Origin of the sequence: Staphylococcus muscae, assembly GCF_003019275.1 — a bacterium.
GTDB classification, from domain to species: Bacteria; Bacillota; Bacilli; order Staphylococcales; family Staphylococcaceae; genus Staphylococcus; species Staphylococcus muscae.
Genome location: NZ_CP027848.1, coordinates 1730144 through 1787814, shown reverse-complemented (window position 1 = coordinate 1787814; position 57671 = coordinate 1730144). Strand labels below are relative to the sequence as shown.

The window sequence follows — 57671 nt, the reverse complement described above, 5'->3', positions numbered from 1 at the left end:
CCCCAACTCCATACTCATCACTTGATCCATCGGGTTATCTCTCGATGATAGAAAAATAATCGGAACATTGGATTGATGTCTAATTTGTCTCGTCCAATAAAAACCATCATATTTCGGCAATGTCACATCCATAATGACAATTTGTGGTGTGACATCTATGAATGTTTGTAAAATACTGCTAAAATCCGTCACCGCAACTACTTCAAAATCCCATTGGACAAGTGCTTCAGTAATCTGCTGGCACAGTGTTTGGTCATCTTCAACTAATAGAATCTTCATCAGATTCCCTCCTAAATATGTCTATCACATACATTTAATATAGCGTGTTTATCTCCAAATGTCTTACAAAATCATGCAGCATACCAAAATAAATAGACACCCATTCGCAAGACATATCGCATGTCCGTACGAACAGGTGTTACCAATTAATTCATATCATAAGGATTTAAGTTAAGTTCCGTATGCGGTGTGCTATCTTCAGAAATATCACGTTGCGTTTGTTTTGTATGTCGACTTAAAAAGTTCAATATACGTCGAATATTTTCCTTAGATTCCGGTTTCTCCAAGTGGAACTGATATTGGTGTTTCAAGTGATGTGATCCATCATAAAAGTGTGTATCAACAGGGACATTGTATGCGTGCAACGCCTTCACAAACGTATCATTTTGCGTCGTAAATGGATCAGCATCCCCCACAGAGAGATAAGTAGCAGGGTATGCATTTGTTACTTGTTCTGCTGTTGACATCTCTGTAATTTTTTTGAATTGATGTTCCCAGTCTTTGACTCCCGTATAACTACGCATAAACAAATCAATTCTCGGAAACTCTGTTTCACGTACGGTTTCCATATCATAAAAGCCACCTAAAAAAATAGCACCTTTAATTTGCTGTGGAGTCAATTGTTGTGGGAAGTCCATTTGATTTCTTAATTCCGCATTTGTTTGAATCGCTGCAAACTGACTGTTAATCTGTGCACCAGCCGAATCCCCGCCAATAATCACTTGATTCATATCAACAGGCAAGTTACGCTCATTTGCCTTAATGAACTCAACAGCATGACGCATCTGGATTAATGGCGTCGGATATTGGTACTCAGGCGCTAATGCATAATTTACATTCACCACCACATACCCTCTCTCTACAATATGAGAAAGTAGCGCATTCTTGTATTGCTTATCACCTGCGATAAAGCCACCACCATGTGCCCAAAAAATAACAGGCAACTTATCATTTGCATTCACACGGTTCGGCATTAAGATATCTAATTGACTATTCGGCAACCCTGACATATACGTAATATCTGTATATGTCGCAACATTTTTATTTTGTACAGCTGCTTTATGCTTCGTTTGTTGCCCTTTTTGATGAATAAAAAAATAGCCGGCAACGAGACCGGCTATGACGAGCAAAATGATTGAAGACACGATAAACCATCTCTTTTTTTGGTATGTCATAACGATCTTTCCTTTCACGGAAATTGTAACATACCTCAATCATTAAGCAATAAATTTCTTATCTTGAGATTTTCTATAAATATATTTCACGATTACACCTGCAACAATGATTAAACCAATCGCTCCCATCACTGGGTATACGTATTCGATTAATACTTCAAAACCTGCAAAGCTTAATCCATATGCAAGTGGAACGATAATAGAAATCATAACGTAATATTTTTTTGAATATGGTGTTGTAAATCGTGCAGCAAATGAATATGACAATCCTAAAATCGTATTGTACATAACGGCTAACATAACGATAGAAAGAATAAATGTAAGAATCGGTGAAATATTATTTGCTAAAACAAGTGTTGGGATGGCTGAGCCTTCAATGCTTGGATATTCAGATTGTAATGCAAAATTAATCAATCCTAATAACACAAGGTAAACAATACCACCCATGAGTCCACCCATGCCTGATACCATACGTTTTGATGCGTCACCACCGATAGCAACGAGTGTACTAAATCCAACGGCAAATGCTAAACCACCATAGTTGAATCCTTTCCAAATTCCCATCAATAAACTTGGTTCTTCTACGACACCATTGATTTGTGAGAACGAGATAGAACCTTTAAATAGATATGTAGCTGCGATAATGACAACAAGTACAATAAGTACTGGTGTTACAAGACCAAGTGCACCTACAATTTTGTTAAAGTCCATCAACAATGTGAGATACACAAGTACACACATAATCAGTGCACCTAACCATACTGGAATGTTAAAACTTTCTTGGAATGTTGAACCCGCACCTGCAATCATCGTAATTGTGACAGCGAATAATGATAAAATCAGTACGTAGTCAATAATCAGTCCAAATTTCTTACCAAATAAATATTCAAGTGTTGTTTCGTGGTTGTCTGCATCGAACGCTGTACCGATTTTGGCAACTTGGCGTCCAATAAATGTTAGTATAATCCCTGAAATAATCACGCCGATATATGAGTAAATACCGTATTTACTAAAGAATTGTAGTACTTCTTGTCCTGTTGAGAAACCTGCACCTACCACAACTCCGACGTAAGCAAAAGCAATTTTGATTGCTTCTCTATATTTTTGCATCTGTTTTGACCTCCTCGATTTGCAAAACACGTTAAACATTAAACCATAATATACGATTTATTTCAAATTTATCTCATGACACAAAAACTCTAAAACCCTTGATATCAAAGGGATTAGCATATAATTAAATGAATTTTAAGCGCTTTATTCATACATCAAATCGTATATAAATACAAATAATTACGATAATATCGCATAAAAATACATCATTTCATCAAAACAATTATACCATAGATAATTTTCAATCATTTTTGATGTAATTTTTATTAATATATTATTTGTATACTATACCCTTATTCATTTTTCTTAATCACTTTATCGATTTTTATCATTAACAAAAATTACTAATAGCAAACGAGACAATAAAATCCTTTTCTCTATAAAAATATTTGAAATGCATGGTTACTTCAGACACCTACTGCCATTCTACAACATAAAAGAAGGAGCTGATCGCTATGCCTCAGCCCCTATCAAGTGTATTCAAGTTTTATTCTATTATTTGTTGCTTACTTTCATTCGCTGCATTCGTCAAAGTTACTGCAATCACAATTCCAATGACAATCAATGCAATAGCAAACAAGTAGGCTGCGTGTAGTCCAGCAGTCATCGCTTGGTCTTGTACAGCTTGAGTCACTTCCGTATGTTTACTCATTTCATTGTTTTGAACACCTGTCAAAATACCGACAAATACAGAAATACCGGCAGAACCTGCGAGTGGCTGTAACACATTAAAAATTGCTGTTCCATGTGGGTATTTTTCAGTTGGCAATGCGTTCAATCCATTTGTACTTGATGGCATCATAATCGCCGCCACTGCCACCATGAGTAACATATAAGCTACGATAAATTGCCACACTGGCACACCTGGATGAATTGTTGTGTAAAAGATCATAACGACTAATAAAGTTACAAGACCTGGTATGATCATTTTACGTGGTCCAACACTATCAAATATTCTTCCCATTACTGGCGATAAAAGCCCGTTTAACAATGCACCCGGCAATAGAATTAAACCTGCTAATTTAGCCGAAAAGCCCATTGGCCCCTGTAAATACATTGGCATCACAATTTCAGATGCAAATAAACTCATGACAACGATGACAAAAATCAGCATCCCACGACGATAATTACGTACTTGTAAAACGCGAAAATCTAAAATAGGTGTCGTAAGTTTTAACTGACGGCGAATAAATGCAATGGCAGAGATCAGTCCGATGATGAATGGGACAAGAATTTGTGCTGATAAAATATCTGCGTCACTCGCCATCGATATACTATAAATGATACCCGTAATTCCTACCGTAGAAAGGACGACGGATAAGATATCGATCTTAGGACGTGTTACTTCTCCAACATTTTCAAGGTAACGCCACCCAAAGATAAATGCAAAAACCATAAACGGAATCACACTAAAGAATAGCCAACGCCATCCTAAGTAGTCCACAATCACACCAGATAATGTTGGACCGATTGCAGGAGCAAACATAATGATTAAGCCAAAGAAGCCCATCACACGCCCTCGAACAGAGACATCAAACATCATCAACATTGTATTCATAATCAACGGCATAATAAGACCTGTTCCTATTGCTTGTATCATACGACCAGTTAACAACATTGGGAAGTTCACCGCCATACCCGCAATGAATGACCCTGCTATAAAAACGACAATAATGAATAAAAATAAACGTCTTGTCGTAAACCATTGAATAATTAATGCTGATAATGGTGACACAATAGCAATAACCATCATAAACCCGCTTGCCATCCATTGAACTGTCGCTCTTGATATATTGAATTGTTCCATTAACTCTTTTAAAGCAATATTGAGTAATGTTTCATTTAAAATCATAAAGAAGGCACCAATTAAAAAGACTGCCATAATTACTTTTGTATGTTTCTGTTCAGCCATGTTTATATTCTCCTTAAAATTAAAGTAACTTTGCCATTATACATAGACGTGAGTTAAAAGAAAAGTTACATGCTTAAACTATAAACAATATGACTCCGACAAAAAAACGAGCCTATTTATCACGTATGATTGTATACGTAATAAATAACGCTCGTTCTTAAAACATTTTATGTGATTTAACTTTAATTGGCATCTTTATGCTCTGTAATCTGATTGAAATCTACAACAACTTGATCCATTCGTTTCGCCGTTTCTTTTAGTACGTTACGTGCAACTTTGTTGTTCGGATCTAACTTCAAGATTTGTTTTGCTGTATTAAATGCTTGTTTATCAGAAATAACCGGCTCTGGAATTGCATGTAGTAACAACATCTGTAAGAGACTTTTGACTTCTTGGCCGCCAGTAAGTTCAATTGATGCGTCTGCATGATAATAGGCTGCATCCAATGCACCTGGTACATCACTGAGTGGATAAACAAGTAGTAAGAAAGCCAAATCATGAATCTCAGATGTTTCATTCTCTTTGATCATATCGAGTAAACACGTGTAATACATCACGCTTTCTTGCTCGTGTGCGCTTGAGATGAATGCTTCTTCAAAAGCAAGAAAATCCGTCGCAGCCATTAAATGTTTCACTGATTCAAATTCACCGTTTAACACATGGTTTTTAATTAAATCTTTCATGGCGCTCCTCCCAAACTTTATCCTGTCATTTTTTAATATGTCTAGTGTATCACAAAATTGACTTTCACACTGCAATTTTTATTATAGCATGATGTATCTTCTTTCTAAAGTGCACGTGTACGGTACATAAGAAAAAGGAAGTACGGTGCACCAATAATTGCGACAACAACACCTGCTGGCACCCCTGTGGGTTGAAGGACAACCTTACCAATCGTATCTGATACAATTAACAAAAGAGCCCCTATCACTAAGGCAATCGGCAAGAAATATTGATGTCGCGGTCCAACAATTGATTTGGCAATGTGTGGCCCCATCAGACCTATAAAGCCTATTGCACCTGCAACTGATACCGCTGCTGATGATAACATCACGGCAATACATACAAGGATAAATCTTGTTTTATTCAATGATACGCCCAAACTGATTGCCGTATGTTCATTTGTATGTAAGATGTTGAGTGTTTCTGATTTGAAAAATAAATATGGGACAAGCAATAATAGCCATGGAAGAAAGACCCATACAAATGGCCAACTATCTCCCCAAATATTTCCTGCCAACCATGTCGCTATAAATTCTGATTGATCTCGATCAAATGTTGACATAATCGTCAGTGCACCACCAGATAGTGCTGTTGAAATCCCTACACCCACTAAGACCATACTTGCGGGAGATAATCCTTTCTCACCACTATAACTAAATGCGAAAATAAAAAAGGCTGTTAACAAACCACCTATCATGCTGACAAACGGCAATATGTAAACAAAATCATCTGCATTAATTTGTCCAACCGCAATAAACAGCGCAATGGCAAATCCACTGCCAGCATTAATACCTAAAATACCAGGTTCTGCCAATGGGTTCTTAGTGACACTTTGTAACACCGCACCACTCATACTTAATGCCAAACCTGCAAGTAATGTAATAAAAATACGTGGCAAGCGAAAATCAATCAAAATAAGCTGATCTGCATACGTTCCATTACCAAGCAATGTTTGAACAACTTGAGAGAAGGACATCGCATATTCACCCGTCGTCATACTCCAGATGATAGCAGCTACTAACAATACAATGGCAACCAAGAACGTTAGACGCTGTTGTAACTTAAGCTTCGGATGCATCATATCGTACGCCCTCCTTTACGAATGAGATATAGAAAATATGGCACACCAATAAATGAAATAATGGCGCTCATCGGTGCTTCACCGAGCATACGTGCAATCACATCCGCAGCTAGAACAAGGGTACCACCTAAGATCGCTGACATCGGTAATACTTTGACATAATCCGTCCCAACTAGAAAGCGAACGATGTGCGGAACGATAAGTCCGACAAAGGCTATTTGACCGACCATCGCCACAGAAATCCCTGCAAGTAACATGGTCAATAACAAGCTCACAAGACGGATGGATTTGACATTCTGACCTAAGCCTGACGCAAGTGCATCTCCCAAGCTCAATATCGTTAATTGTCTGCTCATGAGAACGAGCAAAATAATGGCACAAAAGATGATAGGGGCACTGATCGAAACTTGCTGCCAGTTTGTCCCTGAAACGCCACCTGCACTCCAAAAATTAATTGATTGGTTGAGACGAAATATTAAAGCAATACCTTGACTCAGTGCAGTAAGTAATGCACTGACAGCCGCTCCTGCAAGAATTAGGCGCATTGGATGAAAACCGTCACGTCGAGATGAACCAATCATAAGAACAGTCATTCCACCAAAAACTGCTCCGATAAATCCTGCAAAAATTAAAATAAGAAAAGGAACACCTGGATAAAATGCAAAAGTTATTGCTAAAGCAAAAGCCGCTCCTGCATTTAAACCGATTAAACTTGGGTCCGCTAAACCATTTTTAGTGACACCTTGAATGACTGCACCTGCTGTTGCTAGAGCGATACCAACTAGTACTGCACCGATATTTCGCGGAATACGAATTTCTGCAATCACGTTGTGTATTTGGTTTGTAGCATCATAATGTAGAATTGCTTCTATAATTGTCGCAATGTGTACACGTGACTCTCCAAGAATGACGGAAAGTACAAATAGTACACATAGCACGATGATAGCAACAAGTAGTTGTATCGAAAAATTGAGATGGCTAATTTGTTTTCTTCTCATAGTGATTTCCTCTATGTGCCTTTATAATTTATCATAATGCTTACATAATAAGTTATACGTCACTAACATCGGTTTACCCGTTCTAGGATCCGTACTTAATTCCGCATCAATATTGAAAACTTCTTCTAATATTTCATTGCTCAATACATCTTGAGTTTCACCTTGTTTAATGATATTACCTTGTTTCATAGTAATTAAATGATCGGAAAAACGAATTGCTTGGTTAATATCATGTAATACCATAATAATAGTTGTCCCATGCTCGGCATTTAACTCTTGAACAAGTTCTAAAATTTCCAATTGATGTGAAATATCAAGATAAGTCGTCGGTTCATCTAAAAAGATAATATCTGTTTTTTGTGCCAAAGCCATCGCAATCCATACACGCTGTCTTTGACCACCACTGAGATCATTCACTGCACGATGTTTAAAGTCAATTGTTCCTGTTACACGCATTGCCCAATCAATTTCTTCTTTATCTTGTTCGCTCAATCTACCAAACCCTTTTTGATGTGGAAAACGCCCGTACGATACCAATTCACCAGCTGTTAACCCATCTGCAACATCTGGAGATTGTGGTAATATCGCAATCTTTTTGGCAACTTCTTTCGTCGGTTGCATTTGAATATTCTTACCATCAAGCAAAATTTCACCGTTCTTCGTTTGCAGTAATCGTGATAATGCTTTTAGCAAAGTTGATTTACCGCAGCCGTTAGGACCAATAATTGATGTTATCTTACCATCAGGAATCATAACATCTAAATTATTAACAATGACACGGTCTCCATAACCAATAGTAACTTCCTTCCCTGTCAATCTACTCATTCTTCTCCCTCTTTCTTTCTATCTATCATACATCTCTATATCGTCGTTTTTGTTCTTATTGAGAATCATTATCATACTTGCGTATTATACCATTTTTTTATTCTTTTGCCTAACTGTATCTCATCTTGAAAGTTGGTATAAATAAAAGAGATGCATGTTCATACACACATCTCTTCATTATTTTTGTAAGCTCTAATCTTCTACCCAAAAACCATTTCCATAGACATCACGCACATCATGAACAACAACGAAAGCATCTTCATCAATTTTTCGAATCAACCGCTTCGTACGAGATAACTGTGTTTTACTAATGACCGCATACAGTACGTCTGTATCTCTTTTTGAGAAATAGCCACGACCATTAAGAATTGTAATCCCACGCCCAATATCTTCATCAATCATTTTCGCAATGCGATCTGGTGATTTGGAAATAATCGTCACTGCCTTCTTAGGGTTCAACCCTTCAATTACGAAATCCATGACTTTCGTACCAATATATAAGCTAATGACCGTAACAAGTGCTCGGTCTAATGGAATAACTGATAGTGAAATCAGAACAACAATGAGATCGAAGAATAACAGTGCATATGGCGTACTAACGTCTAAATATTTGTTCGCAATACGCGCCAAGATTGTTGTTCCTGCTGTTGTACCACCTGCCAATACGATGACGCCAATTCCAAGTCCGACAGACAATCCACCGAACACCGCGTTAATCATGATATTGTCTGTATGCACTTGCCACGTTTCAGTTAAACTTAAAAATACCGAAATTAGCACTGTTGCGACAATTGTTAAGTACATACTGCGCTTACTCAAAAACTTGTACCCGACGACGATGAGCACGGCGTTGACTACAAAGTTCGTTACGGCAGGTGATATGTGAAATGCATAGTAGAAAATAATCGCCAGACCGGTTACGCCACCTTCACCGAGATCACCTGCAATGATAAAAGCATTGACACCCAATGCAAATATAAAAGAGCCCACTAGGACTAATATTAAATCTCTAACTGTTCGTTTCACCCAATCACACCCTTTTCCTTATATAACGCTGTCACATGTCATATTATCACAATATTGACACAAAACGAAATGCTATTAGATTACTTTTCAATTAAGTTATAAAAGAAGTGTTTAATTTTCTGATTTTTTAGTTTACTTATCATTCATTGTTATGTATAATTAGAATTACCTTATTGGTTGTTTTATACAACAAATAGGATATCTCCTTTGTGTTGTTTATAGTGAGAATAGTTTTGCTCATAGGTAGGTATTGGCTCGAGTACCTACCTTTTTATATGCATTGGAATGAAAAACACGCATGTAGTGATATCATCACTGAACATGCGTGTTTTTCTGTATATTGATTACCATGCAAATAGTCCAACAAATCCTGCTGTTAATAACGATACTAAAATCCCTGCCAACAACATCATAGGTACATATTTAGATACAAAGTCTGACGTTGACTCTTTCACAATTCCTTTTAATGTTCCGATAATCATTCCAATTGTTGAGAAGTTTGCAAATGAGATTAAGAAAGTCGAAATAATCGCACGTCTATGTGGATCATAGTCATTCACTTCTCCCGCAATCTCACCCATTACAACAAATTCGTTTGTCACAATTTTTTTAGCCATTTGCTGTGCAACCAACCATGCTTCATCAAACGGTAAGCCTAAAAGCAATGCAAATGGATACATAAAGACACCTAAAATTTGGTCGAGTCCAAAGCTACCTTTGATGTGCATAAGTGATGCGAAACCACCTGTAATCAGGTGAATCAAGCGATCTGCTAGTTCAGCAAGTGCAACGAAACTGATTACGAACGCAATAATGATTAAGACCAGTTTCCCCGCATTTAATACAGAATCTCCTAAAAATGAGAAGAATGGTTGACGTGCTTCATTTGAACGCAAGTCATAGACAACATCTTCTTCTGGATCTAGCTTAATCGGATTTAAGATAGATGAAACAATCATTGCATTAACAATATTTAACGGAATCGCTGTTAGTACAAGTTCTCCAGGAATCATTGTTACATATGCACCTACAATGGCACCTGATACAGAACTCATTGACATCATCGCAATAGTTAAGACACGTGCATCATTCATACGTTTCAATTGTTCACTTGAAACCGCAAGTGCTTCCGTATTCCCTAAAAACATCATTTCAATACCGAAGAACGACTCAAACTTCGGTTGGCGTGTGATTTTAGCAAGCACCCAACCAATACCACGAATAATCCATGGCAAAATACCTAAATACATTAAAATATCAAACAATGGAACGACTAATAAAATTGGCATAAGTGCTGCAACAGCCATATCCATTTGTTCAGTCTCCGTAAAACTATTAAATGCAAAACCAATTCCTGAAAAAGCTGCATCTATTAACCATGATATCGCAGCTGCCCCTTTTTCAACGACAAATGTCCCCGCTGGAAAATAAACGAAAAACCAAGCTAAAATTAAGTTTAATACGATTAAAACACCGATAGAACCCCACTGGATGTTTTTACGGTCACGCGAGAAGATAACAGCAACGCCTAAAAACACAAGTAAGCCTATGATATTAATTAATAAGAACATAAACCGATACCTCTTACCCTTCTTTGAATTTATATCAAAGCAATTATACCATGCAGTATAAATTGTGAAAATACAATTTGTAAACGCTACAATTATTTAATAGTTATATTAAAAAACTAACTATCTTTTTACCTTGAAAATTTTCATTTCTGCATCATTGAATGGAAATAAACCACTGAAATCCACCTATAAAGCTCGGAATAATCATGATTCTCTTTATTTTTGAAAAATCAATGATTTTGCTCTCACTTTTCAATAATTTTACATATTTACATGCAAATACTTATTGCATCAAACTTAAAATAGACGTATTCTATAATTGAAAATGATTATCATCATATGTAAAAAGTAGGTGATCGTATGATTCATGTAGCCAACGCTGAAATCGGCACACAATATCGTATAAAATCTTTAAACATGAATAATGCGCAATTAAAACATCGATTGCGTGCACTCGGTTGTATCGAAGGAAGTAAAGTCTCCATACATCAAAAAGGACTTTTCAAAGGGCCTTGTACATTGAATATTAATGGCCAACAAATTTGCGTCCGCAATTGTGACGCTTGTAACATTCGATTGGAGCATCATTATGAGTAGCACATATTGTATTCTCGGTAACCCAAATGTCGGTAAAACTTCACTCTTCAACGCACTGACAGGTTCATATGAATATGTCGGGAACTGGAGTGGTGTTACCGTAGAAAAAAAACTTGGAAAACTAAAAGAACAGGCAGGTCATTTAGTTGACTTACCCGGCATTTATGATCTTGTTCCTATTTCAAGAGATGAAACGGTTGTTACAACGTATTTACTCAATGAACAATTTGACGGCATGGTCAATATTATTGATGCTGCACAAATTGAACGTAACTTCAACTTAACGATTCAACTGATGGAATTCGGAGCCCCCCTACTCATCGGCTTAAACATGGTCGATGTTGCGAGCAAACGTGGTATTCGAATTGATCATCAAAAGTTAATGACTCAACTGCGAACACCGATTATCCCGGTGATTGCACGCACTGGAAAAGGGAGCAGTGATGTTCTCAAAGCACTCAGTGATCACCACGTATCAACACGACGCCCTCTAGTCATTGATTATGGTGAAGAGATTGAAAACGTTATTCATGCACTTGTTGTCAATCTTCCTGAGACGCTCACACTTGCGAATAAACATTATCGTTTTTTAGCAATTCAATATTTGCTCGGGAATCCAGCTGTCAAAACTTATCTTGGTCTAGAACTATGTAAAAAACTCGATGCAATAATTGCTGATACAACATCACTTTCAGAAGCAGACATCGTAAAACAAATACAAACATGTCGACAAGATTATATTCAGCGCGTGCTCTCAGATGTCGTTTCATATCCTGATGCACGCAAACATCATGTTACAGAGCGTGTCGATGCATTACTGACACATAAAATACTCGGGATTCCAATCTTTTTAGGCATTATGTGGCTGATTTTCCAGACAACTTTCACATGGGTTGGGACACCACTGTCCGATCGACTGGATGAATTCTTTGGCGGACCTCTCACAGACTTTGCCAAACAAACAATGACAAATATCGGTATTTATCCTGCATTGCAAGATATGGTAACAGATGGCATTATTGCTGGTGTCGGTGGTGTCCTTGTTTTCGTTCCACAAATTTTAGTCTTATTCTTCTTTATTTCTCTATTAGAAGATTCCGGCTATATGGCTCGAATTGCTGTGATTATGGATCGCATTATGGAAGGATTTGGTCTTAACGGAAAATCTTTCATTCCAATGATTATCGGTTTTGGCTGTAACGTACCTGGTATTATGGCAGCACGCAGTATCGAAGAAGAGAAAGAACGCTTAACTACAATCTTGATTGCACCATTTATGTCATGTTCCGCACGACTACCTGTGTATGCTTTATTTGTAGGGATTTTCTTTGCACAACATCAAGCACTCGTTGTGTTAAGCTTGTATGTACTCGGGATTGTTGTAGCATTAATTGTCAGCTGGATTTTATCGAAGACAGTACTAAAAAAAGACACATCTATTTTCGTCGTAGAGCTCCCACCATACCGTTTGCCATCACTTAAAACGTTATGGCGTAGTACTTGGGAAAAGGGAAAAGGTTTCGTGAAAAAAGCAGGAACATTCATATTTGCTGGTTCTGTTATTATCTGGTTACTCAATTATGCAGGGCCAAACGGTATTGATGTACCAATTGAAGAAAGCTTTTTACACATGATTGGTGCTGCAATTGCGCCGATTCTTATCCCACTTGGCTTTAGTTCATGGCAAGCAGCCGCAACGCTCATACCAGGTTTCTTAGCTAAAGAAGTCATCGTCAGCGCAATGGCTATTATTTATGCTGTAAACGATGATGCACTTGTGTCAATGGTATCAACTCATTTCACAGCATTATCTGCCTATTCATTTATGGTATTTATATTGCTTTACGTTCCATGCTTAGCAACAGTTGCTGCGATTCGTAAAGAAACGACTTCATGGAAATGGACACTTTTTGCAGGAACATATCCATTCGTCATTGCGTATGTCATTTCAATGGCAATTTATCAAATTGGCTCGCTTTTCATATAAGGAGGTATCATGTAATGACACTTTTGATTAACTTAATACTTCTAGCACTTATCGTTGGCTATTCCATCTTTGTACTCGTTCGTTATTTCAAACGTTCAAAACAGGGAAAATGTAGCGCATGTGAAAGCAATCAACAATGTCCAACAGAGAGCCTTCCAAAACACCTGCAATAACTATGAACCCCCTCGTGCAATCTCGCATAAGGGGGTTTTACTATTTATTGATTTTGTTGTGTTAAACTTTGTGTTTCTACAAACTGCTGATATTTTTCATGTGTTTTCATCAATGTTTCATGACGACCCACACCTGTGACACGTCCTTGATCTAAGAAAATAATTTGTTCTGCTTTTTTAATGGTAGATAGACGATGCGCAATCACAATCGTCGTTCGATTCATCATGAGTGTTTCCAAAGCTTCTTGAATTTTACGTTCACTCTCACTGTCAAGGTTTGCAGTTGCTTCATCCAACAGCAATATGTCTGGATTTTTCACAAAACTACGTGCAATATCTATTCGCTGCCTTTGTCCACCCGACAACTTCAAACCACGTTCGCCAACTAACGTATCATACCCTTGATCAAACGCCATAATAAAGTCATGGCAATGCGCTAAACGTGCATAATGCATAAGTTCTTCATCTGAGACTTCACAATCAATACCATATAATATATTGTCTCGAATCGATCCATTCATCATTGCATTACTTTGCATGACATAGCCTATTTTACGACGCCAATCAGTTAATGAGAGATTGTAAATAGATGTGCCACCATATGTAATGTCTCCATGTGAAACATCATACATTCTTTCAATCAGACTAAATATCGTGCTTTTTCCTGAACCAGATGGCCCAACAAACGCTGTCACTGCACCAGGTTTAATACGCAAAGATACGTCTTGTAGTACAGGTTGCGCATCATAACCAAAGTCAACACGATCAAACACTAAGTCACCTGTAACAATACTATTGTTCACATCAGGTACTGTAATTCGTTCCAAAGGTTCATGCAGTATTTCGTCAATGCGGCTGCTTGCCCCTACTGCCTTTTTATAATCTGTAATCAATGTCGATAAATTAATCAATGGCATAGATAAATTCAAAACGTAAAAGATCATTGCAACAAGTGTACCAGCAGAAATAGCGCCAGACGCAATTCGCAAACCACCAAAACCTAAAATAATACCAATCGTTGCGAGCATAATAATTCCCGATATCGGTTGAATCACCGCAGCAATTTTTGCTTGTTTTAAACCGAGACGATAAATCTCTGATAAGTTTTCATGTGCTTTTTCTAACTCTAACTTTTCAGTATTAGACACCTTTACTAAGCGCATCTCAGTCAATACACGTCCAAGCAAACCACTGAATTCAGCAATTTCACTTTGCGTATTTTTTGATATTTTTTGCATGATTCTCCCAAGTGGTATCATCACAATGACAAATAATGGAATTGTAATAAAGGTCATTAATGTCATTTGCCAATCGAGAATGAATAACATAACAAATGAACCTATTAAAGTAATAACAGATGGGAGCAGATTAGGGAGTTTTTGTGAGATGAAGTCGTTGATAACTTTCGTATCATCTGTTAATCGACTCATCAACTGGCCACTCTCATTTTGATCAAAAAAAGGCATTTTCAAGTGGATAATGTGTTGCCATAAAACCGAGCGAATGGCATAGATCATCTTCTCTCCAATTTTATTGAGTAAATAATATCCAATTCCACTTAAAAGAGCATTTAATAAAAAGACCACAATCAATGCCCCTATAAACCACGGATTAATGGATGACAGTGTAAACTTATCAACCATTTGTCCTGTGAATAAAGGAACAAGGAGACCACTTAAACTTCCTAATGAAGAAATCACCACTGCTGTTATAATCAATCCAACAGGCCATGTGATTTTTTTCAATAAATACACTAATGGATTATTTGATTTCATATTTTTATACCTCGTTACATCATAATTTCTCCCAAGACACCTCGCACTCTCACGTCAGTGTGAAGGTTGTCTGACCGCTTCATTTTCATTTCATAACGCTCATACTTCTATCATCATTACATCTTTTATTAAAATAATCTAAGTTCAAAATAAAAGTACAATACAATTACTAACATAATTATGCTAATATAAATATGTTATTTTTGCATTTTCAACGCACTAAAAGGGAGTTTCATATGAAAAAGATATTATACACGATTATCGTTGTATTCTTCGCTACAATTAGTATAACACCTTTTGCGAAGGCAAACACATTGACACCTGTCGAGATTGCACAACAAGCTGGTTATTCTGTGGATGGCCGATTTCAACCTGTGGGATATGTTGGTATCAGTCATACTGGACAGGTACTCTATGACTATGAAGGACAACAACAATGGGATCCAGCATCCATGACGAAGTTGATGACGATGTATCTAACATTAAAAGCAATCGATGAGGGTAAATTTAAATTAACAGATACTGTTAAGATTACAGACGACCACTATCGAATGTCTACATTGCCAGAATTAAGCAATACAAAACTTTATCCTGGCGAAACGTATACAGTGGCAGAACTTTTACAAATTACTGTATCCGCTTCAAGCAATGCATCTTCACTCATTTTAGCTAACTTAGTGTCTGATAACACTTCTGATTTTGTTGATTTAATGAACCATACAGCTAAAGATTTTGGTATGAATGATACACATTATGTCAATCCAACAGGTGCTGAAAACAGACTGCTACAAGATTATGCACCCGAACGTTATCGTTCTAAGTCGGCAACAGTCAGTTCCCCTCACGACTATGCTATTTTGGCTCAACGTGCTGTGAATGATACACCAAAAATTTTAACATTCACGAAACAAGTAGCACCAACACAACACGGTGTAACGTATTACACTTTCAACAATCTTTTAGAAGGTGCGGATATGAGTGTGCCAGGAACAGATGGTTTAAAAACGGGGTCAAGTGATGTGGCAGATTATAACAGTACTGTAACAACGAAGCGCGATCAATTTAGAATTCACAGTGTCATTATGGGCGTCGGTGATTACTATCGAATTGGCGGAGAAGAACAACGTGACATGATCAATGCCAGCATGATTAACTATTTATTTAATCAATATGAATATCGTCAAATACTCACAAAAGGCGAACATGAGATCAACGGAACAAAATACTACGTGACTAAAGACCTTTACGACGTAGTTCCTAAAAATATGAACACCGATTACAAATTCGTTGTAAAAGACGGCAAAGTCCATATTGATTATGATCGAACATTCATTACTTCATCTTACAGTCCACCAACTGTCAAAGTAGAACGCCCTTTGATTCATACTTCTAAGTCCATCGCAGAATCAAGTTGGTCTGCACATCCTGTCTTAACTCTGTTCGGTCTTTTCTTTTTAGTTCTATTGCTAAGCATTCCAATTTACTACGTACTGCTTCGTTTTCGTAAGTAGAAAAAGAACGTTCTTATCGATGATTCGACAAGAACGTTCTTTTTATTTGGCATCTTTACCGTACAACTCTCGTTTAATTTGCGTAGTAGAAATACCTTCTGTTCGTTTTAAATAAATCACTTCACATTTGTCTTTTAAGAAGTCAAATTCACCTTCCCAATCATGCCCCATTACAAATGTATCGATTTCATACTTTTCTACGTCTTTGACCTTCTGTTCCCAATCATTTTCAGGGATAACTAGATCAACATAACGGATAGATTCTAACATCATCTTGCGTTGCTCATAATCATAATAAGACTTTTTACTTTTAATTCGATTAAATTCATCACTAGACAGCGCTACAATTAAATAGTCCCCTAATTCGCGTGCACGACGTAATAATTCAATGTGTCCATAGTGCAATAAATCGTATGTTCCATATGTAATAACACGTTTCATTTCAGCGCCTCCTTCTATCTATTCGTCTCTCTTATCGATAAAAATTATAGCACACCACTTTTCACTGCTCAAACTTCACCCTTATGCTTGAATCACGTCATCCACATAAGTCATCAATTTTTCTAAGCTTTCTTTTGTATTAAATATATGCCAATCTTCAAACAATGGTTTCAGATTTTCTTCTCTAATACGTTGATATAATTCCGCTTCATGATAGACTTTGTATCGCTCTGGAATATCATAGTAATAACGATTAAGTCCCCTCACCTGTTCATATGCCATTTCATCATAGACATAGAAAATAGCAGGTTTTCCAAATAAACTTGCTTCAATAGCAAGTGAACTATAATCCGTAATCACTATATCTGCAATCATTAACAACTCACGTGTACTTAACGTTATCGCTTGTTCAGTCTGTGGCGATTCAACAGCTGGATGGTATTGACTTAGTAGTGTATAATTCGGCAATGCTTTGTTGAAAGCTTTTTGATCAATGACACGATTCAGTTGACCTTCTTCACGATATGTCGGTAAATATACTGCTACTTTCCCTTGAATTTCTAATTTCTTTTTGAGTTGGTGTTGTTCTTCAAGAATATCAACATCTAAATAATTCGTTAATCTTGGAATACCATAGTTGAGAAATTGATGATTCTCTGCACCGAAAGATTGTTTAAAACATACTGTCATTTGAGGACATCCGACTATATACTTATCGGTCGCATCATAAACAGCTTGGTGTTGTGCCACTTCTCTTTTGTTGTCTCTATTCACTGCATGATCTTCTAACCCAAACTTTTTCAATGCACCAGCAGCATGCCAAGTTTGTATAACTGTCTGCTTTGATTGCTTTTTAAGCGCTCCGAACAGATGATAGTATGTATCGATAAAAATAACCTTTGCCGAACGCAGTGATCGAATTTGTTGATAAAGATTGCGACGATTAATGGATGCAATTTGAACATTTTGAAGATGTGTCAATGCTTCAAAGTGAGACGCTTTCGTAAATACGGTCACTCGATATCCCTTTTTGCTCAGTTTTTCAATAACTGGTAACAAATCCTCTTTGAATGTCATCATTACGACGACATGGTTGTCTTGTACACGTTGTCTACTACACAAGCATTGAATCACATTTACTAATATTAAATATAATTTTTTTATTATTATCTGACTCATATATGTCACTCCATTAGATTATCCGTCTTATAAGTAAATCGCCTTCAATACACTATTGTACTGAAGGCGTCTTTATCATGTTACATAAAATCAGCAAAGTGATCTCTATAACGTATATGCAACATTGACCCAAGTATAAAGAAAAGCAATATAACACATACATTATACAGTGCCAGTTCCCAGTGCGTTATAAAGTACCATTCTTTAAAAAGTATTGCTGCACGATAACTCTCTGCAATAAAATAAATTGGATTTAACATCATCAATTTTTCAGGAATTGATCCCGGCTGTGGCACCCATAAAATAGGTGATGCATAAAAAAGTATTCTAAAAATTGCTTGCATCGCCATTTGCGTATCACGAACAAGTACAGCTAATGTCGATGTCAATAATGTAATAGACATTGTAAACATAAATGCAAATGGAATATAAATTAACAATTGAATAATATAAATAGATGGCATGATACCAAATATAGCACACAAAATAATAATAGAAACCACTAATGCTAAATGCCCATATAACTTACTTGTAAGGATATAAGTCGGTATTATCGACAATGGAAAGTTCATCTTAGCTACTTGATTATATTTCATTGTAATAGACTTCGTTCCTTCTAACGCTCCTTGGTTAATAAAGAACCACATACTAATGCCGACAAGTAACCAATAAATAAATGGAATCTCATCAATAGGTTGATTACTTCGGATACCAAAACCGAAAACAAACCAGTATACTAAAATTTGAATAACTGGGTTGATCATTTCCCATGCTAATCCCAGATAGTTACTATCATTCGTAATTTTTAACTGAAATTGAGCTAACCTTTGAATTAAATAGAAACTTTTTAAATGTTCTTTTAACACTACTAGTACAGAATTCATTATTTACCACGCTTTCGTTTCCTACGCACGATATTGCAGATGTCTTACATTGTTTGAACAACTGTACAAACATCGCATCGTCATGTATTCTTTATATTGAAAAAAACATTTCTTATGTAAAAAATTGGTGCAATAAGTTATCACAAACTGAAATGAAATTTTACCTTTATAAACTTTTGATTACTTAAATACAGTATTACTATATAGGATAAGCCATATTTTCTAAAAATAAAGTGTCTGACTTACTCACAAATTGAATATCCACTTAGTAATATATTATAATCTATATACATAACGATGTGAAAGTAAAACCACGAATTTTTATATAAATTTTAAAGTAAGGACTGTAAAACATGAATCCAACCGTTAAAATTGATCACGTTACAAAAGAATACCGCATCTATCGCAACAACAAAGAACGTATCAAAGATGCTTTATTACCTAAAAATAAAAATAAAACATTTTACGCACTAAATGATATTACATTCAATGCGTATGCGGGTGATGTTATCGGACTTGTTGGGATTAATGGTTCTGGAAAATCCACGCTTAGCAATATTATTGGTGGATCACTTTCAGCAACTAAAGGGAATATCACACGCAATGGTGAAGTGAACGTCATTGCGATTAATGCTGGTCTCAATGGCAACTTAACTGGAATGGAAAATATTGAATTCAAAATGTTGTGTATGGGATTTAATAAAAAACAAATTAAAGAACTCACACCTAAAATTGTTGAATTTAGTGAACTTGGTGAATTTATTTATCAACCTGTTAAAAAGTATTCAAGTGGAATGCGCGCTAAACTTGGGTTCTCTATTAGTGTGACTGTTGACCCTGAAATTCTCGTTATTGACGAAGCTTTGTCAGTCGGTGACCAAACATTCACTCAAAAAAGCTTGAATAAAATATATGAATTTAAAGAAGCTGAAAAAACTATTTTCTTCGTTAGTCACAATCTTAGTCAAGTGCGAGATTTTTGTAATAAAATTGCATGGATTGAAGCTGGTCGCCTTAAAGCAGTAGGAACAGTAGATGAAGTACTACCGCAATATGAGACATTTCTCAAAGACTTCAAAAAGAAATCTGCACAGGAACAAAAAGCATTTAGACAACAACTTGATGAAAATCGCTTTATCATTAAATAATATTCAACGCTGTGATAATCATTGTCGTTATCACAGCGTTTTTCTGATTATTGATATAAATATGCTTACTTCTTCATTTTTTGCTTTAAAACTGCCCAAACAAACTTAGGAATTCTGTGAGAACGCTTGATTCGTTTCACATCTTTTAAAATGCGATAAAGCCATTCTAAGTTGAGTTTACGCCATATACGTGGTGCACGTTTCACTGTACCACTGAAAACATCAATCGATCCACCTACCCCCATCATTAACGTATGTTCAAAATGATTGCGATGCTGTTGAATCCATTGTTCTTGTTTCGGGTAACCCATCCCTACAAAAATAAAGTCGGGCTGAAATGCACGTATTTCATCTACTACGGCAGTATCATCTAAAGATGCAAATCCATGATGGCCCTTTACTTCACTTTTAGGATATTTATTTTGAATATTTTGCACTGCTCTCTTTACCACTTCATCTGTCGCACCCAGCAAGAACACACGCAATCCTTCCTGTTGCGCAATTTCCAAGCACCTTTCCATCACTTCTATACCAGGTACACGTTCTGGCAAAGGTGTGCCTAATAATTTGGCTGCTTTTACAACACCTGTCCCATCAGGAATGATGTAATCGGCGTTACAAATCAAGCTGTTGTATGACGGTGTTTCAGCTGCATAGTGTACAATTTCAGGATTAGCTGTCACAATAAATAAATTATGCGTTGTTCGTGTGCGACTGTATGTTAAGATGACTTGTTTCATGTCTGACATTGTCACAGGATCAAACGGAACTCCTAAAATATTCACTTGTGCCCCCGGCTTATAAGGTTGATATGTAGATGTTGGTTGCTTAGTTGAAGGTGTTGACATATTCATCAACAGCCCTCCTCTCTCTTATTTTCTTTCATATTAACTTCACTTTACCATCTAATGATAGAAAATTCACCTTCACACTGATTAAATAAGAAAGTAAGGTCTTTCTATGCTATACTTTTACATAATTTATACAACAAAGCATTCATACCATGACTCAAGCTTACTGACAACAGCCTAGCATAAACATTAAATATTTTTCTCAATATAAGTCCTAAGTCGGTACCAAAGTAACTTGCTTAGCGATATACTTTATGTAATGAATCAATTATTTAGAAAGGAATACGACATATGAGTGAACAGACATGGCTCATTTCACCTATCCCTATATCGAGCATACTACTCTGGATGATTACTGGTATCTATTTGGTAAGTTATTATTATCGTAGACATCCTATCCTGTCCATGCTTAGCATCGCACTCAATTACATTCCTGTACTCACACACGAATTCGGTCACGTATTCTTTAATCGTTTGAGTGGTGGTCGTGTTGTAGACTTCGTCGTTGTGATGACACGAAAAGAACGTCAACAAACGGGACAACAAGGCTATGCAATTACTCAGAGTGAACACCGTCTCGGTCAAATATTCACAACCATTGGCGGCTATATTATGCCACCGTTGATGCTCAGCATTGGCCTGATCATGCAAAGTAAAGGACAAGGTGTTATTTTTATTTTATTGTATGTTGGTATCTTTCTATATTTTACTTTTATCACATCGAGAAAAATGGCACCGATGATTATCATTGCACTGTTATGTCTAATCATATATTTAGGCTTGCAGTCCGAAAATCTACATAACTATTCCGTAATTTATTTCTTTGTTTACCATTGGTTACTCGGTACTTTACTCGGAGAAGTCATACAGTCAACCATTACAATCGCACAACTGACATTTACACGTCCACAACCCAACTGGGATGGAACGGCATTGCGAAATATAACACATGTCCCGACTATCGTCTTTTCGATGCTTTGGATTATTTTAAACAGTGCGACGCTCTATTTTTTGTTTGATCAACTCTTTTCGAGGCCATATACATTTTCATTAATTTCACTCATAAGCTGAACATAAAAATGCGTACATAAGACATTGAGCAATACTCAGTGTCTTATGTACGCATTTTATATTATGCTCTTTCTCCAAAGATTACCATTGCATTGGAATAGCTCAAAATAACTGCTTCTTCATTCGTTTGCATTTCTAACAATTGATTTGTCTCATCTTTGCACTTGATTGTCACAGTATCCCCGATAGACATCCCTTTACTTGATAAATAGACAAGTAAGTCTGTCTTATCTCGTACACGTCGAATAACTACAGTATCTCCTTCATCATATTCTAATAATGATGTACGGTAATACTCTTCAAATGAATCATCTCTAGGGATAACACCGCCATGTGGACATGTTTCTGGATAGTTTAATAACGCATCTAATCGATCAACAAATAATGGAGACACACGGTGTTCTAAGACTTCTGCTTCTGCATGTACTTCTTCCCATGTATACCCTAACACTTCTATTAAAAATAATTCGATCAAACGATGACGCTTAATGACATCTAATGTAAAACGCAGACCAAGCGGCGATAACTTCACACCTTTATACGGTATGATTTCAACATATCCCCCTTTTTCCAATCGTCCTAGCATCTCACTCACTGATGGAGGTTTAATGTTCAAAAACTGTGAAAGTGTTTTGTTTGATACGTATGTTTTCACACCATCATGAGCCAATATTGCTTTGAGATAGTCTTCCTTTTCTTCCGATAACATACCTTCACCTCTTGTATATATTATCTATATTGTATCATGAAATAGATTGACATTAGAAATCTTCAGTATATAATATTAATTAGTTAGGTAAACCTAAAGTTTTATTAAGAAGGTGGAAAAATGCTTTCGATAAATGGATTAGACTTGTATTTAGGTCGTAAACATATCTTGAAAAATATTACATTACAACTCCCGCTTCGTGGAGAATTGATAGGCATCATGGGACCGAATGGTAGCGGAAAGTCATCGCTTATCAAATCTATCATTGGGGAGCTTCCAGCCGACGGTACAATCACACTTAATCAACAACCGATTAAACAGTGTTTAACAGATATCACTTATATTCCACAAAAGTCTCAACTTGATTTGGAATTCCCTATTAATGTAGAAGATTTGGTGTTATCAGGCTGTTATCATGATGCTGGCTGGTTTAAACGAATACCTAAAGAGATGAAACAACGACGAGATACCCTTCTACATGAACTCTCTCTCTATGAATTGCGAAAGCGTCCACTCAACGCTTTAAGTGGTGGACAGTTACAGCGGGTATTTATTGCACGTGCACTCATGTCTGAGAGTCAAATATATCTTTTAGACGAACCTTTTGTTGGCATTGATTTTAAAAGTGAAGCGATTATTTTAGAAAAATTAGAAACACTAAAAGCACAGGGAAAGCTGATTCTCATTGTTCATCATGATTTAGCGACAGCGATGCAATACTTTGATCGCATTTTACTATTAAATCAATCTGTACAATTTTTCGGTAAAAGTACAGAAGCTTTGAAACCTGAGCATATCGAATCTGTATTTTTAAACCAACAACCGCTGATAGACTCAGATAAACGCACACAACATAGAAAGGAGTCCACACATCATGTCGTTCGTCCAACATCTCTTTGAGTATCAGTTTTTATCACGTGCCATGTTGACCGCTATACTCGTCGGCATCGTATGTGGTGTAGTCGGTTGCATCATCATCCTTCGTGGTTTATCCCTCATGGGTGATGCGATGAGTCATGCCGTGTTGCCAGGTGTTGCATTGTCTTTTCTATTCAATATTCCAATGTTCTTCGGAGCACTTATCACTGGAATGTTGAGCAGTGTTTTAATTGGTTATATCTCTGATCGTTCTAAAACAAAAAAAGATGCTGCCATCGGAATTACTTTCACAGCATTTTTAGCATCAGGGATTATTCTGATCAGCGTCATCCATAGCGCAACAGATCTGTATCATATTTTATTTGGTAACATTTTAGCGATTACACAATCGGCATTCTACACAACTTTATTTGTCAGCATCATTGTAGTTTCACTGATTGTTATCCTGTATCGACCATTGAAAGTTTCAACCCTCGACCCTGTTTTTAGTCGTATGAGTGGGTTGAATACAACAATGCTTCACTACTTCGTGATGCTGCTATTGGCACTTGTGATTGTAGCAAGCGTACAAACAGTCGGTGTGATTCTCGTCGTTGCATTACTTGTCACACCTGCATCAACCGCTTATCTCATCACAAATAAGCTTTCAACAATGATGATGACGTCTTGTTTATTCAGTGTCATCAGTGCCACAGTTGGTATTTACTTAAGCTTCATATTCAACTTACCAAGTGGTGCTGTTATTGTACTAATCGCAACATTGCTATATGTAGCCACATTCATCATAGCAAAATTCATTCAATCTAATCACAAAGGAGCGTATCAAACAACATGATTAAACGAATACTTACACTATGCATTATCGCACTTGTATTAACTGCATGTAGCTTTAACAACCAATCATCTCATGATAAAGTGAAGGTGGTCGCAACAAATTCTATTCTAGCTGATATGGTTAAAAATGTAGCGGGAGACAAAGCGGAAGTCCACAGCATTGTCCCAATCGGTCAAGACCCACATGAATATGAAGTAAAACCGAAAGATATTCAAGCTCTAACAGATGCTGATGTTGTCGTGTACAACGGTTTTAATTTAGAAAGTGGAAACGGCTGGTTTGAAAAAGCGTTAAAACAAGCTGACAAATCACTTGATGATCAATCTGTCGTCCGCGCTTCTAAATCAGTCAAACCTATCTATTTGAAGCAAGGTAACAAATCAGAAGATATGATTGACCCACACGCTTGGCTCAGCATTAAAAACGGCGTTCAATACGCTAAAAACATTCAACAAGCACTTATCAAAGCAGATGATAAACATAAGGATCACTATATGAAACATGGTGATGCCTACATTAAGAAATTAGAAGCGCTTAGTGACAAGAGTCAAGACAAATTCAATGATATTCCTAAAGAGCAACGTGCAATGATTACGAGTGAAGGTGCGTTCAAATACTTCGCACAACAATATGACATTACGCCTGGTTACATTTGGGAAATTAACACGGAGAGTCAAGGAACGCCTCAACAAATGAAACAAGCAATTGATTTTGTGAAACAACACCACATCAAAAATTTACTTCTTGAAACAAGTGTCAGCGATAAGAGTATGAAGAGTCTCGGAGAAGAAACAAATGCCAAAATCTTTGGTACTGTTTATACTGACTCTATCGGTAAGAAAGGTACTGATGGCGATTCATACTATAAAATGATGGAAAGTAATATCGATACAATCCATCAAAGTATGGTTAAAAATAACGAATAACGTGAAAGAAGCACATGTCCCTGAACTGCAATATGACATGTGCTTCTTTTATTTGTAAAAAACAGTCCACTTCAAAATAGCGTGAACTGTTTAAATACCATCTCATTATTTATCCAATCGAGAATAAACCTTTTTACGGCGTTTCGCACGTTTTTCAATACGTATTTGACGTTTCTTTTCTTCATCAATATCATCTTCGTTCAAGTCTGCATCTCCTGAATTCGCATCTTTTTGATACATATATGCTCCTGTACGATAGGCAGCACGTGACACGAGATGTCCACCGACGGGAGATGTGATATTAATGAATACAAGTGCGAGCAGGGTTCGAACACCGACATAGCCTTGAGCAAAGATAAAATAAATAAAAACCCCTACAAGCGTTAACAACACTGCTGCCGTCGATGCTTTTGTTGCTGCGTGAATACGTAAAAAAACGTCTCTGAATCGCACAACACCAATAGCACTAATCAAGGCAATCAAACTCCCTGCAAATACCATAATCGCTGCAACTAACTTAAAAATTTCGTTTATTGTTGCCATTGAACACATTCCCCCCTTCGATAAAGCGAGAAATCGTTATGGAACTTAAGAACGAAATAATCGCGATTAAAAGAACTGAGTCTAAGAAAGAGACTGTCCCGAATAACACGCTGAGTACCCCTACAATACACATGACAATTGCACTAATTGCATCGAAGGCAACAACTCTGTCTGCAGTTGTAGGACCTTTAATGAGACGAAACAATGCTACAACTAATGATACTGCAAATAAAACGAGTGCAGATGATAAGAAAAACTCTGTCCATGCTGAAATCATTTCGTCACCTCCAAAATAAGTGCTTCATATTGTTTAATACTCTTCAATAAGCTTTTACGCTCTTTATCTGTTAAATCAATGGCATGAATTAAAAATATGTTTGGATCTCGATTAACTCTAATGATCGTTGATCCCGGCGTAATAATAATCATAATCGTCAAGAAAGTAATCGCCCAATCTGATTCTAGTTTTGTTTCATAGCGTACTAGACCAGGCGCCATTTTATTCGTACGAAATAAAACATAATTCGCAATTGAAAAGGTCGATGTGAATAATTGATATAAATAAATCATTAAAAACTTAAACGATACCCAGATTTTTTTCGGATAAAATTCTTGTCCGAAAAACTTATGCAACAAATAGATGACAATTAATCCAATGAGATAGCCGAAGAAAAATGTAGGAAAGCGAAAGGCATCTTCATCTTGAAATAGCACCCATAAGATAGCGATCATCATATTCAAACCAACTTGTCTCATTTAATGACCCCCTCGCAAGTCTGGATTAACCATTTCTTCATACATTTGTACATCCATATTCATCTTTGTCGCTAAGTCTGTCACTTGGATAATTGCTGGTGCCATCAAGCCCAACAATAAAGTCACAGTTGTTAAAAATAAGATGATATGTTTACGAACAGGTTTGATTGGTTTGTATTCAATCACTGCGCCTTTCACTTCATTACCTGTATACATATGGAAGAAGACACGGAAAAGACTAAACATCGCAATTAAACTTGTAATAATCATCAATGATAATCCAATATAATGCTGATGCTCCACAGCACCTAGAAAAATTAATAATTTCCCGGGAAATCCACTGAATGGTGGTACGCCACCAATTGCTAAAGTGACAACGACAAATGCAATACCAAGCCATGGCTCTTTCTTCGCAAGTCCTTTAAGATGACGATACTGACGATATCCTGTCGTGTAAACAATAATTCCAATGACTAAGAATAATAATGCCTTCACAACCATGTCATTCATCAGATAAAAAATTGCACCGTTAATACCTTCTACTGTATTGGTTCCTAAACCGAATATGACGAAACCAATCGACAAGATAACTTGGTAAGCCGCTATTTTCTTAATATCTTTATATGCAATTGTGCCGACTGCACCAATCACCATCGTTACACAGGACATAAAGACAAGTAAGGGTTCAACAATATTGCCACTTTGATTAAAGATCAGCGTGAAGAATCGAATCAGTGCGTATGCACCTACTTTTGTCATCAATGATGCGAACAATGCTGCAAGTTCTGTGTTCAACACAGCATATGCTTTTGGTAACCACATAAACAATACCAATGCTGCTTTTGAACCAAATGCTACAATGAATGACATAGCAACAAGGTGGATTGCAGTTGGATCGTCCATCTCTTGAATGCGTATCGCAATATGAGTGAAGTTCAATGTCCCCACTTGTCGATACAACAGACTGATACCTACAAGAAAGATCCATGAACCAATCACATTCAATACGACATAAATAATGCTGGCACGTAATTGTTCAACAGATTGGCCTAGTGTCACTAATACAAATGATGCGAGTAGCATAATTTCAAACATCACATACAGATGGAACACGTCAGATGTTAAAAATGAACCGATAACACCTGTTGTTAAGAACAGAATAAATGTCGGTAAGTAATAACGACTCGCACGTTTTTCTCCACGCCCAAATCCAAACATTACAATCGACCAGACAACGAAAAATGTTGTCGTCACAAGAAGTAAACTTAAAGCATCTCCGACATATTGGATACCAAATGGCGCTGGCCATCCTGAGAAATCTAGCACGATTGGTTGATGGCGCATCACATAAATTAACATATACAATGACACGACAAATCCAGAAAATAACACAAACAGTGAAAAACGACGCGCTAACTTCAGTTGTTTATTAAATAAGCCGACTAATAATGCTCCGACAAGTGGTATCAGGAGCGGTAAAGCTAGTAAGTTATCATTCATCATCTTCACCTCGCGTTAACACATCAATTTCATGTTCTTTCGTTACTTTAAAAGTACGATACACGAGTACAAGTAAAAAGGCAGTAATCGCAAAGCCAATGACAATCGCTGTTAACACGATTGCTTGTAATAATGGATCTACATAATTCTCATATCCCGATACAATCAATGGTTCCTTTTTATCAACTGTATATTCACCCATACTCATAATGATGATATTGCCGGCATACGTATAAATCGCTATACCAATCACAATCCGTATCAAGTTGCGGGAGAGCACCATATAAGTGCCAATGAATACTAAAAAGCCTATAACGATAAGTAAGATAATATTCATGATCGCCCTCCGCTCAATGATAAGATTGTTGTCACTACTGTCCCGACAACGATAAGTAAAATACCAAATTCAAACAGTGTGATTGTCGACAAGTGTACTTCTCCAAAATAAGGAAAATCTACATACCAATCATGTTGATATAGTACATTTTTTCCGAAGAAGACCGGTGCTACCGCTGTCCCTATTGATGTTAGTGCTCCGACAAGACTGATCAGTCGAAAATCAATCGGTAGTGCCTCCAATACTTGTGCCACATCATAAGCTAAAAACATTAAGATAAATGCCGAACTGAGTACTAATCCAGCAATAAAGCCACCACCCGGATTATTATGGCCGGCAAAAAACAGGTAGAAGCCAAACGTTAAAATGATAAAGACGACAACATGTGTCACAGTCTTTAATACTAAATCATTCTCTTTCATCTTGACCTCTCCTATCTTTATAGTTTAGTAATGTATAAATACCGAAACCTGCAATCACAAGCACAATTCCTTCTGCCATCGTATCAAGTGCACGGAAGTCACCAAGAATTGCATTGACAATATTTTTACCACCAGACTTTTCATAGGCGTCATGATAATAAACAGAGATCGTTTCTAACGCATCTGCCTGTTGGATTATAAAAACAAGGCCAACTACTGTAATGGCTGTCATCAATGATATCGTAATTTTTACAGATTCACGTTTCAAATTGAATTGTCCACGTGGAATATTTGGAAGTCGCGAGAAACTAACGATAAAGAGCACCGTCGTAATCGTCTCTGTCACAAGTTGTGTCAACGCTAAGTCTGGCGCACGCATCAAGATAAAGAACAATGCAACAGCATATCCAATACCTCCTGTCAAAATAACCATCGTTAATCGCTGACGAATAAAAATCAATGCGATCCCTATCAGAATAATTGTCAAAAGTAATAATACATGGAAAAGATGATAGTCGGTCACTTCAATGCGGTACAATTCTGGCACACCGACACGATATAATCCATATAAATTAATTGCAAAATAAAAAATAAATGTCACTACAATATAATAGTTCAATCGATTATTCATCAATGCACGTAAACCCCAGCCTGAATACGATTCTACCGAATGGCCTGAACGTTCTAACATTTTAGGAATCGTCCACTTTTCAGGTTTTGTCACTAAATATTGTTTTAAATCAACTCGTAATACAACAAATGTCCCAATTACAATCACCGCAAGACTCATCATCAGCGGGATATTAAAGCCATGCCACACTGCAAGATGTGGTGCCATTTCGGCAGTTTCTACATTGGCAACAACGCTAGAGAATGCTGGTTGAATCAGCTTCGTCCCTATCCAGTCTGGTACAAAGAACACAATCGGTAAAGTAAGCGCCAAAATTGCAGCTGGCAAGATAAACCATTTCGGTTCGTGAACATGTTGTTTGCCTTGCGCTTCTCCAAAGAAAGTTACTTTGATCATATTTAACGCATAGATAAATGTAAAAATGCTCGCAATAAAGCCAATGGCAATAATGACAGCCGTTAAAATACGATTGAATGCACTCAGTTCGCTCGCATGAATCAAACCTTCAAAAAACATTTCCTTACTAATAAAACCGTTTAGCAGTGGGACACCTGCCATTGATAAAGACGCGGCAAACATTGCAACCATCGTCAATGGTAAATAGCGTCGTAACCCACCTAAATAACGAATATCACGTGTCCCCATTTCATGATCAATCAAACCAACACCCATAAAGAGTGTCGCTTTAAACAAAGCATGGTTAAACAAATGAAAGATAGCAGCAAACATGATATAAGCATACATTTCAAGCATTGCACTATCAGTCGCTTTAGCGATACCGCCACCAAGACCGACCATCGACATAATCATACCGAGCTGACTTATTGTAGAATAAGCTAGAATTCCTTTTAAATCACTTTGACGTATCGCTGTATATGAGCCGTAAATCATCGTAATCAAACCAACAAATGTCACACTATACGTATAAAAATCGCTATACCCTAATATCGGTGTAAAGCGCATTAACAAGAAGATACCCGCCTTAACCATCGTTGCTGAATGTAGATAAGCACTGACTGGCGTCGGTGCTGCCATCGCTTTCGGCAACCAAAAATGAAATGGAAATTGCGCTGACTTTGTGAAAGCGCCTAGCAACAATAGAACAATAATTGGGATAAAGAGTGAATGCGATGCAATTTCTTCACGCATTGCGATTTGTTTTGTTATTGTATTCGTTCCTGTCACCACATATAACATCATAAAACCGACAAACATGGCTAGACCACCAAGCACTGTAACCATAAATGATGTCATCGCACCATTTTGACTTTCTGAACGGTCATACCAATAACTGATAAGTAAAAATGATGAAACACTTGTTAACTCCCAAAAAACATACAATATGATTGTATTGTTAGATAAAACAATTCCGATCATACTAAACATAAATAAAATAAGATAGGTAAAAAATCGAGGTAAATCATCGTGTTCATAAGATAGATACTGTGTCGCATAGAAGAATACAGCCACACCAATCAGAGAGATAAGTAGTCCGAAGAACAAACTCAAACCATCTAACCGTAATACTAAGTTAATATCATACGTTGGTAGCCACTGATATATTTCAGTGACATAATGCTCATTCCATACTTTGGGAATGTGATATAGAAACACACCTGAAGCAATTATTGGAGCAAGCAATGCAATATATCCTGGTAATTGCTTCGTTTCCCATTTCATCATCACTATTAAAAGTAGCATCACGATTAATAACGTGATGAGTAAACCAATCAACATAAACCTGCCTCCTTTTTCTTTATAGATTAAGTGCAATCATCGTATGTGCGCCCTCTTTAGGTACACCGATAAATTTTCTCGTTTCCTGTGCAGTTTGATGCCCCAAATATTTTTGGATAATTGAGACAGAGACACCTGAACGATATGTATGATAAGCAAATGTTTTTCGTAACGTTGTCAATCCTACATGGGGAATGTCTACTTCTTGAGCAGCAGCATGAACAATGCGATATGCTTGCTGACGGCTCAAGCCTTTCTTTGTTCTTTTAGATTGAAATAATAAATCTTGAGAGGTTAGCTTCTCCGCTTCAATGTAATGTTTTATTTCTTGTCGCAATATTTCTGGTAATACGACATGTATTTCTTGAGAGCAACATGCTTCCCAATGCATAATCACTTCATTTTGATCTTGCATCACATCTAAAACAGTCAAATTGAGTAGTTCATTCAACTTAATACCTGTATGAATGGCAAACTTAAACAGTAAATAATCTCTCTGCGACTGTGATTTTAAAAGGATATACATTTTCTGTATATCTTCATAATTCGTAATCGGATCCACACATTTCAACATATTCACCCCACTTATATGTTCCTTATATAATCATATAATATATTTATGTAACATTAAAGAATTTATTCTTATATTTTTTATAAGTCTGTGCGATTGTTTCACCCTAAAAAACTGTCGATACTTATATATCAAGTATGTATTCGGTTACAAAATATTATGCCATTTTCACAAATTTTTGTGTCCTTTTTTCATAGTCATCTCGATATATAAGTTGAAAGGAGGTCAAAGTTATGAATACAAAACAAGTTGCTCTTATCTTGACGCAAAATATCATTACGCCAGAAGGCAAGACAAGCAAGTCCACACGTAAAATCAATCAACTCAATCCGGATGCGACGAATGATGATTTACGCCGTTTTGCCACAATTATTGAAACTTTAACTGGAGAACATTATGACCAAGTTGAAGTTGTAAAGACATCAATTATTTCAATGTAAAGGAGATTCTTTTTATGAACAGTAAAACACTCGATATCACATTCGACACATTGCAACAAAAACCCGTTCGATTGACATTGCCAAACATTAAACTAAACATCGACAAAGAACTCGCAGTGGCACAAGCAGAAAACCTTGTTAAACTTAACATCCTAACCACCCCCGCCCTGCAAGTAACACATGCAAAAACCGCACAATTAATCGATAAAACAATCACCATACTCTTCTAACTGAAAAAGCGCAGTGAAGCACATTTTTGTGCTCCGCTGCGCTTTTCTTTAATTAATCATAACGAGGTCTAAACCGTACTTCGTCTCCATAAAAAACCTTTCGTCTACCTAGCTTTTCACAAATCGCATATTTATCATAAACTTCAAGAACTCTCGCCAAAGTTTTATACGATTTTGAAGTATTTAATACTTCCACATATTGTCCGACACCTAGTTCGGTCGCACTTTTTACATTTACAAAAAACATTTGATCGTCTAATACACGTACTACTTCATGTCTTGCCATTCATATCACCACACTTATGGAGTTCGGACATAAGCCCCTTATTCCATGATCATTTTTAGGGACAATTCTAAGGTGTGCTACTATTCTTTATACTTGTCAAAGCATATCAATACCTATCATATCTTACAAGTCAAAAATTTGTTACATATTTTTGAAATAATTGTATAATAATTATAATTGAGAAATTCATTAAAAGGATGTATCGGCATGTTACTATCATTGGTTTTACTAGGACTCCTTGCTGGCGCTGTTGTTCCATTCCAAACTTCTATCAACACAAGACTCAGCTACTATACACAGTCAACATTCTATGCTTCGACTATATCTTTTTTTGTTGGAACTCTATGCCTAATTTTTTTGACTGCACTTTTATATCCATATCCGTTCACACATAGCTATTGGGCAACAGTACGCATTGATGAAACATGGTTTATCGGTGGCGTGATGGGTGTCTTATTTTTAACTGGGAATTTATTATTATTACCAAAGATTGGTGCGTCATTAACTGTCATCACAACCATCACAGGGCAACTATTTATGGGATGCTTAATTGATACATTTGGCTGGTTTTATATTACACCCCAGCCTTTTACAATAGTGAAAGCTATTGGCTTGTTATTACTTCTTTTAGGTATTATTTTAATGAATATGCAACGACGCCATGCCATGTTTAAACAGTCAGACAGTTCAATCGTATTATGGATAATCGTTGGATTGATTTTTGGTTGTGCTCCACCTATACAAGCAGCCACAAATAGTACACTTGGGCAAACAGTAGGATCTCCTATTTTTGCATCATTGATTTCATTCTCAGTGGGAACACTTACGCTCTTAGTCATTACAACTATTTTTCATCGTCGATTTCGCATTAAGCACACGCATGAGTTATATGGTCCACTTAAATGGTGGATGTTTATTGGCGGTGCCTTAGGCGTGATATTTGTTACAACAATTATTGTACTGACATCACAAATCGGCGTCACTTACACATTAGTTGCTGTCATGATTGGACAGATTATGACAAGTCTTATCATTGATCATTTTGGTTTGCTCGGTATCCCAGCACGTAAAATCAGTCAACAGCGTCTTTGGGGCCTGATGATCATCATACTTGCTGTTATACTCATTCAATTTACATAGTACCCTTTAGAATACTTAACATTAATATTCAAAATATCCTCATTTATTCTTTGCCATTATTGATTTAATACAACTTGCTTATTAAAGAGGGATTTGTATAATGAATCTAACTTACAAAAAATGAGGTGTTTATTATGACTAAAAAAATTAAGCGTATCCTTGTGTCCTTTTGTATCCTTACTGCGTGTACAATGATATGTACTACTATTCTTATCATACAGCATATGACACGGGCACCTATACAAATCATAGAAGCTCGGCTCACGCCACCTTACCAAACAACAGGTATTGTGCAATCAGACTATTACTATCCAGTGCGATATCAACCAGAATTTGGACAAATACAAGAATTACTCGTCAAAGATGGGCAGTCACTTTCTAAAGAATCTCCGCTTCTCACATACTATAATCCACTCAAAGTCCCAGAAATCAATGCTTTATCTGCAATTACAAAACAAGTTACAAATACGCAACAAGCTTATACAAGTTTACATGAACTTGTAAAACTTAAGACAAAACTGTATACAACGATACAAACACCTGTTCAAGGAATCGTGCGTTTGCATGAAATTGTACCAACTAAAAAAGATGCTATAATATTAGAAATACAATCAAAAACGCAATCTATTTTGTTAGATTTACCTGAAAATCTGTATTCAAAATTAGGCAAAAATCGCACCGTCAAATTGGAACAAAAAGCGACTCATAAATTGGCGCAAGGTCACATTACAACTGTATTAGCCCCTTCTAACACTTCCATTTCAAACCATCAAATCCCACACTATCAAGTGCGTATTAAACTAAATAAAAAGTATCCAATCGGCACGCAATTTATCGTTCATTTAGGTGAACCAAAAATGATATTGCCTTCTGATATTTTATTCCATAAAAATTATGTTGTAATTCATAAAAATGGGAAATATGTTAAACGTATAATAGATTATGATAAAATGAATAAGCAACTTACAATTAAAAGTGGGATATTTGCTGGTGAGAAAATTGTCCGAAATCCTAACGAAACAGTATTAAAAATCAAGTAATGTATTTATACTTTGCTGTTTCTTATTGTTATTGCAATCACACACACAAATATGCTTGTATGAATATAACAGTTTGACTGCATCCAAATTTGTTATATAGACCTTTCATCTAACTTCTTTCAGAGCAACACCTCTTTCATTACTAAGCACATTATTTTTACATTCATTTACAATACTCAAAATAACAGATATTTTTACCGGACATCATCTATCATCTTGTAGGTTTAACTTACATGATGAATATGAGCAAAATGAATTTGCTATAATATGTAGTAGATGTATCTCTTTGTGCACTGTTACATTCGCACGTTAAATTGTTGAAGTAATGTAAGGGACGAAGACTTTGAATCTTTAGCCACCTAAGTCAAGGGAGACAGATATTACCTACAACACACTACATGTTATGCACGCACTCGATTGTATAAGTGAAGCAGTTTTTATCGATGTATTATTTAGGAGGCTATTGCAATGACTGTATCAAAAATTAAAAATTGTTTTGAACTTTTATCTATGGTAACTTATGCTGATAAATTGAAAACGATGATTAAAAAAGAATTTCATATGACTTTTGAAGAATTTGCAGTTCTTACGCATTTAAGTCATACTGTTGAACCTGAATACTTTTTAAAAGACATTATTAACAATCTCAACTATAAGCAACCACAAGTGGTGAAGGCAGTAAAGAACCTTTCTCAAGATGGTTACTTTAATAAACGACGTAACGAACAAGACGAACGTACTGTCCTAATCTTAGTTGATGATAACCAACGTCAAAAGATTGATACACTTCTAGATCAAGTGAATACAAAGATTAAAGAATCAAACATTAAACCACATTAAAAGAACGTCATATATTGAAAAATAATTTTTCAATATATGACGTTCTTCTTCTGTTCAGCGGCGCTCTTTGTTTGATGATAAATCAATCGTATAAATAATAATCATCACGAGTAACATAATCCATAATGTGATAGACAAATATTGTGCAATCTGTGCGTCTGGAACAATAATATCAATAGTTTTCTGAAGCAATAGTAATCCAATACCCGTATGCTCATAATGTTGACGATACAATCCATACATTGTAATGATAAGTCCTGCTATTGCAACAGCCATGTGAGCATAGTGTGTCACAACATGAATTCCTAACGTAACATCAAACGTGTGCATAAGCATCAATACAAATGCACCAACTGCAAGCAACACACCTAAATAACGTTCCGATTGGTTGTGATAAAGATAATTTTTATTCCGCACTCTATAATAAACCAGTATAGAGATGGGCAAAATAACGAATACATATAAGATAAACAAACCTGTAACAGCGCCAAAAGGCACGAGTTGTTTACTGTATAAATAAGCAATCATAATAAAATTAATTACAAAAAATACGACCGGATTAAAGTGCATAATAAATAAGTTCTTTTGTATCGTCAAAAGAATTTCAGCTGTGGATTTTTGTCTATAAGTTGTATAGTCGATATTTTTTTGCTCGGATTTTTGAATGTCTCTCCGTAAACTTTCCTTGATGTCACTAATCGCATTCGGTGAAACACCTTGATCTGATAAATATGCTTCTACACGTTTCAATAATTCACGATCATTCTCTCTCATCAAAAGCCTCCATCTTACATTGCTCTCCCACAAAAAGGCAAGCGCATACTCCGCACACTCAACAAATCATAACACTCCAATTGCTTTTCAAATTGTACAGAATTCCAAGTTGAGAACTGTTCATTCGGGTTTTAGAAAAACCAATCAATGTGCAAAGCCATATAGCAGATACATATGAATTCTCTTTCTTATGCATCATTACAGCAATTAAGCTTCTATGTCTATACGATATAATTTTAAAGTTTTATCTTTTGGATGTTCTGTTGTAAATTGATAGGAATATTTATCGTCTGAAATATATCCCGTATTGCCTGTTACTTTATTATAGTGTGCACGTTGCGTTGCTGTGTCACTCACATACTTCTGTACTTCTTGATAGGTAGGTCCTTGAAGCTTGTCATAAGTCATGGATATACGAATCACTTTAGCTGAAGCTTTGTTGTGGTTTGCAGTGATACGCAATAAACCTTGATCCGTATGATACTCATAATATTGTTCTTGACCAAATGCAGCACTCGTATGAATACCTTTACCTTTTTTATGAAAAACATCCTTCATATTCTGTCCTATTTTGACACCTTCTAAAACTTTGTCTCCTTTTTGTAGAGACTGCACCGATTCGATGGTGTTCCCTTCTGCGGCATAAGTAGGTGCTGTCGTGAAACTCAACACCATTAAACATGTTAAAAACCAGGCATACAAGTGTTTTCCCATGAAACATACACTCCTTTTTAGTGCTGTTGAAAATAACTTGCTATGCCCAGTATAACGCATACATTAAAATAATAACAGTAATGTTACAAAGACATTACAATTCCATACTTTCAGTCGTTTTATGCATAAATGATTTTACCGTTTTAAGAAAATGATCTCGTTCTTCAACAAATGGATACACTCCTGAACGTTTGAACAATGAAAACGTCGCATGAGACAACTGATCTGAAACATCTTTCGCTTCTAACGGGGTTACCCTTTCATTCGCTTGTCCAGATATAACGAGTGTACGTGTGTGAATATTTGGAAATAGCAACTCTACATGCGTGTTGAGAAATGCATTGTCTACTGCAGCCACTTCATGGTCTGTTAATAATGAAGCAGAGTCGTTCACATTTTTTAAAAATTTACGCACTTTTCGATTAGAATAATATAAATGATTCTCTAAGAACTTGTCTTGATCACGTTTATCCCACGTACGGATTTTTGCAGCATACTTTCTAAATAAGCGATCATGTGGCAATAAGTCATCTTGAACAGTTGGGTTAACAAGAATTAATTCTTTCACCATTTCAGGATGACGTGCAGCCAAATCTAAAGCAATTGAGCTTCCTAATTCATTTGCAATAACTGTTGCACTTTCTATATATAAATAATCCATTAATTCTTTAATATCTTGACTAAATTGCGTGAAGCTAATTTTTAGTGGTTTATCCGAATAACCATGGCCACGCATATCCATTAGGATGACTTGGAAATACCTTGATAAACGCTGTGCAATTTCTTCAAATACGGTATGATTCATATATATAGAGTGAATCATTACGATTGGGTAACCATCTCCCATTGAGCGATAATTAATCGCTGTCCCATCAGTCGTTCTAAATAATTTCATGACTCTCTACCTCCCTAGGTATATCTAATATGTCTAATAATTGTTCCAATGATGTAATCTCATAATCCATCTCTGATTCTAGCGGTGCCAGCTCTACATCTTGATGTTCATGACGATACCAAACACTCGTCATCTCTAGCGCATGTGCAGGGGCTACATCGTTCAAAGCATCATCGCCAACATAAAGTACTTCTTGTGGCTCCACTTCAAGTTTCTCCATAATATCTTCATATATACGAGGATGTGGCTTTCGAAAGCCGACATTTTCCGATGTTGACAGGTGATTAATATAATCTTCAATCCCCAGTGCATAAATACGATATTGCTTGATTTTTGACTTACCATTTGCGATTACACCAATTTTATATCCTGCCTTACGCAATTTTTTTAGCGTATAATGCGTATCGTAAAAAGGGAAAACATAGCGGTAGAAATGCATCTCAAAATCACGGAATAAATCTTTCCAACTAAGTCGATCCACATTGAATTGCTTCAAAATCTCTTTATATAAATTGGGCTTGTCATGATCTTCGTCATCATCTAACTCTATAAACTTTTTACGAAAGTCTGCAAATTGTACGCGTACAAAGTAATCATGAAACCTTTCGTATTGTTCTTCTATAAACTTCTCTCGTGATTTTTCACGATCTAACAATGTACCCTCTAAATCAAATATAATTGCTTTAATTTGCGATGTATCCATCTAGTAACCTCATTACTTTCTGTTAAAATCCTATGCTTATATACTAATCAATCGTTCGTCGTCCTTCAACTATCATCAAATAAAACATTAATGGAATTCCTAATAACGCTAAAATAATACTAGCAGGTAGCTGGATAGGTGCTAAAAGTTGTGCTCCTACTACATCTGCTAATACCATGACACTCCCACCAATAACAAGATTCATCACCATTTTATAGGGTAATCCTGCACGTATCGTTCGTTGGATAAACTGTGGTACCACCATGCCGATAAAACCGATAACCCCTACATATCCAATGATGACCGTTGCAAGTACAGTTGCACACATTAACACCATCAACGAGAGTCGTTGGACATTGAGCCCCAGTGATGCACTAGAAAATGTATTTAATTGTAGTAGTTTTATCTGTGGTGCGAGTAGAAATAAGTATGTCACCACAACAATCAATGTGACAAACACATAGCCAACTTCCCGATATTCTGCAGATGAAAATCCACCGAATAAATAACCGAGAATATTTTGTAGGCGTGTTGGATTCAATTGCACGAGTAAATAGAGTGCTGCATTAAGCAATGAACCAAGCATGATTCCAGATAATATTAACGATTTTGTTGGGTAACCTGATGACAATAGTTGCGCAACAATCATCACTACAACAAGCGTCAATATACCAAAAACAATTGCAAAAGGAGCAACCCATATGAATGTTAATCCTGAAAAAATAGCAATGGCAGCTCCCAAAGTAGCACCATTTGCTAATCCGAGTGTGAAGCTATCTGCGAGTGGATTGTTCAAAATCAATTGATACATTTGACCTGCTAACGTCAACCCCATGCCTGCTAACAACGCCAATAACACTCTCGGCAATCTTACTTGCCATATCAATGTTGGTGTAAGTGAACTCTGCCAATCTAACTGACTAAATAATGCATAAGCTACAATACCTATCAAAAAAAGACTCCATAAACTCAAGGTTATGAAGCCTTTCCATTTACAATTACTCATAAATAGCATCTCTCAATTTTTTCATACCATCATCTAACCGTGGACCGGGACGAGATAATAAGTCATCATTCAATGCTTTAATACGGTCTTTTTTAACTGCTGAGACTTCTTCAAAGCCACCACGTTGAGATACTGCTTGTTGATAGTCCGCTGTTGTTACACCCGATGTTGCCAACATGACATCTGGGTTCTTTTTAATGATTTGTTCTTTATCAACTTTCGGCCATCCTTCTTGATCATCAAATACATTTTCTGCTTTCAACTGATGCAGCATATCATCCATGAACGTATGGTTTCCTGTTGTATAAATTTCTGGTTCCGATGCAATTTCCACAAAAACTTTTGGTGCTGACTTTTTATTCGGAATACCATCAATTACTTTTTCAATATTTTTCTTAGTTTCTTTCACAAGTGTTTGAGCTTCTTTTTCAGTTCCTGTTGCTTCACCTACTTGTTCAAATGTTTGATACATTTCATTCAATGACTTGGCATCTTTAATATACACAACTTTGATACCGCTCTTCTCCAGACCTTCTAACACTTTGCCTTGTGAAGCTTTCTGTGTTTCGTGTGCCACAATAAGATCTGGTTGCGCTTTAATCAAAGCTTCCTTATTCAAGTTCATGGCATCGAATTGTTCTTTATTTTTAACATCCTCTGGATAGTCGTCAACTGTTGACACACCTACCACTTTGTCACCTAAACCAAGTTCATAGAGAATCTCTGTATTACTTGGCATTAATGAAACAATACGCTTTGGTACTTTTCCTGATGATTTGCCCCCTTCATTTGGCTGGTTTGCATTGAAGCTACACCCAGCTATGAGAAGCATCAACATCATTAATACAATAATATGCTTAATTTTCAACTTTCACACCTCTATTATTAAAGTCAATCAACACTTTCAATTATATGTTCACGTACAGCTAGGTGATGTTTGTAAATACTATGATGTGTATGGGGCATCGGTTACTGCTTTTGTTCCCCCACTGTTATCTATGTCATCTTTTAATCCGTTCACTACATACTTTCAGGCGCTGAAACACCTACAAGATTTAATGCATTGCGTAATGTAATGCGCACCGCATCAACTAAGGCTAAATGTGCTTGTGTTTTTACAGCATCATCTGTTAGCACTTTCTCAGCATTATAAAACTTATGGAAATGTGCCGCTAAATCTTGAATATAGTTCGTAATACGGTGTGGCGCTCTTGCTTCTGCTGCACCTTCAATAACTGTCACAAATTCCGCAACTTTCTTCAATAATTCAATCGCTTTTTCATGTGTAATCGCACTATAATCACTACCAGCTTTTACTTCATAACCTTGTTCAGCTGCTTGACGTAAAATAGAACAAATACGCGCATGTGCATATTGCGCATAGTAAACAGGATTGTCTTGAGATTGTGTTTTTGCGAGTTCCATATCAAAGTCAAAGTGTGTATCCGGACTACGCATTGTTAAGAAATAGCGTGCCGCATCAATACCGACTTCATCCATGATTTCACGCAATGTGATGGCATTACCTGTACGTTTACTCATTTTCACTTCTACACCATCTTGCATTAAACGTACCAATTGCATGATTTGGATTTCTAAACGCTCACTGTCTACACCAAATGTTTCCAGAGATGCTTTCAAACGGTTGATATAACCGTGGTGATCTGCACCAAACAAGTTGATTAACTTGTCATTGCCTCGTTGAATTTTATCGTAATGATAAGCGATATCTGGTAAGAAGTATGTGTAAGTACCATCTTGTTTAATCAATACACGGTCTTTGTCATCTTTAAAGTCTGTTGTGCGTAACCATGTTGCACCGTCTTTTTCATACGTGTAGCCAAGTTCATTCATTTTTTCTAAAACGGCTTGAATGTCCCCTTTGTCATACAGGCTTGTCTCACTAAACCAATTGTCAAAATGGATATTGAAGTCTGCTAAATCTTGACGTAACTTGCGCATCTCATAATCCACACCGAGTTTACGGAATACTTCAATACGTTCACTATCTGACATCTCTTGAAGTTCAGGACGTGTTTTCGCTAAGTCTTCCCCAATACCTACAATATCTTTACCATGATAACCATCTTCTGGCATCTCCATCTCTTTGCCTAAACTTTGCCAATAGCGCGCTTCAATAGACTTCGCTAGATTCGTAATTTGGTTACCGGCGTCGTTGATGTAATATTCTCGTGTCACATCATAACCTGCTGCATCCAAAATATTACTCAACGTGTCACCTACTGCCGCATTACGTGCATGACCGATATGTAAGTCACCTGTTGGGTTTGCTGATACATATTCAATTAATACTTTTTCATTCTTCGGTGTTTCAACACGGCCATATTGTGTATCCTTATTTAATACATCATCAATAACGACATGTAAGTAACTTGAATCTAAATAAAAATTAATAAATCCTGGACCAGCAATATCTATTTTTTGGACGTGTGCCGCTTCAGTATCTAAGTTTTCAACAATCAGTTGTGCAATCTCACGTGGGTTACGCTTTGCAATTTTTGTTAAAACCATAGCAATATTTGTTGAATAATCACCGTTTTGTGTATCTTTAGGGATTTCAACTTTAATAGCTGGAACTGTTTCAGCAAGTTCTGCTTTCTTGATGCTTTTTTCAATTTCTTCAATTAATGTTTGTTTCACTTGATCGATGATATTCATCCTAACACTCCTCATATGTCAATTCGTATTGATAGGTGCCGATTGGCTCTTCACCTTGATATAGCTTGTAATGTAATTTCAATTTACCGCCAGTTTCTGATAAAAAGTGTAACACGCGCAACGTTTGTACCTTAAACACCATCTTACCTTCTGGAATATGATAATACGCTATCGTCTGTTGTCCCTCTAACAAATGCAATGTCATATGAACATCGCCTTTACGAATAATTTTGACACCGTCATTCGTAATCTTTACCGTCACATTTACGTGTGTGTTTTCAATCGTCTCTTCATAACGAATGAACTCGGCATTTTTTTGAATACGCACCCCTTGTGTCTTGTGCGTATATTGTGTTTTTGTATCGCCTTGCTTAACAACTTGATGTATTTGTATCGCTACCTGTTGTTCCACAGTGATATCCACCTAACTTTGCAAAATAATACAAGACATTATACCATACAATTGTTATAAAAAAAGCGTGAATCTGCAAAGCTGGATAACTTCCCAGCTTGCATTCAACACACTCATTTCACTTATTCTATCCTTCTAATGCTTGACGTAACTCATCGCTTGAATTATGCCACATCTCTTCATTATGCGTCTTCAAGAACTTTGCCAGGATTCGTTTATTCTCTGCACCAATTTGATCAATCATCACTTTGTGTTTCATCGACCTATCCATCATATTCACGTGCTCTGGCATGCTTTTAAATCCACGGCGAATTTGTTTGTTCACCAATAAATAAGCTGCTGTTAAACCTGCATAATAAGGACCTTGTGCCCCTCTTTCAGTTGTCACCCAGCAGAGCCAATATGGTTTCGCACCATCAACATCAACCGTTTCCTTATCAGTAATCCATTTGACCCCTTTTTCAACATCTGCACGTGCATGCATTGCGCCAATATCGATAAACGCCTCTTGTGCATCAATATCAATAAAAACAGGTGCGATATTGTCTAAACTAATGGCACCGATATTCGTCCCTTTATGCCCATCTAGTGGATCATTTTTAATAATATTAAAGTTAAAACCTTTTTTCTGTGTCACGAAGATACCTCCATTCATCGTTGCATAATGATTTAACAAATTATTTCAACTCATCGAGCAAGTTGACAATTGCGTCTCTCAACTCAAAATCTTGAATATTCAACACCCGCTCTTTCGGGTAATAAAGTTTATAATCTTGGCGTTTAATACCTGTGATACTTGAAATAATACGTGATTGACTACTGATTTCTCGAATGTCTCCATTCGGTTTCAACAGATGGATTGATTTGCGATTGGAACCTGGTCTGTCATAATCATACGGTAAGTCAGAGATAGAATCACTCACAAAGTAATAGGTTGGGTCAATCCCTGCCCTTTCAAAAAGTTCAATTAGTTCCGTCTTCGTAATATAGCTTCCGTCGAACGGTAAAAACTTAAACAAGTCTCGTTGAATAAAGCGGCGTGACAAGTCACTCAAAATTGGATCCGCCTCATTCATCCACTCTTTTAAGTAAAATATGACATCCGTCTCGTCTAACTTAATGTATGCTTCCAGCGTAACATTTTGTTCAAAAAATGGCACAAAATCTCGTGGTGCTGTTTGGAATTGATATCCATGCTCGTACAAGTACTTCGCTCTCTTAAAACAATTGTTCAGCAACACTTCGCCACCGCGACTCACTGGATGGAAATATACTTGCCAATACATTTGATAACGGCTCATAATAAAACTTTCCACCGCATGCATACCGCTTTCTTTAATCAATACTTCATCAGCTGACGGTCGCATCAATCGTAAAATACGCTCCATATCAAACATCCCGTAAGATACGCCTGTAAAATACGCATCACGCTGCAAATAATCCATACGATCTGCATCAATTTGTGATGAAATCATCGAAATAACTAACTTATTGTCATGCGTCTTATTAATCACTTCTGCTACTTCTTGTGGAAAAGTATCTGACACACGACGTAGCACTGTATTCACTTCTGTATCTCCTGTTATAATTGCTTGCGTATATGCTTCATGATCTGTGCCAAAAATCTTCTCAAAGCTATGAGAAAATGGACCATGCCCTAAATCATGTAATAACGCTGCGCACAAAGCAAGGGGGCGATCGCTATCTTGCCACTCCGCTCTCCCTCTGAACGTCTCATCAATCATGCGTCTCACGATTTCATATACACCAAGTGAATGTCCAAACCGACTATGCTCCGCAGTATGGAACGCAAGATTTAATGTCCCTAGTTGTTTAATACGTCTTAAACGTTGAAACTCTTTTGTTTTAATTAAATCCCAGATCAACTGATCCTGGACATGGATATACCGATGGATTGGGTCTTTGAACACTTTTTCTTCTGGCAACTTACGATTGACGTACACTTCTTCTATCAATCGACATTCCTCCTTTATGAGAACCTAAGCCAACTGCTTCTTCATCAATGCGAGTGACATTGTCTCGCCATACATAACATGTTCATATGTACGTATCACTTCAAAGCCTTCACCCTCATAAAACGCGACAGCTTTTTCATTATGCGTATCAACTTCTAAATAAATCACATCATATTGTCCTTCATAATATGCTAATCCTTTGTCTAACAATAAACGGCCATAGCCTTTATTTTGAGAATGTGGACGCACATAGTGAGCGGAAAGATAGAGTTCGCTTCCTTGAATAAAGTTTGCAAACCCAACAACGGTCTCATCTTCTATTGCCACTAAAAATAATTGTTCATCTAATCGTTTAAGTAAATGTGCCTCATTATATGAAGCAGCGAGTAGTTCATTAACGGTACGCGCAGCATATATATTCAAATACGTGTTATACCATGCCTTTGTTGCTACATCGCGAATACCAATGACATCTTCAGGTGTCGCTCTTCTCACTTCATACGCCATATTCATCGCTCCTTATATGCTTTAGAATACCTTTGATTATACCACATTTCCGCTTCATGTGAGGCTTATTTCACCCTTGTCATTACGCATGTTCAGCTGCATATTGTTCATTCCATCGAATCGCCTTGTTCATCGCATAAGTGTCTTTGTCAATTTCACCTGGTAATTTCGCATAACCGATTAAATAATCATGCAAATGCGCCCCTAAAAATTGCAAGCTATAATCAACTTGTTGTACACAAGGTAATGCTTTAACACGTGGACTGTCGTCACCGATTAATATCAATCGGAAGTTAATATCCGACAAACGTGATTTCGTCGCTTTATCGTTAGTGGTCTCTAGCACTTCAGACCACTGTTCAATAAAGTGCTGCATCGTTGTACTAATCGTATACCAATTCACAGGGGACACTAATAAAACATCTTCGCTCGCTAATATTTGTTCTGTCAATTGTTGATACTCTTGACATACTTGGGCATCCGTTGGCACGACATCATCGTTTGATGTTTCAACAACGTCTTCTAAATGAATCCATCTATACTCTTGTCCTTCAAGCACTTGTTCAGTTAACTTGGCCGTATTCCCTTTTTCACGACCACCACCAAATAATACTGTAATCATTTTTAAACATCCCTTTTATTTCTCTCTTTTTATTATTGTATTGCTATTATTCCCATTTATGACGGACATTATTCATAGAAGTTGTGATTCATTGCAATATACAGCAATTTTAAATCAAAAAACCCGCATCCAATGTAGAATGCGGGTCTGTGTATCTATATCAAGTCGTTATTGTTGTTTGCGTTTCGCTAACTTTTCTTTCAACTTGCGGTCTTGTTCTTCTTTGCGACGTTTTCTTTCTTCGTTTCGCTTTCTCAAACGTTCCTCTTCTTCCGGATCACGTGGTTTTTGAAGTTGCTTCTCAACCTTTTCCATTAATTCGTCTTCTGTGAGTGCAGCGAGTGGACGGTTATTAACGAATGCGAAAGTTTTACGTCTTCCTGGTCCGCAATACGATTGGCAACCAATCTCTATTTCAGCATCAGGATCAAGTTTTTTTAGTTTATTCGTGACACTTTTAAGATTTACTGCCTGACAATCATCGCAAACCATGAATTTGTTTTTCACCTAGCTCCACCTCTCTTAGCATAATACCGCTACTCATTTTACACGTCTTTGAAATAATTTCAAGTTGATTGTCTAGTTTATCGTGTAATGTTCACAACTAAGAAAGGGACAGCTCAAATCATTCTAAGACTTATGCAGTGGGATACTTTGTGTCACATCAATACCTAACACAGGCGGTAACACGAAGTATACAATCACAATAATGACTATAATACTGATCAAGTTCATGATAAAGCCTTTCACTGCCATTTCCTTGATCTCTATTTTACCTGTTCCGAAAACAATCGCATTCGGCGGCGTACCAACTGGTAACATGTATGCACAGTTAGCAGCCATCGCTGCAGGTGCCATCAATAGTAATGGGTGAACGTTAATTGCTACTGAAAGTGTTGCTAAAATAGGTAAAATCATTGTAGCTGTTGCTGTATTTGACGTAATCTCTGTTAAGAATAAGATAAAGACTGTAATCACAATGACAATCAATATTGGACTGACACCTTTGAGCGATGTCATTTGTAAGCCTAACCACGTTGCTAGACCACTCTCTTGTATCCCTTTCGCCAATGCCAACCCCCCACCAAAGAGTAAGAGTACGCCCCATGGTAACTCCTTCGCAACAGACCAATCTAAAATACGTTTATGCTGATCTTTAGCCGGGATTAAGAATAATAAAATTGAGACGAAAATTGCGATTGTTCCATCTGCAACCATCTCTGTGAAATGCCATTTAGACAACAAAAATTCCCGTGAAATCCAAAGTGTTGACGCTAAGATAAAAATACAGAATACAACCTTCTCTTCATACTTCACCTTACCCAATCCATCCAGTTTATCTTTGATGACTTTTTGCCCACCTGGCAGTTCTTTCATATCATGTCGGAATGCAATAAATTGGAAATACAACCATGCTAAGAAGATCAAAATAATGACAGTTGGTACACCGATAATCATCCATTTCGCAAAACTTAATTCTTCGCCAAAGTTGGCCGCATATTGTCCTTTTAAAATAATGAGCGGTGGTGTCCCAATCAATGTTCCTAATCCACCAATCGTACCTGCATATCCGATGCCTAATACAAGTGAACGTTCAAACTTCGCAATACTCGAATCATCCTCATGGCTCTCTTTCAACGCATGTGCTTCCTTAATAATTGCCAAGCCAATCGGAATCATAATCATTACGGCTGCCGTATTAGATACGAACATTGATAAACCACTCGTCGCAACCATGAACCCGAGTAGAATTCGACCTGTACTCGTTCCTATTGAATTAATAATCGTTAGTGCAATACGTGTATGTAAATCCCAACGCTCCATTGCGATCGCTAAAATAAAACCACCTAAGAATAAATAAATAATGTCATTTCCATACTGTGCAGATACTGTTGCACTGTCCATCACATGTCCAAGTGGCATCAAAATCAATGGTAACAAACTCGTTGCCGGTATTGGTATCGCCTCTGTAATCCACCAAATGGCAATCCAGACAGTAATTGCTAAAACGTATAACCCTTTAAAGCTGAGATCATCTGGACGTACAAATAATAAGATAAGCGCAAACATGAGTGGTCCTAACACTAACCCAATCAGTTGCGCCAATGTGTACGACGGATTCTTCTTCTTGTCCGTAAAAAAAGTTAATAATCGAGATTCTTTTGGATTCGACATAATGCTCCCCCTTGCTGACTTTGTTTCATTCCCTTTAATGATGTATCACATTTTAAAACAGTATATCACAATAAATACGTCTTATGATAGCGCTTTTTTACACCTTGTCATTTTGTCTAAAATAAAAAAACTGATGTGTCTCTCATACTGAATATGAGACAACCATCAGTCTTTATACAGCGTTCTAATTCACACTTATGAACGCACTTTATGTTGGCGCTTAGGCCGAATAATTGGAATGGGTTTTCTAATAAATGACTTGGCAAATTGATCAGACATAAGTAAGCCGACCGCAATCGCACCCGCAATCAATGTGGCACGTATAAAAATATCATTTGCTTCATTAAATTCTAACGTCAGTAATTTTTGCGCTGCTTTAAAGAAAATACTTCCCGGCACAAGGGGAATAATACCTGGAACCATAAAGAGAATCACAGGCGACTTATAACGTCGTGCCATCATATGACTCATAATCCCAAGTATAAAACTACCACACAAGCTCGCATAAATACTGTCGATGCCGAATGACATATGTACAAGGTGGTACGTTAAATAACCAAAGCCACCACACAAACCTGCTGGCAAAAACAAACGACGTGGTGCGTCATAAATAAACGCAAAGCAAAATGAGGTTAAAAAACTACATATAAAAATAAGTGATATCGTCATCATTCAACCTCCTATAACAGTATAAATGCAGTGGTAATGCCTGCACCAATCGCAAATGATGTCACGATTGCTTCTAAAAACTTAGCCGTAAACATCAACATATGTCGCTCGAATAAATCTTGAATTGCCGTTGTAATAAGTACCCCTGGCACTATTGGCATCACACCTGCTGTAATGGTGGCTGCCAAATTCGGACTGCCAATCCAGTGATTAAGTGGAATAGCAACCGCTCCAATAACGAAGGCACCTAAAAAGTCCGGAATAAACAAGGTCAGTTGCTTTCCTTTCATATATTCCGTAACAAAATATCCTAGCGCACCCGCAAGTACGGCAGGTAGTAAATCTTGCCAGCCGCCCCCTTGCAAATACAAAAACCCCATAGAAATCAATCCAGCAAACAACATCTTGTGCCATAGCGCATAACGATGAGACGTCTTATCAATTCTCTTCAAAGTTTGATATGCCTCTTCATAAGATACTTTTTGTTGTGCAATTTGGCGTGATATATGATTGACCAAAAAAACTTTATGCAAGTTTGTATCATTCTTTTTTATCTTAACCATACGTGTATCATGATCAGGTGATAACGAGAAATTAATAAAGATATTGAGCGCATAGCCTTGTGTTTCTTCATAACCGTATGCTATCGCAATACGATGCATCGTATCTTCTACACGATTTGCTTCTGCCCCACATTCTAATAAAATACGCCCAGCCAGCATCACAATATTCATCACGTCTTGATCTGACGGTTTAGATTGAATCAACGTTGTCACCTTCTTTTAAACAATCTTTATGTTCTCTTTACAGTGAAGAGATAGAGTGGCACACCAAGCAACAATCCTCCGATGGCGATGCCCGACCCTAATGGGTCTGATATAAATGTATTAATAATAATGAATAAGCCACCTGACATCGCTAGAATTGGTAACACCGGATAAAGCGGTACCGAAAATGCACGCTTCTGCCCTTTGTTTTTACGTCTTAAAATGAACAAACCAACAAATGACGCCATATAGAAAAAGTATATAATAAAAATCGTAATCTCTGATAAATAATCCGCATCAAAAACCGTCGGGAAACAAATGCTCAAAGTCAAAATAATAATCGTCAACACACTCATCACAATATGTGCACCAATCGGCGAACCGAAGCGCTTACTCACATACTGAACATGTTGTGAATACGGTAATAAATTGTCTTGTGCCATCGCAAATGGAATACGTGGGAAAGTAATCAACTTGCCGTTCAACGTACCGATAATTGATACAATCAACCCAATATTCACAATTTTAGCCCCGATACTACCAAACAAAATAACAGCCGCTTCTGCGCTCACACTATTTCCAAATAAATAGACTTCTGATGCTGGTAATGTTTTAAAAATCGCCACATTAATCATCACATAAACAAGTGTGACAATTAAGATTCCGATTAACATCGCTAATGGCAAGTGTTTTTGCGGATTTTTCATCTCGCCCGACATCGTCGTCAACATAATCCAACCGTCATATGCAAATAATGTCGCCAAAACCGCACGTCCAAAGTTAACCGTTCCATCATTATTCATGATCAATTGTGTTACATCACTACCAAACACACCTTCTTGACCATATACTAAACCAAAAACAACAATCGCAAAAATTGGAATCAGTTTCGCGACTGTTGATATATTTTGCATCGCATTCGCATAATACGTTCCAATGATATTCAATAGGAGTAAGAATAGGAAAATACCTGCCCCGATTGGAATTATCCAAAAACTACTAATTGTAAAGAATTTCGTAATCAAAATGCCTAAAAAGAGAATAAGCGATACAATAATCGCTGGTCCATAAAGGACGGTTAGTGTGTACCCTGTTAAAAAACCCCAGAATGAACCGTAAATATCTTTGATATAAGCATACAAACCACCTGTTCGTGTGATCTGTGCACCGACTTCGGCAATCGTTAAGCCAGATGCTAACGTAAGTATACCCCCAAGCAACCATGCCCAAAGCGCTAAATTACTCGTTCCAGCGTATGCCAACACAGAGCTTGGTTTTACGAATACCCCTGATCCTATAATTGTACCGACAATAATCGTAACAGCTGTAAACAAGCCGATTGTTGGCTTCAAAGTTTGCTTATCCGAACTCATTGCCACGCCTCCCCATACAATTCTTTTTATATTGTTCCCTATACTATAACACGGGTATGTACAGAAATCTTATTTTTATAAAAATTTTTACACTTAAAATATTCACATTTTAAATTTGATAAAACATCGATATCAAGCAAAACAACTGGAAATTCCCAACAAAAAAACTGGCTCACACATTGAATGGATGTAAACCAGTTTTATGTCTATCTTATTATTTATTTTTCAGGAAGTGCCATCATCGTATGAAGTGTCTCGCTATCAAGCTTGTTACCAATGAAGAAACTACCAAACTCACCGTAACGTGCTGTTGTTTCATCGAAGCGCATTTCATAGACGATTTTTTTGAATTGTAATACGTCATCTGAGAAGAGTGTGACGCCCCACTCAAAATCATCAAACCCAACAGAACCTGTAATAAATTGTTTAATCTTACCTGCATATTTACGACCAATCATTCCGTGATCGTACATTAACTTTTTACGTTCTTCCATTGACAACATATACCAGTTGTATGTTTCATTACGACGCTTGTTCATTGGATAGAAACAAATATAATCTGTTTCTGGTAATTGTGGATACAAACGAGCGCGTACATGTGGATTTTCATACGGATCTTCGTTCGATTGACCTGCAAGGTAATTACTCAATTCTACAACTGACACATATGAATATGTTGGGATGAAGTGATCCGCAATTGGTAACTTGTTGATTGCCGTCTCAATTGATGTTAAGTCTTTCATTTCAGGGCGTAAGAACCAAAGTAAAATATCTGCCTTTTGACCTGCAACGTTATATGCCACATGATCTCCTTCGCCAGCTTCTTTTGCACCTTTCAGTTCTGTTAACAATCCTTCAAATTCTGCAAGCATTTGTTCACGTTCTGCTTGCGGTACTAAACGCCATGATGCCCAATCAACTGCATAAAATAAATGCAAGCTATACCATCCATCTAAAGTTTCTGCTGCATGACTCATTCAGAACACTCCTTATTATTAATTTACAAATAAATAGTACCATATTCCTTATATAAAAACGAAAAAAACGGCATCCAATTGGTGTCTTGGAAATCTCAAGAAAAATAGCGTATAATAATAAACGGAAAATTATGCTATAACATGTCAAAGGAGGACATATTATGTCTAGCTTATTAAATGTATTAAAAGACAAATTGTCAGGCAAAAACGTTCGTATTGTATTACCAGAAGGAGAAGATGCACGTGTATTATCAGCAGCCGTTGAATTACAAGCATCTGATTATGTCGCACCTATCGTATTAGGTAACGAAGACAATATTAAAAAATTAGCTGCAGATGAAGGTTTAAACATTGAAGGTATTGAAGTAATCCAACCTGATACAAGCGACCTTAAAGCAGAATTAGTAGAAAAATTCGTAGAACGTCGTAAAGGTAAAGCAACTGAGGAACAAGCCCAAGAGTTACTTAACAACGTAAACTACTTCGGTACAATGCTTGTTTATGCAGGTAAAGCTGAAGGTCTTGTAAGTGGTGCTGCTCACTCAACTGCAGACACTGTACGTCCTGCATTACAAATCATCAAAACAAAACCAGGTGTATCAAAAACATCAGGTGTGTTCTTCATGATTAAAGAAGACAAACAATATCTTTTCGGTGACTGTGCTATCAACCCAGAACTTGGTGCATCAGACTTAGCTGAAATTGCCATTGAAAGTGCGAAAACAGCACAAAGCTTCGGTATGGAACCAAAAGTTGCGATGTTAAGCTTCTCAACAAAAGGTTCAGCAAAATCAGATGACACTGAAAAAGTCGTTCAAGCTGTTGAACTTGCACAAGAAAAAATCGACAGCGAAAACTTAACAGATGTTGTTGTTGATGGTGAATTCCAATTCGACGCAGCAATCGTTCCAGAAGTTGCGAAGAAAAAAGCGCCAGGTGCAAAAATCCAAGGTGATGCGAATGTATTCATCTTCCCTAGCTTAGAAGCTGGTAACATCGGATACAAAATCGCTCAACGTTTAGGTGGTTTTGACGCAGTTGGGCCTGTATTACAAGGTCTTAACTCACCAGTGAACGACTTATCACGTGGCTGCTCTTCAGAAGACGTTTATAACTTATCTATCATTACAGCAGCACAATCATTACAATAATGGATCTCGCTTCTAAATATTTCAATGATGTGACTTGGCGTTACATTGACCATACGACAGGCCTTGAACCGATGCAATCTTTTGCATTTGACGATACATTCTCTGAAAGTGTCGGAAAGGACTTGTCTCCAAATGTTGTGAGAACTTGGATTCATCAGCACGTCGTCATCTTAGGCATACATGATTCACGATTGCCTTATTTAAAAGATGGCATTTCATACTTAACAGATAAACAAGGTTACAATGCGATTGTACGTAATTCTGGTGGTCTAGGTGTTGTACTCGATCAAGGTGTGCTGAACATCTCACTGATCTTTAAAGGTAAAACCGAGATTACGATTGACGAAGCATTCACAGTGATGTACTTGTTGATCTGCAAAATGTTTGAAGATGACAAGATTGACATTGACACTTATGAAATTGTACATTCCTATTGTCCGGGTAAGTTCGATTTAAGTATTGATGGCAAAAAATTTGCAGGTATCTCTCAACGCCGTGTACGCGGGGGTGTGGCCGTTCAAATCTATCTTTGTGTAGAAGGTTCTGGCACTGAACGTGCACAACTCATGCACGACTTCTATGAACATGCACTTAAAGGAGAAGTCACGAAGTTCAGCTATCCTGATATTCATCCAGAGTGCATGGCATCATTAGAGACATTACTTAAGCGTGATATCACTGTACAAGACGTCATGTTCAAATTGCTCTATGCCATCAAAGACTTAGGTGGTACTTTGAACACAGACCCTATAACAACAGATGAATGGTCACGTTATGAGCACTACTATGATCGTATGCTCGCACGTAATGCAAAGATTAATCACCAAATTGAAGACTAATATAAACAAACCTCAATCAATAAAATTTTGTTGATTGGGGTTTTTATATACGCACAAAAGATGGTTGGATATAATATAAATAATAAAGGGGGAAAAGAACATGAATAATAGCAATTATCTTGTGCCAGCTGGCCTTTTCATCGGAATTGGTTTAGGCAGCTTATTTGATCAACTTTTAGTGGGTGCCTGCCTCGGACTCGGCATCGGCTTATTCATTAAGTCATTTGTGAAAGATAAATAATCATGATAAACCAAAAATCACAGTCTCTCCACCTTTACGAAGAAACTGTGATTTCAATTATTCTTTCGACATATAATATGATTTATCATGCAAGAAAAAGCTCATGATAAGTGCGAGTCCACTCAAGGCTGTCGCAACCCAGAAAGCACTGTTCACACCATCAACTGCTGCAAGTTCATTTACAAACTTCAAAATAGCTGCTGTTGCTTGCTGTTCTCCACCAAGTTGCTGTGCCAATGACTGTAACTGATCTTGAATAAATGGCTGTGTTGCATCTAAATCTTGCTGAAATGTTGCAAGATGTGTATCTGTTTGTTGTGTCATAACAGTCACTAAAATAGCCGTACCAATAGAACCAGCTAATTGGCGCATTGTATTGATTAATGCATTCCCATGTGAGATGAGTCGCGCAGGTAACGCATTCATACCTGCTGTCATAATAGGCATCATGATAAAACTCATACCGAAAGAACGTACAATATAAATCCATAAAATTGATGAATAAGGTGTATCCATCGTCAATTGTGTTAATTCCCATGTACCATAAGTCGTAATTGTTAAACCAATAATTGCCAGAGGTTTAATACCAATTGTATCTAACAGTTTACCGGCAATTGGCCCCATAAAGCCCATAATCAGTGCACCAGGTAAGAGTAACAATCCTGAATCAATCGCCGAGAATCCACGTAAATTTTGTAAGTATAGCGGGAGTAAAATCATCCCACCAAATAAACTCATTGTGACAATCATATTGATAGCTGCAGTCAGTGTATAGCCTGGATATTTAAGTACCTCAAAGCTTAACATCGGTGTTTTCATCGTCATTTCACGAATAACAAATGCGGTTGTAAAAATCACTCCAATCACTAACATGGCAATAATTTTTGTAGATCCCCAACCATCGTTACCCGCTTCACTAAAGCCATACAATAATGCACCAAAACCAATTGTACTAAATATTACCCCTGGTACATCCGCTTTCGGTTGTGAGGTACGTTGATACATACCAAACCAAAAATATGCGAAAACTAACGCTATCAAGCCTATCACAAACATACCGATAAACATGGTATGCCAATCATAATGATCAACGATATAACCAGAAAGTGTTGGCCCAATTGCTGGTGCTAGTATCATGGCGATTCCTAATGTTCCCATTGCCATCCCACGTTTTTCTGGTGGGAAAATCGTCATAAAGACATTCGTTCCAAGCGGCATCAAGATACCTGCACCTGCTGCCTGCAATATACGACCTGACATCATGATTGGAAAGTTCCAAGCAATCCCACAAACTAGTGAGCCGACAGAGAATATCAACATAGAGAATAAAAATAAACGTCGATATGAATATTTCTCAAATAAGAATGCACTGATTGGAATTAATATCCCATTTACTAACATAAATCCTGTCATTAACCACTGCCCTGTCGCAGCAGTAATATTGAAATCTGTATTAATTTTAGGAAGTGCGGTATTCAACAATGTCTGATTCAATATGGCAATAAACATACCAAATAACATCGCAGCCAACACTTTATTACGTGTAATCCCTTCTTTAAATCGATATTGCGTGACGGTTCCCTTCACTTGATCAGTGATAGATGCGTTTACATCTATCTCTTCATGACGTTCATCTATCAACTGTGTTTGGTCGACATCTTCGTTTAAGTTCATCTGTTTTTTCTTACGACGGTGCAGCAACATGAGGTTCATCAATACAATCACGATAAGTGAAACAATGCTATATATCATCACAAACATTGGATGACCTCCTATTTAGTTCTTATGAATACTTACTTCTGCGTTCATACCTGGTAGAACACCATTTGATTGTTGGCTATCAAACTCAATTTTTACAGGAATCACTTGTGTCACTTTTGTATAATTCCCGTCACTATTTGATGAAGGCATTAAAGAAAAACTCGATGCTGTCGCTTGACCAACATGAACAACTTTCCCCTTCACTTTAGAATCTTGGCCATCAATCGCAATATCAACTACTTGACCTGTTTCTACATCCTTCACTTCTGTTTCATCAATATTCGCTGTTACATAACGTTTATCCAAGTTATACGCATAAGCTAAAGGCTGCCCCGCTTGTGCTATACTACCCTTTTGTGCAGACATTTTCACAATAGTTCCTTCTACGGGCATCGGGATATCCATTGTTTGAACATCGCCAGTTTCAGATTTTACTTGTACTTTCGCAAAAGTATCCCCTTCTTTTAATTTGTCTCCTTCAGCTACTTTCAACTCTGAAATTTGACCTGAGGCAGGTGCTGCTATTTTAATTTGTTCACCATCTACTTGCGCATTTTCTGTTTTGACATAATTGGTTGACTGATTATAAAAATAAAATCCTCCAATTCCAATGATGACGAGCAATACAATGGTAATGATATTAATCATGACTAACTTCTTCATTATGATAAATTTCCTTTCCTTCAAATTCAATATCCTGTATTATAAAACCATCATTCTGCACATACCACAGACAATTTCAACAAATGTGTCGGATTTAAAATATAACCCTCTGGTGATTTTATGAAAAAAACAAAAACGTATTATCAAATTTGTAAAGCACTGATTAGGCTTCTTGAGCATCATCCTTTTGAAGCAATTACTATTAAAGAAATTTGTGCAGAAAGCGGTGTACATCGTTCAACATTCTATGCACATTTTGAAGATAAGTACCAACTATTTGAAGTGATTAAACAATTTCATATGAAGCGTTATGAGCGACTGATGGCGTCAACAACATACACGATTGAACATAGTGATTTAGAAACGACTAAATCTTACATTTTAAAAGGGTTCCGATTGTTGTTTAAATATATTCTGCGCTATAAATCTTTTTTCCAAACAATTATTGTGACAAACACACAACCTGTATTGATTAGAGATTATATGAAGTTTACCCAACACACTTATACTGCCATACTAAAATCTTTACCTGAGATGCATCGTTCAGATTATTTCATTCATTATACAATCGGCGGTGAATTAGCTATCATCTATAAATGGTTATCAAATGATTGTCAGGAGACACCTG

Annotated in this window: 63 protein-coding genes (2 of these 63 running past the window's edge); 18 read left to right on the top strand and 45 right to left on the bottom strand. The window is 36.9% G+C overall.

Translation table 11 applies throughout. The features are described from left to right. The 10 genes from C7J88_RS08790 to C7J88_RS08745 all read right to left on the bottom strand — a co-directional run. Window positions 1-279: the beginning of a response regulator transcription factor gene (locus C7J88_RS08790; RefSeq protein ID WP_095115434.1), read on the bottom strand. The gene continues 402 nt to the left of window position 1, outside the view; the window shows 279 of its 681 coding nt (coding positions 1-279); it begins with the start codon at window positions 277-279; the stop codon falls past the left edge of the window. 146 nt (window positions 280-425) lie between these two features. Continuing rightward, entirely contained in the window at window positions 426-1454 is a 1029-nt protein-coding gene (locus C7J88_RS08785) for an alpha/beta hydrolase (RefSeq protein WP_095115432.1), read from the bottom strand. Between the two features lie 42 nt (window positions 1455-1496). Continuing rightward, window positions 1497-2564, bottom strand: a complete 1068-nt coding sequence (locus C7J88_RS08780; RefSeq protein WP_095115431.1) for a YkvI family membrane protein — start codon at window positions 2562-2564, stop codon at window positions 1497-1499. A 487-nt stretch (window positions 2565-3051) separates the two neighbouring features. Continuing rightward, window positions 3052-4476: an MDR family MFS transporter gene (locus tag C7J88_RS08775; RefSeq protein WP_095115430.1), complete on the bottom strand. Its 1425-nt coding sequence runs from the start codon at window positions 4474-4476 to the stop codon at window positions 3052-3054. Window positions 4477-4658: 182 nt separating this feature from the next. Further along, window positions 4659-5159, bottom strand: coding sequence for a hypothetical protein (locus C7J88_RS08770; RefSeq protein WP_095115428.1), 501 nt, complete (start codon window positions 5157-5159; stop codon window positions 4659-4661). 104 nt (window positions 5160-5263) lie between these two features. After that, window positions 5264-6280, bottom strand: coding sequence for a FecCD family ABC transporter permease (locus C7J88_RS08765; RefSeq protein ID WP_095115426.1), 1017 nt, complete (start codon window positions 6278-6280; stop codon window positions 5264-5266). After that, complete coding sequence (locus C7J88_RS08760; RefSeq protein WP_095115424.1) at window positions 6277-7278, bottom strand: FecCD family ABC transporter permease; 1002 nt, start codon at window positions 7276-7278, stop codon at window positions 6277-6279. Before C7J88_RS08760 ends, C7J88_RS08765 begins: the two co-directional genes overlap by 4 nt. Window positions 7279-7299: 21 nt before the next feature. Further along, a complete protein-coding gene (locus C7J88_RS08755; protein ID WP_095115421.1) occupies window positions 7300-8103 on the bottom strand; it encodes an ABC transporter ATP-binding protein in 804 nt (267 codons plus the stop codon). Between the two features lie 192 nt (window positions 8104-8295). Then, window positions 8296-9129 (bottom strand): YitT family protein, encoded by an 834-nt coding sequence (locus C7J88_RS08750; RefSeq protein WP_095115419.1) that lies wholly within the window; start codon window positions 9127-9129, stop codon window positions 8296-8298. 344 nt (window positions 9130-9473) lie between these two features. Then, entirely contained in the window at window positions 9474-10700 is a 1227-nt protein-coding gene (locus tag C7J88_RS08745) for a NupC/NupG family nucleoside CNT transporter (RefSeq protein WP_095115417.1), read from the bottom strand. A gap of 360 nt (window positions 10701-11060) precedes the next feature. On the opposite strand from C7J88_RS08745, the gene C7J88_RS08740 reads away from it, so the two are divergent. Genes C7J88_RS08740 through C7J88_RS08730 form a run of 3 tightly spaced genes read left to right on the top strand, consistent with a single transcriptional unit; the run spans window position 11061 to window position 13457 of the window. After that, the gene (locus tag C7J88_RS08740) at window positions 11061-11297 is read left to right on the top strand and encodes a FeoA family protein (protein ID WP_095115415.1); all 237 of its coding nucleotides are present in this window, start codon (window positions 11061-11063) and stop codon (window positions 11295-11297) included. Next, window positions 11290-13284: a ferrous iron transport protein B gene (feoB, locus tag C7J88_RS08735; protein ID WP_095115413.1), complete on the top strand. Its 1995-nt coding sequence runs from the start codon at window positions 11290-11292 to the stop codon at window positions 13282-13284. The genes C7J88_RS08740 and feoB overlap by 8 nt, the downstream gene beginning before the upstream one ends. Window positions 13285-13298: 14 nt before the next feature. Then, complete coding sequence (locus C7J88_RS08730; RefSeq protein WP_095115411.1) at window positions 13299-13457, top strand: FeoB-associated Cys-rich membrane protein; 159 nt, start codon at window positions 13299-13301, stop codon at window positions 13455-13457. 44 nt (window positions 13458-13501) lie between these two features. Here C7J88_RS08730 and C7J88_RS08725 read toward each other — a convergent pair whose 3' ends face one another. Further along, entirely contained in the window at window positions 13502-15232 is a 1731-nt protein-coding gene (locus C7J88_RS08725) for an ABC transporter ATP-binding protein (protein ID WP_095115409.1), read from the bottom strand. 236 nt (window positions 15233-15468) lie between these two features. Here C7J88_RS08725 and pbp4 point away from each other — a divergent pair, with 236 nt between their 5' ends. Continuing rightward, on the top strand, window positions 15469-16743 hold the full coding sequence (pbp4, locus tag C7J88_RS08720) for a penicillin-binding protein PBP4 (RefSeq protein ID WP_095115407.1): 1275 nt from the start codon (window positions 15469-15471) through the stop codon (window positions 16741-16743). 42 nt (window positions 16744-16785) lie between these two features. On the opposite strand, the gene tagD is transcribed toward pbp4, so the two are convergent. The 3 genes from tagD to C7J88_RS08705 all read right to left on the bottom strand — a co-directional run bounded on the left by tagD (window position 16786) and on the right by C7J88_RS08705 (window position 19247). Then, entirely contained in the window at window positions 16786-17184 is a 399-nt protein-coding gene (gene tagD / locus C7J88_RS08715; RefSeq protein WP_095115405.1) for a glycerol-3-phosphate cytidylyltransferase, read from the bottom strand. 81 nt (window positions 17185-17265) lie between these two features. After that, a complete protein-coding gene (gene tarB, locus C7J88_RS08710; protein WP_095115402.1) occupies window positions 17266-18363 on the bottom strand; it encodes a teichoic acid glycerol-phosphate primase TarB in 1098 nt (365 codons plus the stop codon). An 80-nt stretch (window positions 18364-18443) separates the two neighbouring features. Continuing rightward, window positions 18444-19247 (bottom strand): ABC transporter permease, encoded by an 804-nt coding sequence (locus tag C7J88_RS08705; RefSeq protein WP_095115399.1) that lies wholly within the window; start codon window positions 19245-19247, stop codon window positions 18444-18446. 353 nt (window positions 19248-19600) lie between these two features. Here C7J88_RS08705 and tagH point away from each other — a divergent pair, with 353 nt between their 5' ends. Beyond that, window positions 19601-20395, top strand: a complete 795-nt coding sequence (gene tagH, locus C7J88_RS08700; protein WP_095115397.1) for a teichoic acids export ABC transporter ATP-binding subunit TagH — start codon at window positions 19601-19603, stop codon at window positions 20393-20395. Window positions 20396-20460: 65 nt separating this feature from the next. Here tagH and tarA read toward each other — a convergent pair whose 3' ends face one another. Further along, window positions 20461-21243, bottom strand: coding sequence for an N-acetylglucosaminyldiphosphoundecaprenol N-acetyl-beta-D-mannosaminyltransferase TarA (gene tarA / locus C7J88_RS08695; protein ID WP_095118104.1), 783 nt, complete (start codon window positions 21241-21243; stop codon window positions 20461-20463). 294 nt (window positions 21244-21537) lie between these two features. Here tarA and C7J88_RS08690 point away from each other — a divergent pair, with 294 nt between their 5' ends. Beyond that, window positions 21538-22317: a M50 family metallopeptidase gene (locus C7J88_RS08690; RefSeq protein WP_095115395.1), complete on the top strand. Its 780-nt coding sequence runs from the start codon at window positions 21538-21540 to the stop codon at window positions 22315-22317. Between the two features lie 61 nt (window positions 22318-22378). Here the strand turns inward: C7J88_RS08690 and C7J88_RS08685 are convergent, their stop codons facing one another. After that, window positions 22379-23026 (bottom strand): metal-dependent transcriptional regulator, encoded by a 648-nt coding sequence (locus C7J88_RS08685; RefSeq protein ID WP_095115393.1) that lies wholly within the window; start codon window positions 23024-23026, stop codon window positions 22379-22381. 120 nt (window positions 23027-23146) lie between these two features. On the opposite strand from C7J88_RS08685, the gene C7J88_RS08680 reads away from it, so the two are divergent. The 3 genes from C7J88_RS08680 to mntC are packed head-to-tail and all read left to right on the top strand — an operon-like array spanning window position 23147 to window position 25666. Further along, the gene (locus C7J88_RS08680) at window positions 23147-23926 is read left to right on the top strand and encodes a metal ABC transporter ATP-binding protein (RefSeq protein WP_095115391.1); all 780 of its coding nucleotides are present in this window, start codon (window positions 23147-23149) and stop codon (window positions 23924-23926) included. Then, entirely contained in the window at window positions 23898-24740 is an 843-nt protein-coding gene (locus C7J88_RS08675; protein ID WP_229709395.1) for a metal ABC transporter permease, read from the top strand. The genes C7J88_RS08680 and C7J88_RS08675 overlap by 29 nt, the downstream gene beginning before the upstream one ends. Next, entirely contained in the window at window positions 24740-25666 is a 927-nt protein-coding gene (gene mntC / locus C7J88_RS08670) for a manganese ABC transporter substrate-binding lipoprotein MntC (RefSeq protein ID WP_371866981.1), read from the top strand. Before C7J88_RS08675 ends, mntC begins: the two co-directional genes overlap by 1 nt. A gap of 105 nt (window positions 25667-25771) precedes the next feature. On the opposite strand, the gene C7J88_RS08665 is transcribed toward mntC, so the two are convergent. From C7J88_RS08665 to C7J88_RS08630, 8 genes are read right to left on the bottom strand one after another with little or no spacing between them, the layout of a single operon-like run. Further along, window positions 25772-26209, bottom strand: a complete 438-nt coding sequence (locus C7J88_RS08665; protein WP_095115385.1) for a Na+/H+ antiporter subunit G — start codon at window positions 26207-26209, stop codon at window positions 25772-25774. After that, the gene (locus C7J88_RS08660; protein WP_095118103.1) at window positions 26184-26486 is read right to left on the bottom strand and encodes a monovalent cation/H+ antiporter complex subunit F; all 303 of its coding nucleotides are present in this window, start codon (window positions 26484-26486) and stop codon (window positions 26184-26186) included. Before C7J88_RS08660 ends, C7J88_RS08665 begins: the two co-directional genes overlap by 26 nt. Beyond that, complete coding sequence (locus tag C7J88_RS08655; protein ID WP_095115383.1) at window positions 26483-26965, bottom strand: Na+/H+ antiporter subunit E; 483 nt, start codon at window positions 26963-26965, stop codon at window positions 26483-26485. The genes C7J88_RS08660 and C7J88_RS08655 overlap by 4 nt, the downstream gene beginning before the upstream one ends. Beyond that, window positions 26966-28465, bottom strand: a complete 1500-nt coding sequence (locus C7J88_RS08650) for a Na+/H+ antiporter subunit D (protein ID WP_095115381.1) — start codon at window positions 28463-28465, stop codon at window positions 26966-26968. Next, entirely contained in the window at window positions 28458-28802 is a 345-nt protein-coding gene (gene mnhC2, locus C7J88_RS08645) for a Na+/H+ antiporter Mnh2 subunit C (protein ID WP_095115379.1), read from the bottom strand. Before mnhC2 ends, C7J88_RS08650 begins: the two co-directional genes overlap by 8 nt. Beyond that, window positions 28799-29224, bottom strand: coding sequence for a monovalent cation/H+ antiporter subunit B (locus C7J88_RS08640; protein ID WP_095115377.1), 426 nt, complete (start codon window positions 29222-29224; stop codon window positions 28799-28801). The genes mnhC2 and C7J88_RS08640 overlap by 4 nt, the downstream gene beginning before the upstream one ends. Continuing rightward, entirely contained in the window at window positions 29211-31592 is a 2382-nt protein-coding gene (locus tag C7J88_RS08635) for a DUF4040 family protein (protein WP_095115375.1), read from the bottom strand. Before C7J88_RS08635 ends, C7J88_RS08640 begins: the two co-directional genes overlap by 14 nt. 19 nt (window positions 31593-31611) lie before the next feature. Further along, window positions 31612-32163, bottom strand: a complete 552-nt coding sequence (locus C7J88_RS08630) for a tyrosine-type recombinase/integrase (protein WP_095118102.1) — start codon at window positions 32161-32163, stop codon at window positions 31612-31614. Between the two features lie 233 nt (window positions 32164-32396). Between C7J88_RS08630 and sroA the strand changes: the two genes are divergently transcribed. Continuing rightward, window positions 32397-32603 (top strand): sigS mRNA-stabilizing protein SroA, encoded by a 207-nt coding sequence (sroA, locus tag C7J88_RS08625; protein WP_095115373.1) that lies wholly within the window; start codon window positions 32397-32399, stop codon window positions 32601-32603. Between the two features lie 14 nt (window positions 32604-32617). Next, complete coding sequence (locus C7J88_RS08620) at window positions 32618-32833, top strand: DUF2922 domain-containing protein (RefSeq protein ID WP_095115371.1); 216 nt, start codon at window positions 32618-32620, stop codon at window positions 32831-32833. A 52-nt stretch (window positions 32834-32885) separates the two neighbouring features. Here the strand turns inward: C7J88_RS08620 and C7J88_RS08615 are convergent, their stop codons facing one another. Continuing rightward, entirely contained in the window at window positions 32886-33119 is a 234-nt protein-coding gene (locus C7J88_RS08615; protein ID WP_095115369.1) for a hypothetical protein, read from the bottom strand. A gap of 207 nt (window positions 33120-33326) precedes the next feature. Here C7J88_RS08615 and C7J88_RS08610 point away from each other — a divergent pair, with 207 nt between their 5' ends. The 3 genes from C7J88_RS08610 to sarA all read left to right on the top strand — a co-directional run bounded on the left by C7J88_RS08610 (window position 33327) and on the right by sarA (window position 36139). After that, a complete protein-coding gene (locus C7J88_RS08610; protein ID WP_095115367.1) occupies window positions 33327-34259 on the top strand; it encodes a DMT family transporter in 933 nt (310 codons plus the stop codon). A gap of 224 nt (window positions 34260-34483) precedes the next feature. Beyond that, window positions 34484-35299, top strand: coding sequence for an efflux RND transporter periplasmic adaptor subunit (locus tag C7J88_RS08605; RefSeq protein ID WP_159031416.1), 816 nt, complete (start codon window positions 34484-34486; stop codon window positions 35297-35299). Window positions 35300-35767: 468 nt separating this feature from the next. Then, window positions 35768-36139, top strand: coding sequence for a global transcriptional regulator SarA (gene sarA, locus C7J88_RS08600; RefSeq protein ID WP_095115363.1), 372 nt, complete (start codon window positions 35768-35770; stop codon window positions 36137-36139). A 54-nt stretch (window positions 36140-36193) separates the two neighbouring features. Here the strand turns inward: sarA and C7J88_RS08595 are convergent, their stop codons facing one another. The 18 genes from C7J88_RS08595 to hemQ form a co-directional block, all read right to left on the bottom strand. Further along, window positions 36194-36913: a hypothetical protein gene (locus C7J88_RS08595; RefSeq protein WP_095115361.1), complete on the bottom strand. Its 720-nt coding sequence runs from the start codon at window positions 36911-36913 to the stop codon at window positions 36194-36196. Window positions 36914-37120: 207 nt separating this feature from the next. Further along, window positions 37121-37627: an SA0570 family protein gene (locus tag C7J88_RS08590; RefSeq protein WP_095115359.1), complete on the bottom strand. Its 507-nt coding sequence runs from the start codon at window positions 37625-37627 to the stop codon at window positions 37121-37123. Between the two features lie 94 nt (window positions 37628-37721). Beyond that, on the bottom strand, window positions 37722-38522 hold the full coding sequence (locus C7J88_RS08585) for an alpha/beta fold hydrolase (protein ID WP_095115357.1): 801 nt from the start codon (window positions 38520-38522) through the stop codon (window positions 37722-37724). Next, complete coding sequence (locus C7J88_RS08580) at window positions 38509-39225, bottom strand: HAD family hydrolase (protein WP_095115355.1); 717 nt, start codon at window positions 39223-39225, stop codon at window positions 38509-38511. The genes C7J88_RS08585 and C7J88_RS08580 overlap by 14 nt, the downstream gene beginning before the upstream one ends. 43 nt (window positions 39226-39268) lie before the next feature. Continuing rightward, the gene (locus C7J88_RS08575) at window positions 39269-40177 is read right to left on the bottom strand and encodes a FecCD family ABC transporter permease (RefSeq protein ID WP_308671461.1); all 909 of its coding nucleotides are present in this window, start codon (window positions 40175-40177) and stop codon (window positions 39269-39271) included. A gap of 46 nt (window positions 40178-40223) precedes the next feature. Continuing rightward, window positions 40224-41072 (bottom strand): ABC transporter substrate-binding protein, encoded by an 849-nt coding sequence (locus tag C7J88_RS08570; protein WP_371866982.1) that lies wholly within the window; start codon window positions 41070-41072, stop codon window positions 40224-40226. Window positions 41073-41251: 179 nt separating this feature from the next. Beyond that, window positions 41252-42910: an arginine--tRNA ligase gene (gene argS, locus C7J88_RS08565; protein ID WP_095115344.1), complete on the bottom strand. Its 1659-nt coding sequence runs from the start codon at window positions 42908-42910 to the stop codon at window positions 41252-41254. Between the two features lies 1 nt (window position 42911). Continuing rightward, window positions 42912-43322, bottom strand: a complete 411-nt coding sequence (locus tag C7J88_RS08560) for a YwiB family protein (RefSeq protein ID WP_095115342.1) — start codon at window positions 43320-43322, stop codon at window positions 42912-42914. Between the two features lie 127 nt (window positions 43323-43449). Continuing rightward, window positions 43450-43977 (bottom strand): YwhD family protein, encoded by a 528-nt coding sequence (locus C7J88_RS08555; RefSeq protein ID WP_169712264.1) that lies wholly within the window; start codon window positions 43975-43977, stop codon window positions 43450-43452. 22 nt (window positions 43978-43999) lie between these two features. Next, window positions 44000-45298 (bottom strand): HD domain-containing protein, encoded by a 1299-nt coding sequence (locus tag C7J88_RS08550; protein ID WP_095115340.1) that lies wholly within the window; start codon window positions 45296-45298, stop codon window positions 44000-44002. A 24-nt stretch (window positions 45299-45322) separates the two neighbouring features. Beyond that, window positions 45323-45805 carry a GNAT family N-acetyltransferase gene (locus C7J88_RS08545; protein ID WP_095115338.1) on the bottom strand — a complete coding sequence of 161 codons (483 nt, stop codon included), beginning with the start codon at window positions 45803-45805 and terminating at the stop codon, window positions 45323-45325. Between the two features lie 82 nt (window positions 45806-45887). Then, the gene (locus tag C7J88_RS08540; protein WP_095115336.1) at window positions 45888-46427 is read right to left on the bottom strand and encodes a flavodoxin family protein; all 540 of its coding nucleotides are present in this window, start codon (window positions 46425-46427) and stop codon (window positions 45888-45890) included. 168 nt (window positions 46428-46595) lie between these two features. Beyond that, entirely contained in the window at window positions 46596-46934 is a 339-nt protein-coding gene (locus tag C7J88_RS08535; protein ID WP_095115334.1) for a YuzB family protein, read from the bottom strand. Between the two features lie 123 nt (window positions 46935-47057). Then, window positions 47058-48602, bottom strand: a complete 1545-nt coding sequence (locus C7J88_RS08530) for an SLC13 family permease (RefSeq protein ID WP_095115332.1) — start codon at window positions 48600-48602, stop codon at window positions 47058-47060. A gap of 195 nt (window positions 48603-48797) precedes the next feature. Further along, a complete protein-coding gene (locus C7J88_RS08525) occupies window positions 48798-49271 on the bottom strand; it encodes a threonine/serine exporter family protein (protein ID WP_095115331.1) in 474 nt (157 codons plus the stop codon). A gap of 11 nt (window positions 49272-49282) precedes the next feature. Next, window positions 49283-50005, bottom strand: a complete 723-nt coding sequence (locus C7J88_RS08520) for a threonine/serine exporter family protein (protein WP_188595410.1) — start codon at window positions 50003-50005, stop codon at window positions 49283-49285. A 59-nt stretch (window positions 50006-50064) separates the two neighbouring features. Beyond that, complete coding sequence (locus C7J88_RS08515) at window positions 50065-51411, bottom strand: APC family permease (protein WP_095115330.1); 1347 nt, start codon at window positions 51409-51411, stop codon at window positions 50065-50067. 218 nt (window positions 51412-51629) lie between these two features. Further along, the gene (gene hemQ, locus C7J88_RS08510; protein ID WP_095115328.1) at window positions 51630-52388 is read right to left on the bottom strand and encodes a hydrogen peroxide-dependent heme synthase; all 759 of its coding nucleotides are present in this window, start codon (window positions 52386-52388) and stop codon (window positions 51630-51632) included. 161 nt (window positions 52389-52549) lie between these two features. Between hemQ and pta the strand changes: the two genes are divergently transcribed. From pta to C7J88_RS10475, 3 genes are all read left to right on the top strand, one after another. Beyond that, on the top strand, window positions 52550-53539 hold the full coding sequence (gene pta, locus C7J88_RS08505; protein WP_095115327.1) for a phosphate acetyltransferase: 990 nt from the start codon (window positions 52550-52552) through the stop codon (window positions 53537-53539). Beyond that, entirely contained in the window at window positions 53539-54378 is an 840-nt protein-coding gene (locus C7J88_RS08500) for a lipoate--protein ligase family protein (RefSeq protein ID WP_095115325.1), read from the top strand. Before pta ends, C7J88_RS08500 begins: the two co-directional genes overlap by 1 nt. A 100-nt stretch (window positions 54379-54478) precedes the next feature. Beyond that, a complete protein-coding gene (locus tag C7J88_RS10475; RefSeq protein ID WP_157728659.1) occupies window positions 54479-54619 on the top strand; it encodes a hypothetical protein in 141 nt (46 codons plus the stop codon). A 57-nt stretch (window positions 54620-54676) separates the two neighbouring features. Here the strand turns inward: C7J88_RS10475 and C7J88_RS08495 are convergent, their stop codons facing one another. Next, window positions 54677-56380, bottom strand: coding sequence for a DHA2 family efflux MFS transporter permease subunit (locus C7J88_RS08495; RefSeq protein WP_095115323.1), 1704 nt, complete (start codon window positions 56378-56380; stop codon window positions 54677-54679). A 15-nt stretch (window positions 56381-56395) separates the two neighbouring features. Continuing rightward, window positions 56396-57043, bottom strand: coding sequence for an HlyD family secretion protein (locus C7J88_RS08490; RefSeq protein WP_095115321.1), 648 nt, complete (start codon window positions 57041-57043; stop codon window positions 56396-56398). Window positions 57044-57163: 120 nt separating this feature from the next. Here C7J88_RS08490 and C7J88_RS08485 point away from each other — a divergent pair, with 120 nt between their 5' ends. Then, window positions 57164-57671 carry the 5' portion of a TetR/AcrR family transcriptional regulator gene (locus C7J88_RS08485; protein ID WP_095115319.1) on the top strand. 50 nt of this gene lie beyond the right edge of the window, so 508 of the gene's 558 nt are visible here — the first part of the coding sequence; its start codon is at window positions 57164-57166; the stop codon falls past the right edge of the window.

What these genes read in the sequence shown, in the direction of transcription:
- C7J88_RS08685 (WP_095115393.1), bottom strand. Translation starts at nt 23,026, where the DNA reads ATGTTATCGGAAGAAAAGGAAGACTATCTCAAAGCAATATTGGCTCAT.
- C7J88_RS08580 (WP_095115355.1), bottom strand. Translation starts at nt 39,225, where the DNA reads ATGGATACATCGCAAATTAAAGCAATTATATTTGATTTAGAGGGTACA.
- C7J88_RS08515 (WP_095115330.1), bottom strand. Translation starts at nt 51,411, where the DNA reads ATGAGTTCGGATAAGCAAACTTTGAAGCCAACAATCGGCTTGTTTACA.
- C7J88_RS08690 (WP_095115395.1), top strand. Translation starts at nt 21,538, where the DNA reads ATGAGTGAACAGACATGGCTCATTTCACCTATCCCTATATCGAGCATA.
- C7J88_RS08775 (WP_095115430.1), bottom strand. Translation starts at nt 4,476, where the DNA reads ATGGCTGAACAGAAACATACAAAAGTAATTATGGCAGTCTTTTTAATT.
- C7J88_RS08745 (WP_095115417.1), bottom strand. Translation starts at nt 10,700, where the DNA reads ATGTTCTTATTAATTAATATCATAGGCTTACTTGTGTTTTTAGGCGTT.
- sarA (WP_095115363.1), top strand. Translation starts at nt 35,768, where the DNA reads ATGACTGTATCAAAAATTAAAAATTGTTTTGAACTTTTATCTATGGTA.
- tagH (WP_095115397.1), top strand. Translation starts at nt 19,601, where the DNA reads ATGAATCCAACCGTTAAAATTGATCACGTTACAAAAGAATACCGCATC.
- feoB (WP_095115413.1), top strand. Translation starts at nt 11,290, where the DNA reads ATGAGTAGCACATATTGTATTCTCGGTAACCCAAATGTCGGTAAAACT.
- C7J88_RS08545 (WP_095115338.1), bottom strand. Translation starts at nt 45,805, where the DNA reads ATGGCGTATGAAGTGAGAAGAGCGACACCTGAAGATGTCATTGGTATT.
- C7J88_RS08490 (WP_095115321.1), bottom strand. Translation starts at nt 57,043, where the DNA reads ATGAAGAAGTTAGTCATGATTAATATCATTACCATTGTATTGCTCGTC.
- C7J88_RS08620 (WP_095115371.1), top strand. Translation starts at nt 32,618, where the DNA reads ATGAACAGTAAAACACTCGATATCACATTCGACACATTGCAACAAAAA.
- argS (WP_095115344.1), bottom strand. Translation starts at nt 42,910, where the DNA reads ATGAATATCATCGATCAAGTGAAACAAACATTAATTGAAGAAATTGAA.
- sroA (WP_095115373.1), top strand. Translation starts at nt 32,397, where the DNA reads ATGAATACAAAACAAGTTGCTCTTATCTTGACGCAAAATATCATTACG.
- C7J88_RS08730 (WP_095115411.1), top strand. Translation starts at nt 13,299, where the DNA reads ATGACACTTTTGATTAACTTAATACTTCTAGCACTTATCGTTGGCTAT.
- C7J88_RS08610 (WP_095115367.1), top strand. Translation starts at nt 33,327, where the DNA reads ATGTTACTATCATTGGTTTTACTAGGACTCCTTGCTGGCGCTGTTGTT.
- pta (WP_095115327.1), top strand. Translation starts at nt 52,550, where the DNA reads ATGTCTAGCTTATTAAATGTATTAAAAGACAAATTGTCAGGCAAAAAC.
- C7J88_RS08660 (WP_095118103.1), bottom strand. Translation starts at nt 26,486, where the DNA reads ATGATTTCAGCATGGACAGAGTTTTTCTTATCATCTGCACTCGTTTTA.
- C7J88_RS08605 (WP_159031416.1), top strand. Translation starts at nt 34,484, where the DNA reads ATGACACGGGCACCTATACAAATCATAGAAGCTCGGCTCACGCCACCT.
- C7J88_RS08495 (WP_095115323.1), bottom strand. Translation starts at nt 56,380, where the DNA reads ATGTTTGTGATGATATATAGCATTGTTTCACTTATCGTGATTGTATTG.
- C7J88_RS08665 (WP_095115385.1), bottom strand. Translation starts at nt 26,209, where the DNA reads ATGGCAACAATAAACGAAATTTTTAAGTTAGTTGCAGCGATTATGGTA.
- mnhC2 (WP_095115379.1), bottom strand. Translation starts at nt 28,802, where the DNA reads ATGAATATTATCTTACTTATCGTTATAGGCTTTTTAGTATTCATTGGC.
- C7J88_RS08765 (WP_095115426.1), bottom strand. Translation starts at nt 6,280, where the DNA reads ATGATGCATCCGAAGCTTAAGTTACAACAGCGTCTAACGTTCTTGGTT.
- C7J88_RS08500 (WP_095115325.1), top strand. Translation starts at nt 53,539, where the DNA reads ATGGATCTCGCTTCTAAATATTTCAATGATGTGACTTGGCGTTACATT.
- C7J88_RS08755 (WP_095115421.1), bottom strand. Translation starts at nt 8,103, where the DNA reads ATGAGTAGATTGACAGGGAAGGAAGTTACTATTGGTTATGGAGACCGT.
- tarB (WP_095115402.1), bottom strand. Translation starts at nt 18,363, where the DNA reads ATGAGTCAGATAATAATAAAAAAATTATATTTAATATTAGTAAATGTG.
- C7J88_RS08595 (WP_095115361.1), bottom strand. Translation starts at nt 36,913, where the DNA reads ATGAGAGAGAATGATCGTGAATTATTGAAACGTGTAGAAGCATATTTA.
- C7J88_RS08590 (WP_095115359.1), bottom strand. Translation starts at nt 37,627, where the DNA reads ATGGGAAAACACTTGTATGCCTGGTTTTTAACATGTTTAATGGTGTTG.
- C7J88_RS08530 (WP_095115332.1), bottom strand. Translation starts at nt 48,602, where the DNA reads ATGTCGAATCCAAAAGAATCTCGATTATTAACTTTTTTTACGGACAAG.
- C7J88_RS08725 (WP_095115409.1), bottom strand. Translation starts at nt 15,232, where the DNA reads ATGAAATCAAATAATCCATTAGTGTATTTATTGAAAAAAATCACATGG.
- C7J88_RS08525 (WP_095115331.1), bottom strand. Translation starts at nt 49,271, where the DNA reads ATGACGATATCACTTATTTTTATATGTAGTTTTTTAACCTCATTTTGC.
- C7J88_RS10475 (WP_157728659.1), top strand. Translation starts at nt 54,479, where the DNA reads ATGAATAATAGCAATTATCTTGTGCCAGCTGGCCTTTTCATCGGAATT.
- C7J88_RS08680 (WP_095115391.1), top strand. Translation starts at nt 23,147, where the DNA reads ATGCTTTCGATAAATGGATTAGACTTGTATTTAGGTCGTAAACATATC.
- C7J88_RS08705 (WP_095115399.1), bottom strand. Translation starts at nt 19,247, where the DNA reads ATGAATTCTGTACTAGTAGTGTTAAAAGAACATTTAAAAAGTTTCTAT.
- C7J88_RS08655 (WP_095115383.1), bottom strand. Translation starts at nt 26,965, where the DNA reads ATGAGACAAGTTGGTTTGAATATGATGATCGCTATCTTATGGGTGCTA.
- C7J88_RS08585 (WP_095115357.1), bottom strand. Translation starts at nt 38,522, where the DNA reads ATGAAATTATTTAGAACGACTGATGGGACAGCGATTAATTATCGCTCA.
- C7J88_RS08760 (WP_095115424.1), bottom strand. Translation starts at nt 7,278, where the DNA reads ATGAGAAGAAAACAAATTAGCCATCTCAATTTTTCGATACAACTACTT.
- C7J88_RS08615 (WP_095115369.1), bottom strand. Translation starts at nt 33,119, where the DNA reads ATGGCAAGACATGAAGTAGTACGTGTATTAGACGATCAAATGTTTTTT.
- tagD (WP_095115405.1), bottom strand. Translation starts at nt 17,184, where the DNA reads ATGAAACGTGTTATTACATATGGAACATACGATTTATTGCACTATGGA.
- C7J88_RS08650 (WP_095115381.1), bottom strand. Translation starts at nt 28,465, where the DNA reads ATGAATGATAACTTACTAGCTTTACCGCTCCTGATACCACTTGTCGGA.
- C7J88_RS08570 (WP_371866982.1), bottom strand. Translation starts at nt 41,072, where the DNA reads ATGATGTTGATGCTTCTCATAGCTGGGTGTAGCTTCAATGCAAACCAG.
- C7J88_RS08770 (WP_095115428.1), bottom strand. Translation starts at nt 5,159, where the DNA reads ATGAAAGATTTAATTAAAAACCATGTGTTAAACGGTGAATTTGAATCA.
- tarA (WP_095118104.1), bottom strand. Translation starts at nt 21,243, where the DNA reads ATGTCAACACCTTCAACTAAGCAACCAACATCTACATATCAACCTTAT.
- C7J88_RS08740 (WP_095115415.1), top strand. Translation starts at nt 11,061, where the DNA reads ATGATTCATGTAGCCAACGCTGAAATCGGCACACAATATCGTATAAAA.
- C7J88_RS08555 (WP_169712264.1), bottom strand. Translation starts at nt 43,977, where the DNA reads ATGAATGGAGGTATCTTCGTGACACAGAAAAAAGGTTTTAACTTTAAT.
- C7J88_RS08780 (WP_095115431.1), bottom strand. Translation starts at nt 2,564, where the DNA reads ATGCAAAAATATAGAGAAGCAATCAAAATTGCTTTTGCTTACGTCGGA.
- C7J88_RS08635 (WP_095115375.1), bottom strand. Translation starts at nt 31,592, where the DNA reads ATGTTGATTGGTTTACTCATCACGTTATTAATCGTGATGCTACTTTTA.
- pbp4 (WP_095115407.1), top strand. Translation starts at nt 15,469, where the DNA reads ATGAAAAAGATATTATACACGATTATCGTTGTATTCTTCGCTACAATT.
- hemQ (WP_095115328.1), bottom strand. Translation starts at nt 52,388, where the DNA reads ATGAGTCATGCAGCAGAAACTTTAGATGGATGGTATAGCTTGCATTTA.
- C7J88_RS08640 (WP_095115377.1), bottom strand. Translation starts at nt 29,224, where the DNA reads ATGAAAGAGAATGATTTAGTATTAAAGACTGTGACACATGTTGTCGTC.
- C7J88_RS08785 (WP_095115432.1), bottom strand. Translation starts at nt 1,454, where the DNA reads ATGACATACCAAAAAAAGAGATGGTTTATCGTGTCTTCAATCATTTTG.
- C7J88_RS08520 (WP_188595410.1), bottom strand. Translation starts at nt 50,005, where the DNA reads ATGAATATTGTGATGCTGGCTGGGCGTATTTTATTAGAATGTGGGGCA.
- C7J88_RS08540 (WP_095115336.1), bottom strand. Translation starts at nt 46,427, where the DNA reads ATGATTACAGTATTATTTGGTGGTGGTCGTGAAAAAGGGAATACGGCC.